General features: G+C 74.5%; 46 protein-coding genes and 2 pseudogenes (2 of these 48 cut by a window edge). 22 read left to right on the top strand and 26 right to left on the bottom strand.

Annotation, left to right across the window (positions count from 1 at the left end; translation table 11 throughout):
- From ACZ6KO_RS06495 to ACZ6KO_RS06465, 7 genes and pseudogenes are all read right to left on the bottom strand, one after another.
- On the bottom strand, positions 1 to 741 hold the 5' portion of the coding sequence (locus ACZ6KO_RS06495; RefSeq protein ID WP_469300745.1) for a carbon-nitrogen hydrolase family protein. It extends 312 nt beyond the left edge of the window; the window shows 741 of its 1,053 coding nt (coding positions 1-741); the start codon lies at positions 739 to 741; the stop codon falls past the left edge of the window.
- Between the two features lie 13 nt (positions 742 to 754).
- Entirely contained in the window at positions 755 to 3,223 is a 2,469-nt protein-coding gene (locus ACZ6KO_RS06490) for an oxidoreductase (protein ID WP_469300743.1), read from the bottom strand.
- 80 nt (positions 3,224 to 3,303) lie between these two features.
- Positions 3,304 to 3,678 (bottom strand): annotated as a pseudogene (locus ACZ6KO_RS06485) (acyl-CoA thioesterase); the annotation flags it as partial.
- Positions 3,679 to 3,753: 75 nt separating this feature from the next.
- Positions 3,754 to 5,379, bottom strand: a pseudogene (locus ACZ6KO_RS06480) (AMP-binding protein); the annotation flags it as partial.
- Positions 5,380 to 5,513: 134 nt separating this feature from the next.
- Positions 5,514 to 5,960 carry an ATP-binding protein gene (locus tag ACZ6KO_RS06475; RefSeq protein WP_469300741.1) on the bottom strand — a complete coding sequence of 149 codons (447 nt, stop codon included), beginning with the start codon at positions 5,958 to 5,960 and terminating at the stop codon, positions 5,514 to 5,516.
- 230 nt (positions 5,961 to 6,190) lie between these two features.
- Entirely contained in the window at positions 6,191 to 7,216 is a 1,026-nt protein-coding gene (locus ACZ6KO_RS06470) for a LacI family DNA-binding transcriptional regulator (protein WP_469300739.1), read from the bottom strand.
- Positions 7,217 to 7,370: 154 nt separating this feature from the next.
- Positions 7,371 to 8,957, bottom strand: coding sequence for a carboxylesterase/lipase family protein (locus ACZ6KO_RS06465; protein WP_469300737.1), 1,587 nt, complete (start codon positions 8,955 to 8,957; stop codon positions 7,371 to 7,373).
- Between the two features lie 554 nt (positions 8,958 to 9,511).
- Between ACZ6KO_RS06465 and ACZ6KO_RS06460 the strand changes: the two genes are divergently transcribed.
- The 4 genes from ACZ6KO_RS06460 to ACZ6KO_RS06445 all read left to right on the top strand — a co-directional run bounded on the left by ACZ6KO_RS06460 (position 9,512) and on the right by ACZ6KO_RS06445 (position 14,070).
- Positions 9,512 to 10,807 carry an MFS transporter gene (locus ACZ6KO_RS06460; protein WP_469300735.1) on the top strand — a complete coding sequence of 432 codons (1,296 nt, stop codon included), beginning with the start codon at positions 9,512 to 9,514 and terminating at the stop codon, positions 10,805 to 10,807.
- Between the two features lie 116 nt (positions 10,808 to 10,923).
- Positions 10,924 to 11,868: a 5'/3'-nucleotidase SurE gene (gene surE / locus ACZ6KO_RS06455; RefSeq protein WP_469300733.1), complete on the top strand. Its 945-nt coding sequence runs from the start codon at positions 10,924 to 10,926 to the stop codon at positions 11,866 to 11,868.
- A 54-nt stretch (positions 11,869 to 11,922) separates the two neighbouring features.
- On the top strand, positions 11,923 to 13,608 hold the full coding sequence (locus ACZ6KO_RS06450; RefSeq protein ID WP_469300731.1) for a carboxylesterase/lipase family protein: 1,686 nt from the start codon (positions 11,923 to 11,925) through the stop codon (positions 13,606 to 13,608).
- 144 nt (positions 13,609 to 13,752) lie between these two features.
- Complete coding sequence (locus ACZ6KO_RS06445; protein WP_469300729.1) at positions 13,753 to 14,070, top strand: cupin domain-containing protein; 318 nt, start codon at positions 13,753 to 13,755, stop codon at positions 14,068 to 14,070.
- On the opposite strand, the gene ACZ6KO_RS06440 is transcribed toward ACZ6KO_RS06445, so the two are convergent.
- The gene (locus tag ACZ6KO_RS06440) at positions 14,060 to 15,049 is read right to left on the bottom strand and encodes a tellurite resistance/C4-dicarboxylate transporter family protein (RefSeq protein WP_469300727.1); all 990 of its coding nucleotides are present in this window, start codon (positions 15,047 to 15,049) and stop codon (positions 14,060 to 14,062) included. The genes ACZ6KO_RS06445 and ACZ6KO_RS06440 overlap by 11 nt on opposite strands.
- 197 nt (positions 15,050 to 15,246) lie before the next feature.
- On the opposite strand from ACZ6KO_RS06440, the gene ACZ6KO_RS06435 reads away from it, so the two are divergent.
- A complete protein-coding gene (locus ACZ6KO_RS06435; RefSeq protein ID WP_469300724.1) occupies positions 15,247 to 16,032 on the top strand; it encodes an alpha/beta fold hydrolase in 786 nt (261 codons plus the stop codon).
- 49 nt (positions 16,033 to 16,081) lie between these two features.
- Here the strand turns inward: ACZ6KO_RS06435 and ACZ6KO_RS06430 are convergent, their stop codons facing one another.
- The 3 genes from ACZ6KO_RS06430 to ACZ6KO_RS06420 form a co-directional block, all read right to left on the bottom strand.
- The gene (locus tag ACZ6KO_RS06430) at positions 16,082 to 16,939 is read right to left on the bottom strand and encodes an alpha/beta fold hydrolase (protein WP_469300721.1); all 858 of its coding nucleotides are present in this window, start codon (positions 16,937 to 16,939) and stop codon (positions 16,082 to 16,084) included.
- Positions 16,940 to 17,051: 112 nt separating this feature from the next.
- A complete protein-coding gene (locus ACZ6KO_RS06425; protein ID WP_469300718.1) occupies positions 17,052 to 18,662 on the bottom strand; it encodes a beta-N-acetylhexosaminidase in 1,611 nt (536 codons plus the stop codon).
- A gap of 192 nt (positions 18,663 to 18,854) precedes the next feature.
- Complete coding sequence (locus ACZ6KO_RS06420; RefSeq protein ID WP_469300715.1) at positions 18,855 to 20,930, bottom strand: SpoIIE family protein phosphatase; 2,076 nt, start codon at positions 20,928 to 20,930, stop codon at positions 18,855 to 18,857.
- A 133-nt stretch (positions 20,931 to 21,063) separates the two neighbouring features.
- On the opposite strand from ACZ6KO_RS06420, the gene ACZ6KO_RS06415 reads away from it, so the two are divergent.
- The 3 genes from ACZ6KO_RS06415 to ACZ6KO_RS06405 all read left to right on the top strand — a co-directional run bounded on the left by ACZ6KO_RS06415 (position 21,064) and on the right by ACZ6KO_RS06405 (position 23,408).
- On the top strand, positions 21,064 to 21,264 hold the full coding sequence (locus ACZ6KO_RS06415; RefSeq protein WP_469300713.1) for a DUF5988 family protein: 201 nt from the start codon (positions 21,064 to 21,066) through the stop codon (positions 21,262 to 21,264).
- A 55-nt stretch (positions 21,265 to 21,319) separates the two neighbouring features.
- Positions 21,320 to 22,627 carry a serine hydrolase domain-containing protein gene (locus ACZ6KO_RS06410; RefSeq protein ID WP_469300711.1) on the top strand — a complete coding sequence of 436 codons (1,308 nt, stop codon included), beginning with the start codon at positions 21,320 to 21,322 and terminating at the stop codon, positions 22,625 to 22,627.
- 148 nt (positions 22,628 to 22,775) lie between these two features.
- A complete protein-coding gene (locus tag ACZ6KO_RS06405; protein WP_469300709.1) occupies positions 22,776 to 23,408 on the top strand; it encodes a class I SAM-dependent methyltransferase in 633 nt (210 codons plus the stop codon).
- Positions 23,409 to 23,457: 49 nt separating this feature from the next.
- Here the strand turns inward: ACZ6KO_RS06405 and ACZ6KO_RS06400 are convergent, their stop codons facing one another.
- The 5 genes from ACZ6KO_RS06400 to ACZ6KO_RS06380 are packed head-to-tail and all read right to left on the bottom strand — an operon-like array spanning position 23,458 to position 28,715.
- Entirely contained in the window at positions 23,458 to 24,363 is a 906-nt protein-coding gene (locus tag ACZ6KO_RS06400) for an STM4011 family radical SAM protein (RefSeq protein ID WP_469300707.1), read from the bottom strand.
- Positions 24,364 to 24,375: 12 nt separating this feature from the next.
- Entirely contained in the window at positions 24,376 to 25,773 is a 1,398-nt protein-coding gene (locus tag ACZ6KO_RS06395; protein ID WP_469300705.1) for an STM4012 family radical SAM protein, read from the bottom strand.
- On the bottom strand, positions 25,770 to 26,594 hold the full coding sequence (locus ACZ6KO_RS06390; protein ID WP_469301579.1) for an STM4013/SEN3800 family hydrolase: 825 nt from the start codon (positions 26,592 to 26,594) through the stop codon (positions 25,770 to 25,772). The genes ACZ6KO_RS06395 and ACZ6KO_RS06390 overlap by 4 nt, the downstream gene beginning before the upstream one ends.
- A gap of 31 nt (positions 26,595 to 26,625) precedes the next feature.
- On the bottom strand, positions 26,626 to 27,774 hold the full coding sequence (locus tag ACZ6KO_RS06385; RefSeq protein ID WP_469300702.1) for an STM4014 family protein: 1,149 nt from the start codon (positions 27,772 to 27,774) through the stop codon (positions 26,626 to 26,628).
- The gene (locus ACZ6KO_RS06380; RefSeq protein ID WP_469300700.1) at positions 27,771 to 28,715 is read right to left on the bottom strand and encodes an STM4015 family protein; all 945 of its coding nucleotides are present in this window, start codon (positions 28,713 to 28,715) and stop codon (positions 27,771 to 27,773) included. Before ACZ6KO_RS06380 ends, ACZ6KO_RS06385 begins: the two co-directional genes overlap by 4 nt.
- Before the next feature lie 175 nt (positions 28,716 to 28,890).
- Between ACZ6KO_RS06380 and ACZ6KO_RS06375 the strand changes: the two genes are divergently transcribed.
- Positions 28,891 to 29,217 carry a hypothetical protein gene (locus ACZ6KO_RS06375; protein WP_469300697.1) on the top strand — a complete coding sequence of 109 codons (327 nt, stop codon included), beginning with the start codon at positions 28,891 to 28,893 and terminating at the stop codon, positions 29,215 to 29,217.
- A 208-nt stretch (positions 29,218 to 29,425) separates the two neighbouring features.
- Positions 29,426 to 30,430: a DUF6745 domain-containing protein gene (locus ACZ6KO_RS06370; protein WP_469300695.1), complete on the top strand. Its 1,005-nt coding sequence runs from the start codon at positions 29,426 to 29,428 to the stop codon at positions 30,428 to 30,430.
- Positions 30,431 to 30,486: 56 nt separating this feature from the next.
- On the opposite strand, the gene ACZ6KO_RS06365 is transcribed toward ACZ6KO_RS06370, so the two are convergent.
- Positions 30,487 to 31,560 carry a cation diffusion facilitator family transporter gene (locus ACZ6KO_RS06365; protein WP_469300692.1) on the bottom strand — a complete coding sequence of 358 codons (1,074 nt, stop codon included), beginning with the start codon at positions 31,558 to 31,560 and terminating at the stop codon, positions 30,487 to 30,489.
- Positions 31,561 to 31,694: 134 nt separating this feature from the next.
- On the opposite strand from ACZ6KO_RS06365, the gene ACZ6KO_RS06360 reads away from it, so the two are divergent.
- Positions 31,695 to 32,981 carry an MFS transporter gene (locus ACZ6KO_RS06360; RefSeq protein WP_469300689.1) on the top strand — a complete coding sequence of 429 codons (1,287 nt, stop codon included), beginning with the start codon at positions 31,695 to 31,697 and terminating at the stop codon, positions 32,979 to 32,981.
- Positions 32,982 to 32,997: 16 nt separating this feature from the next.
- Here ACZ6KO_RS06360 and ACZ6KO_RS06355 read toward each other — a convergent pair whose 3' ends face one another.
- A complete protein-coding gene (locus ACZ6KO_RS06355; RefSeq protein ID WP_469300687.1) occupies positions 32,998 to 34,968 on the bottom strand; it encodes a glycoside hydrolase family 15 protein in 1,971 nt (656 codons plus the stop codon).
- Between the two features lie 400 nt (positions 34,969 to 35,368).
- Between ACZ6KO_RS06355 and ACZ6KO_RS06350 the strand changes: the two genes are divergently transcribed.
- From ACZ6KO_RS06350 to ACZ6KO_RS06335, 4 genes are all read left to right on the top strand, one after another.
- Complete coding sequence (locus tag ACZ6KO_RS06350; RefSeq protein WP_469300685.1) at positions 35,369 to 39,016, top strand: hypothetical protein; 3,648 nt, start codon at positions 35,369 to 35,371, stop codon at positions 39,014 to 39,016.
- 69 nt (positions 39,017 to 39,085) lie between these two features.
- On the top strand, positions 39,086 to 39,757 hold the full coding sequence (locus ACZ6KO_RS06345) for a beta-glucanase (RefSeq protein WP_469300683.1): 672 nt from the start codon (positions 39,086 to 39,088) through the stop codon (positions 39,755 to 39,757).
- Between the two features lie 147 nt (positions 39,758 to 39,904).
- On the top strand, positions 39,905 to 41,281 hold the full coding sequence (locus tag ACZ6KO_RS06340) for a hypothetical protein (protein WP_469300681.1): 1,377 nt from the start codon (positions 39,905 to 39,907) through the stop codon (positions 41,279 to 41,281).
- A 66-nt stretch (positions 41,282 to 41,347) separates the two neighbouring features.
- Positions 41,348 to 41,806, top strand: a complete 459-nt coding sequence (locus tag ACZ6KO_RS06335) for a hypothetical protein (protein WP_469300678.1) — start codon at positions 41,348 to 41,350, stop codon at positions 41,804 to 41,806.
- On the opposite strand, the gene ACZ6KO_RS06330 is transcribed toward ACZ6KO_RS06335, so the two are convergent.
- On the bottom strand, positions 41,776 to 42,612 hold the full coding sequence (locus tag ACZ6KO_RS06330) for a class II glutamine amidotransferase (protein WP_469300675.1): 837 nt from the start codon (positions 42,610 to 42,612) through the stop codon (positions 41,776 to 41,778). The two genes, ACZ6KO_RS06335 and ACZ6KO_RS06330, sit on opposite strands and share 31 nt — an antisense overlap.
- Before the next feature lie 123 nt (positions 42,613 to 42,735).
- On the opposite strand from ACZ6KO_RS06330, the gene ACZ6KO_RS06325 reads away from it, so the two are divergent.
- On the top strand, positions 42,736 to 44,217 hold the full coding sequence (locus tag ACZ6KO_RS06325) for a glutamate-cysteine ligase family protein (RefSeq protein ID WP_469300673.1): 1,482 nt from the start codon (positions 42,736 to 42,738) through the stop codon (positions 44,215 to 44,217).
- Positions 44,218 to 44,269: 52 nt separating this feature from the next.
- On the opposite strand, the gene ACZ6KO_RS06320 is transcribed toward ACZ6KO_RS06325, so the two are convergent.
- Positions 44,270 to 45,679, bottom strand: a complete 1,410-nt coding sequence (locus ACZ6KO_RS06320; protein WP_469300670.1) for a M64 family metallopeptidase — start codon at positions 45,677 to 45,679, stop codon at positions 44,270 to 44,272.
- A 226-nt stretch (positions 45,680 to 45,905) separates the two neighbouring features.
- Between ACZ6KO_RS06320 and ACZ6KO_RS06315 the strand changes: the two genes are divergently transcribed.
- Entirely contained in the window at positions 45,906 to 47,534 is a 1,629-nt protein-coding gene (locus tag ACZ6KO_RS06315) for a GMC oxidoreductase (protein ID WP_469301578.1), read from the top strand.
- Between the two features lie 73 nt (positions 47,535 to 47,607).
- Here the strand turns inward: ACZ6KO_RS06315 and ACZ6KO_RS06310 are convergent, their stop codons facing one another.
- Both ACZ6KO_RS06310 and ACZ6KO_RS06305 read right to left on the bottom strand, forming a co-directional pair.
- Positions 47,608 to 48,033, bottom strand: a complete 426-nt coding sequence (locus tag ACZ6KO_RS06310) for a carboxymuconolactone decarboxylase family protein (protein WP_469301576.1) — start codon at positions 48,031 to 48,033, stop codon at positions 47,608 to 47,610.
- Positions 48,034 to 48,083: 50 nt separating this feature from the next.
- The gene (locus tag ACZ6KO_RS06305) at positions 48,084 to 49,163 is read right to left on the bottom strand and encodes an NAD(P)H-dependent amine dehydrogenase family protein (RefSeq protein WP_469300667.1); all 1,080 of its coding nucleotides are present in this window, start codon (positions 49,161 to 49,163) and stop codon (positions 48,084 to 48,086) included.
- Between the two features lie 210 nt (positions 49,164 to 49,373).
- On the opposite strand from ACZ6KO_RS06305, the gene ACZ6KO_RS06300 reads away from it, so the two are divergent.
- The 3 genes from ACZ6KO_RS06300 to ACZ6KO_RS06290 all read left to right on the top strand — a co-directional run bounded on the left by ACZ6KO_RS06300 (position 49,374) and on the right by ACZ6KO_RS06290 (position 52,364).
- A complete protein-coding gene (locus tag ACZ6KO_RS06300) occupies positions 49,374 to 49,784 on the top strand; it encodes a rodlin (RefSeq protein WP_469300665.1) in 411 nt (136 codons plus the stop codon).
- 157 nt (positions 49,785 to 49,941) lie between these two features.
- Positions 49,942 to 51,315, top strand: a complete 1,374-nt coding sequence (locus ACZ6KO_RS06295) for a cryptochrome/photolyase family protein (protein ID WP_469300660.1) — start codon at positions 49,942 to 49,944, stop codon at positions 51,313 to 51,315.
- Positions 51,312 to 52,364, top strand: a complete 1,053-nt coding sequence (locus ACZ6KO_RS06290; RefSeq protein ID WP_469300658.1) for a MerR family transcriptional regulator — start codon at positions 51,312 to 51,314, stop codon at positions 52,362 to 52,364. Before ACZ6KO_RS06295 ends, ACZ6KO_RS06290 begins: the two co-directional genes overlap by 4 nt.
- On the opposite strand, the gene ACZ6KO_RS06285 is transcribed toward ACZ6KO_RS06290, so the two are convergent.
- Positions 52,347 to 52,907 carry an RNA polymerase sigma factor gene (locus ACZ6KO_RS06285; RefSeq protein WP_469300655.1) on the bottom strand — a complete coding sequence of 187 codons (561 nt, stop codon included), beginning with the start codon at positions 52,905 to 52,907 and terminating at the stop codon, positions 52,347 to 52,349. The two genes, ACZ6KO_RS06290 and ACZ6KO_RS06285, sit on opposite strands and share 18 nt — an antisense overlap.
- A 282-nt stretch (positions 52,908 to 53,189) precedes the next feature.
- Between ACZ6KO_RS06285 and ACZ6KO_RS06280 the strand changes: the two genes are divergently transcribed.
- Together ACZ6KO_RS06280 and ACZ6KO_RS06275 are read left to right on the top strand one after the other, a co-directional pair.
- Entirely contained in the window at positions 53,190 to 53,564 is a 375-nt protein-coding gene (locus tag ACZ6KO_RS06280) for a hypothetical protein (protein WP_401443758.1), read from the top strand.
- A gap of 160 nt (positions 53,565 to 53,724) precedes the next feature.
- Entirely contained in the window at positions 53,725 to 54,129 is a 405-nt protein-coding gene (locus ACZ6KO_RS06275; protein WP_469300652.1) for an ArsR/SmtB family transcription factor, read from the top strand.
- On the opposite strand, the gene ACZ6KO_RS06270 is transcribed toward ACZ6KO_RS06275, so the two are convergent.
- The 3 genes from ACZ6KO_RS06270 to ACZ6KO_RS06260 form a co-directional block, all read right to left on the bottom strand.
- Positions 54,078 to 54,863: an ATP-grasp domain-containing protein gene (locus ACZ6KO_RS06270; RefSeq protein ID WP_469300650.1), complete on the bottom strand. Its 786-nt coding sequence runs from the start codon at positions 54,861 to 54,863 to the stop codon at positions 54,078 to 54,080. The two genes, ACZ6KO_RS06275 and ACZ6KO_RS06270, sit on opposite strands and share 52 nt — an antisense overlap.
- Positions 54,860 to 55,795, bottom strand: coding sequence for an ATP-grasp domain-containing protein (locus ACZ6KO_RS06265; protein WP_469300647.1), 936 nt, complete (start codon positions 55,793 to 55,795; stop codon positions 54,860 to 54,862). The genes ACZ6KO_RS06270 and ACZ6KO_RS06265 overlap by 4 nt, the downstream gene beginning before the upstream one ends.
- A 170-nt stretch (positions 55,796 to 55,965) precedes the next feature.
- Positions 55,966 to 56,601, bottom strand: partial view of an ABC transporter permease gene (locus ACZ6KO_RS06260; protein WP_469300645.1) — the 3' portion only. 282 nt of this gene lie beyond the right edge of the window; only the last 636 of its 918 coding nucleotides appear in the window; the start codon falls outside the window, past its right edge — the gene reads right to left on this strand; it ends in the stop codon at positions 55,966 to 55,968.

Raw genomic sequence — 56,601 nt, 5'->3', positions numbered from 1 at the left:
GAACAGGGCGCGCGTTGCGGCGTCGTCGCCCGCGAGCAGATCGACGATCTCCGGGGAGACGGTCGAACAGGCGACGACCGAGAAGACCTTGCCCTCGAAGCTGTGCGCGGCCGTGCGGACGGCGATCGCGTCCGCCATGTCGTAGTCGGCCGGGGCGACGGGCAGGGCGATGTAGCAGGAGGCGTGGACCAGTTCACCCTGGGCGAGCAGGGTGAAGCGGGCCAGGGTGTTGGTGTTCTCGCCGCAGGCCAGGGCGCCGAGCGGGCCGACGGGCGTGCGGTGGACGCGCAGCGAACTGCCGTCGCCGCCCGTCCAGGTGAGCTTCTCGGCCCAGGTGGGCACCAGCTTGCGGTGGACGCCGAGGAGCGCGCCGTCGGGTCCGATGGTCAGCAGGGTGTTGTACAGGACGCCGAGGCTGTGCGCGGCGCGCTCGTTGACACCGATGACGAGGACGACGCGGTGCCGGCGGGCCGCCGCGCGCAGCGCGTCGACGTGGGGGCCCTCGAGGTCGACGGAGGCGCGGTGCAGGCGTTCGAACCAGGGCGAGCCCTGGACCGGGTTCATCGTCCAGTTCCAGTACGGGTACCCGGGGACGAACGCCTCGGGGAGGACGACGAGTTCGGCGCCGTTTCCGGCGGCCTCCTCGACGAGGGCGACGGCCTTGGCCACGGTGGCGGCGGGGTCGAGGTAGACGGGTGCGGCCTGGACGGCCGCCGCGGTGAAGCGGGGCAGGTTCTCCATGGGTGTCTTCCGGTCAGCGGGTGGCCGCGGCGCGGGCGGATGCGGAGGCGGGCAGGTGCGGCGTCCAGCGCTGGTGCACCGGTACGGCGTCCCGGCGCAGCAGGTGCAGGCGCGGCGGGACCCGGTCGGTGCGGGCGGCCGGCGGAGTGGCGCTGCCCGCCCGCCAGGACGGCGCCCAGGGCGCGGCGGACCCCCGATAGCCCTGGGCGGCCGCCGCGTGCAGGGTCCACAGCGGGTCGTGCAGCTGGGCCCGGCCCACGGCGCACAGGTCGGCCCGGCCGGCCAGGATGATCGAGTTGACGTCGTCGTACGAGGAGATGGCACCGACGGCGAGCGTGGGGATGCCGGTGGCGTTGCGGATGAGGTCGGCGTACGGGGTCTGGTAGCTGCGCCCGTGGGCGGGCCGCTCGTGGGCGACGACCTCGCCGGTGGACACGTCCACGGCGTCCGCGCCGGCGTCGGCCAGCGCCCGGGCGACGGCGACGGCGTCGGCCGGGGTCGTACCGCCCTCGGCCCAGTCGGTCGCGGAGATCCGGACGATGAGCGCCTTGCCCGCGGGCCAGACGGCGCGTACGGCGCGCAGCACTTCCAGCGGGAACCGCAGCCGGCGCTCGAGGTCGCCGCCGTAGGCGTCGTCGCGGAGGTTGGTCAGCGGTGAGAGGAAGCCGGACAGCAGATGACCGTGACCGTACTGGAGTTCGATGGCGTCGAAGCCCGCACGGTGCGCGCGCTCGGCCGCCCGGACGAAGTCGCGCACGACGTCGTCCATGTCGGCGCGGGTGGCCTCGCGCGGCGCCGGCCCGCCCTCCTCCCAGGCCAGGGCGGAGGCCGCGAGCAGCGGCGGGCCGGCCGCGCGCCGCCCGGCGTGGGTGAGCTGGATGCCGAGGCAGGTGTCGCTCTGGCCGTGGACGAAGTCGGTGATGCGCCGCCAGGCGGCCTCCTGCGCTTCGGTGTAGAGGCCGGGGCAGCCCGTGGTGGCGCGGCCGTCGGCGCTGACGGCCGTCATCCCGGCGAGGACCAGGGCGGAGCCGCCGACTGCCTGGGTGCTCAGGTGGACGAGGTCGAAGTCGCCGGGGACGCCGTCGCGGGCGGTGTACAGGGCGACGGGCGGGACCACGACCCGGTTGCGCAGGTGCAGGCCGCCCAGCCGGAAGGGCCGGAACATCGGTGGTACGGCGGTCGTCGGCGCAGGCCCGGCCGTCGTACCGGGCGCGGCATCGGGCGCGGCATCGGGCGTGGCATCGGGCGTGGCATCGGGCGCGGTGTCCGTCGGAGCACCGGACGTGGTTCCGGGCGTGGTTCGGGGCGCGGTGGGCATCCCGCTCTGGGCCGCGTGCCAGGAGTCGACGGCGGTGGTGAACCGGGCGTCGCGCGCCCGCAGGTTGTCGTACGTGACGCGGCGGCTGCGGGTGAGCAGGTTGAAGGCGAACTGCCGCGGGTGCTGCCCGGTGTAGCGGTGGACGTTCTCGAACCACTCCAGACTGGCCTGGGCCGCGCGCTGGGTGGATTCCACCACCGGCTTGCGCTCGGCCTCGTACGCCGCGAGCGCGCTCGGCACGTCCGGGTGCTCGTTCAGGCAGGCGGCGAGTGCGAGGGCGTCCTCCATGGCGAGCTTGGTACCGGATCCGATGGAGAAGTGGGCGGTGTGCGCGGCGTCCCCGAGGAGGACGACGTTGCCGTGCCGCCAGGTGCGGTTGCGCACGGTCGTGAAGCGGATCCAGCGGGAGTTGTTGGGCAGGAGCCGATGCCCGTCGAGGTGGCTGGCGAGCAGCTCCTCGCACCAGCGGATGCTGTCCTCGTCGCTGTCGCCGCCCGCGCGCTCGCGGTCGGCGAACACGTCCAGCCCGGCGCGGCGCCAGGCGGCCTCGTCGATCTCCACGATGAAGGTGGAGCGGGTGTCGTCATAGGGGTAGGCGTGGACCTGGACGGTGCCGAAGTCCCGTTCCTCGACGATGAAGGTGAAGGCCTCGAAGACCTTGTCCGTACCGAGCCACATGTAACGGCAGTGGCGCTCGTCGAGGTCGGGGCCGAAGGTGTCGGCGTACGCGGCCCGGCCGGCCGACCGTACGCCGTCGCAGGCCACCACCAGGTCGTACGCCGCGGCGAGTTCGCCGACGGGCGGGGCCTGGGTGCGGTGGCGGACGTCCACGCCGAGGGCGGCGCAGCGTTCCTGGAGGATGCGCAGCAGCCGCCTGCGGCCGAGGGCGGCGAAGCCGTGGCCGCCGGAGGTGAGGACCTCGCCGCGGTAGCGGACGTCGATGTCGCTCCAGCGGGCGAACTCCGCCGACATGGCCGCGTAGACCTCGGGGTCCGCCTGGGCGATGCCGTCGAGCGTCTCGTCGGAGAAGACGACGCCGAAGCCGAAGGTGTCGTCGGGCGCGTTGCGCTCCCAGACGGTGACCTCCCAGTGCGGGGAGAGCTGCTTGGCCAGGGCCGCGAAGTACAGCCCGCCGGGCCCTCCTCCGATGACTGCTACGCGCACGGCGTACCTCCTCGTGGTGCAGGAACACAATTTATTGCGTGCAATTGACGCTCGTCAATATTCCAGAACATGAATGCGCCTCAGACGAGGTGCGCGGGCGACAGCGGGCCCGCCTTCGTCAGGGCCTCGCGCACGTCGTCGGGCCAGGGCGTGGTTCCGGTCGCGCGGGCGGCCGCGTGGGCGATGACCATCCGGCCCGCGGCGGCCTCCTCCCCCGCCCCGCCGCGCACGGTGAAGGCGTAGTGGAGGGAGCTCGTCCCCACCCGGGTGATGTTCAGTTCGGTCCGCACCAGCTCGCCGAACCACAGCCGGGCCCGGTAATCGGCCTCGAAGCGGACGCGTGGCGTGCTGCCGAAGAGATGGGACAGCCCCAGCCGGCGCAGCAGGGCGGCCTCGGCGGCCTCCACCCAGCGCACCACCGTGGAGTGGTGGTAGTGGCCGGCCGCGTCGGTGTCGGTCCACTCGACCCGGCTCGTGACGGTGATCCCGGGCAGGTCCGGCTCCGGCGCCCGGCCACCGCCACCGCCACCGCCAGCGGCGGCCTCGTGGGCGCGCCTGCGCAGTTCGCCGCGCTGGAGCTTCCCGGTGCCCGTGCGCGGGAGCGCGGTCACGAACTCGACGGCCCGCGGGTACTTGTACGGCGCGATGGCCCGTTTGACGTGTTCCTGGAGCTCCTTGACGGTGCCCGCACCGGGTTCGGCCCCGGCGCGCAGCACGACGTACGCCGTCACGAGCATGCCGCGCCGGTCGTCGGGCGCACCCACGACGCCGCACTCCTCGACGTACGGGTGGGTGGCGAGGGCCCGCTCGACCTCGGGGCCCGCGATGTTGTAGCCGGAGGAGACGATCATGTCGTCACTGCGGGCGACGTACCAGAAGTACCCGTCGGCGTCACGGACATAGGTGTCCCCGGTGATGTTCCGGCCGCCGCGGACATACGTCGTCTGGCGCGCGTCCGACAGGTAGCGGCAGCCCGTGGGGCCGGTGACCGCCAGCAGCCCCGGTTCGCCGTCGGGCACGGGCATGCCGTTCTCGTCCACCACCTCGGCGCGGTAGCCCGGGACCGGCCTGCCCGTGGCGCCCGGGCGGATGTCGTCGTCAGCCGCGGAGATGAAGACGTGCAGCATCTCGGTGGCACCGATGCCGTCGATGATGCGCAGCCCGGTCGCGTCATGGAACTCGTGCCACACCTTCGCCGGCAGCGCCTCGCCGGCCGAGACGCAGCGGCGCACCCCGGCCAGCCGGTCCACGGCACCGGCGGCCATGATCGCCCGGTAGGCGGTGGGGGCGGTGAACAGGACGGTCACGCCGTGCTCGGCGACGAGATCGGCCAGTTGCCGCGGGCCGGCCTGCTCGATCAGCAGGGTCGACGCCCCGACGTGCAGGGGGAAGACCACCAGACCGCCGAGCCCGAAGGTGAAGGCCAGCGGGGGCGTACCGGTGAAGACGTCGTCCCGGTGGGGCCTGAGGACGTGCCGGGAGAACGTGTCGGCGTTGGCCAGGACGTCCCGGTGGAAGTGCAGGGTGGCCTTCGGGCGTCCCGTGGTGCCGGAGGTGAAGGCGATCAGGGCCACGTCGTCGGCGGCGGTGGCGATGGTGGCGAAGCGGCCGCTCTTGGCCTCGCAGCGGGCGGTCAGGTCGTCGTCGGCCGGGCCGCCGTAGGCCAGGACGGTGAGCCCGGGGGTGTGGGCGCGGTCGAGTTCGTCCAGGTGGCGGTGGTCGCAGACGGCGACGGCCGGGCGGCTGATGTCGTGCAGCTCGGCGAGTTCGGCGGCGCGCAGCAGCGGCATCGTGGTGACGGCGACCCCGCCGGCCTTGAGGACGCCGAACCAGGCGGCGACCAGCCAGGGGTTGTTGGGGCCGCGCAGCAGGACCCGGTTGCCGGGGACGAGGCCGAGGTCCTCGGTGAGGACCTGGGCGACCTGGTTGGCGCGGCGGAGCAGGTCGCCGTAGCTCCACCGCTCGGTGGGGGTCAGCAGGCAGGGGCGGTCGGGACCCCACCGCTCGACGGCCTCGTCGAGCAGGCGGCCGGCGGCGTTGAGCCGGTCGGGATAGTCCAGCTCCGGGAGATCGAAGTGGAGTTCGGGCCAGAGGGAGAAGGCGGGCAACCGGTCACGGCAGAAGGAATCCGCGTGCGCGGACGGGGAGAGCTCCATGGGGCGGCACCTCGTTCAGGGGGCAGCGGGGAGGATGGAGTTAGTATCTCGATTTTTTGGCGACCGTCAATCTTTCGCGATATTCGCAGGCCGGCGCAGGGTCGAACGGGTCCGCCGGGGCCCGTTACGACACCTCAGGCCACAGGGACGCGCACCCGGGCGGTCTTGCCGAACTCGTGGGCCAACATGGCCAGTTCGCCGCCCAGCTCGGCGAGGAGCAGGGTGACGATCAGCAGTCCGCGGCCACCTTCGGCCTCCGCGTCGACCTCGTGGACGGGCGGCGGCAGGACCGGGTCACCGTCGGTGACCTCGAGCTGCAGCCAGCCGCCAACGAGGGTCACACTCACACCCAGCCGGTCGGAGGCGCGGGCCGCGTGCCGCACGGCGTTGCCGACGAGTTCGCTCACGGCCAGGACCAGGGCGTCCGCGACGGCGAGGGAGACCTGCCAGCCCTCCAGGACGGCCCGGACCCGGGAGCGCACCAGTGGAACGGTGGCGGGGGTCGGCTGGGCCGCCCAGTGGGCGCAGTCGCCGCCCGGGGACGCGGGGCGGGGGATGGTGCAGGCAGGGGCGGTGAGCATGACGTGCTCCCAGAGGGGGAAGGCGACGGCACCGCGGGAAACTCGTTCAACCGGCCAGGGCGCTGGGGGGCGCCGATGAGGCTCACAGTCGGCGGGAGGACGTCGCTGGAGTTGCGCTTACACGTGTAACACACTAGACCGCCCCTGCCGGGGGCACAAGCATTTTCGGACAAACGTTACGAAGCCCGGACGGCGCGCCGCAGGCCCGCGTCAGCGCGGGCCGACGTACGTCAGGTGGTCCGGCGCTGGACCAGGGCCGGCTCGATGGCCGGCACCGGCGCCGTCCGCCCCGTCTCGATCAGCTCGTGCAGGGCGTCGGCGATCCGCGCCGGCGACGGCAGGTCCAGGCGCACGGTGGTGAGCGGCGGCTCCTGGAGGGCGGAGAGCACGAGGTCGTCGCAGCCGACGATCGCGACGTCCTGCGGTACGGAGAGCCCCTCGGCCAGCAGCGCGTGCATCAGCAGCGCCGCGTACTCGTCGTTGTAGGCGAATACGGCGTCCAGCCCCAGGTCCTTCCAGCGGCGGGCCAGGTCCACGGCCGACTCGCGGGTGTGGGCGAGCTCGACCGGGGTGACGGTCGCCATGTGCCGGGCCGCGACCGACTGGGCCCCCGCCAGGCGCGGCCGGGCCAGCGAGTCGAGCCCGCGTTCCTGCGGCAGCACCACGCCGATCCGGGTGCGTCCGCGTGCGATGAGGTGCTGGGCCGCGACGGCGCCGACCTGGGCGTGGTCGAAGCCGATGGTGTGGACGCCCTCCACCGGACGGGCAGCGAAGGCGAGCAGGCCGCGCACGCCGGCGCGCCGCAGTACGTCCGCCGCCTGGGCGGTGAACCGGTCGCCGTCCATGGCGACGACCGCCGTCGGCCGCAGTTCGGCCCAGGCCCGGGCGGCGTCGAGGGGGTCGGCGAAGCGGCCCGCGTGGAGCACGGCCGTATAGCCGTACCGCTCCAGCTCGCTGTACAGGTCGTCCGCCCAGGAACTGACCAGACGGCCGATCGCCGAGACCGACACGGGCATCAGGATCAGGTTGCTGCGTCCGGCGCGCAGGGAGCGGGCGGTGGCGTTGGGCACGTAGCCGAGCTGCCTGGCCGCGGCCAGGACCCGCTCGCGGGTGCCCGCGCTGACGCGGTGGCCCTGGGTGTCGTTGAGGACGAAGGAGACGGTGGCGCGCGAGACCCCGGCGAGGCGGGCGACGTCGGCGCTGGTGATCGACGCGGGCGCCGGGGCGGCTCCGGTGGCGGGCTGGTTCCTGGCCATGGCGTGTCTCAGCGCTCCTCCGGTCGACGTACCATCTGCTCCTTTCAGGTTACACGAGTTAGATCTTTCCGCCCGGTTCACGGGCATGCCGAACGGGCAGCCGCTCCCTCCGTCAGCGACTGCCCGCCGGCCGCCCGGCCTGCCCTGTCGCCGGCTACGGGACCTCGGCGCGCGCCGCGGCGTGCAGCCGCCGGGAGGGGCCGGCGGGGTCGTCGGCGGCGGTCACGGTGGAGTCGAAGCACAGGGTGGTGCGGGTGTGCGTGTCGTACCGGGGCCAGGCCGGCATCCCGGGGTGGTTCGGGTCACCGGTGCGGACGAAGGCGATCCACGCCCGGTGCATGGCGGACGCGAGGGTGCCGCGGACGGCGGGATCGAGCCCGGCCAGGAAGGGGGCGTGCGACCAGTTCGCGAAGTTGTCGAAGACGAAGGGCAGTTCGAGGCAGTGCGCGGCGGCGAGCCGGCCCTCGTACGCCGGGGTGGGCAGGTCGAACTGGTACGCCCAGACCGGTCGCCCCCGTACCGCCCGCGCCTCGGCCAGCCGCACGCAGGGGACCCGGAACAGCTCGTCCGTGATCAGATCCATGAGGACGTCGGCCGGGCGGGCGCCGGGGCGCTCGCGCTCGTACGCGGCGTACACCTCGGGGGCCGCCTGCGCCCCGAAGGTCCGGGCGATCCGTGCCGTCACCTGTTCGCGCGTCGCCGCCGCGCATCCCTCGTCCAGGGCGAAGCCGAAGTTCGCCTCCTCCCGGGTCCACCCGATCATCACGTCGACGTCGGCCGCGGCCGCTCCGTGCAGCAGCGCCTCGGCCGGGTGGCAGGGCAGCGTGACACCGTCCCGTACGGGCAGGAACGGCGTGGGCCAGTAGCCCCAGCGCATGGTCCGCGCGAAGAGCCCGCCCGCCGCGCCGATCAGCGACGGCCAGGGCAGGTCGCGCAGTTCCGCCACGGTCTTGACGCCGGCGAGCTCCAGGAAGGCGGCGGTCCGCTCCAGGTACGTGCCGGGGTCGGGGAGGTCCAGGCCGAACGGAGGGCTCTGGAGGATCACCCGGCGGATCATGCCGCGCGCCTCGGGGTGGCCGGCGAGCGCGGCGGTGGACAGCGCTCCGCCCGACTGCCCGGCGACCGTGATCGACTCCGGGTCGCCGCCGAGGGCGGCGATGTTGTCCCTCACCCAGCGCAGGGCGGCGAGCTGGTCGGTGAGCCAGTAGTTGCCCTCGGCTCCCGCCTCCGCCCCGCCGGCGTCGGTGTCGGGGGCGGCGTCGGGGGCGAGGTAGAGATAACCGAGCGGCCCGATGCGGTAGTTGATGCTGACCACGACGAGATCGCCGTCGCGCGCGAAGGTCTCGCCCGAGTACTGGGGCAGTGAGCCGGAACCGGACAGGAAGCCGCCGCCGTGGATCCAGAGCAGCACCGGGCGGCGGCCCGCATCGGGCGCGGGCGTCCAGACCGTGAGGGTCAGGCAGTCCTCGTCGAACGGCGGCGATCCGTGGCCGCCCAGCACCGGGTCACCGCCCTCCATGTACAGCTGCGGCGCGCTGGGGCCGTCGGCCGTCGCGTCCCGCGTACCGCTCCAGCCCGGGTGCGGCCGGGCGGGGCGCCACCGCAGGTCACCGACCGGCGGGGCGGCGTACGGCACGCCCCGGAAGACGGCGATCCCGCCTTCGGCCGTGCCGCGCAGCCGCCCCGCGGGGAGGTCCACCACGACCGGGTCCCGGTCTGGAGAGTGAGCCGTGAGCACCATGAGCCTTCCTTCCTGGACCGCGCGCCGAGCACGCGCCGACCCGGCGAGAGTATGGCGCCAATTCAACGATCGTCAATCAAGTGCGATATCCGAGCGGACCGGCGCCCGGCATCGCTACGTGTGACACCGGGCGGCCACGACCAGCGTGGCGCCTCCGACGCTGGGCACACAAGCCCTCGCCGAGTGGTTACACGTCATCGCGCCGGAGTTCCCGCCTCGGTCACGATCTGCACAACGCGACTGCCGGACCTCTAGCCCCGCCATGGAATGGGTGCTACACAGTCTCCATGCGCCGCCGGTAACACGTGTAACACCACCACGTACGTCACGCCGACGTGAACCATCACGGTCGCGTCGCTGTCGCGACCCCTTCACCCCCTTCGCCGCGACCCCTGCGCGGGGCACCCCCACCCCGCACCCCCACCCGGCACCCCCACCCGGCACCGCCTGCGCGCTCCGCCCGCCCCGGTCCCCACCCGGTGCTGTTGCCGCCGCGCCTTCCCCGCCGACGCCCACGCACCGCACCGTCCCCGCACCGTTCCCGAGGAGTCGTCATGGCCACGAACGACGTCACCGAACCGCCGGCCCCCGGCCCCCACCCCTCCCCGGCGTCCGGCACCCCCGGTACGCCCGCCGCGTCCCCCGTCCCACGGCAGCGCCGCCTGCTGCTCCTGCTGCTCGTCGCCAACTCCGCCCTGATGGCCGTCTACATGGGCGTCGGATCCGTCCTGCTGCCCACCCAGATCGCCACGATCGCCCCCGATGACAAGGTCGCGGTCCTGGGCCTGATCGGCGGGGTCAGCGCGGTGTTCGCAACCGCCTTCAACCCGATCGCCGGCGCCCTGTCGGACCGCAGCGGCCGGCGCAACCCCTGGATCCTGGGCGGCGCCCTCGCCTCGCTCGCGGGTCTCGCGCTCCTCGGCAGCGTCACCACCGCCCTGCTCGTCGGCATCGCCTGGTGCCTCGTCCAGGCGACCATGAACGTCTACCAGGCCGCCGTCACCGCGGTCGTGCCCGACCGGGTGCCCGCCGCCCGGCGCGGCACCGCCTCCGCGCTGGTCGGACTGGGGCTGCCGATCGGCGGCACGGTCGGCGTACTCATCGCCTCCCAGACCGCCGGCCACCTGCGGACGGGCTATCTGGTGCTCGGCGCCGTGGGCGCCGGGGCCGCGCTGCTGCTCACCTCGTTCTGCCGCGACGTACCCCGGTCCGGGTCCGTCCCCACCGCGGCGCGGGCGAGCGGGAAGGCACAGGTGGCGGCGTTCCTGTCGGCCCTGGCCGACCACGACTTCCGCTGGGCCTTCATCGGCCGTGCCCTGATGGTCCTCGGATACTTCTCCGTCGTCGGCTACCAGCTCTACGTCCTCGACGACCACATCACCCTGCCCGCCGGACTGACCCCGCCCGCCGCGATCGCGGTGCTCACCCCGGTGTCGATGGCCGCGATGGCGCTGTCCACCGTGGTCGGCGGGCTGCTGTCCGACCGCTGGAACCGGCGCAAGGTGTTCGTGGGCGTCTCGGCCGCGCTCGCCGGGCTCGTCATGGCCGTGCCCGTGATCAGCCCCACCTGGACCGGCATGCTCGTCTTCAGCGCGCTCAACGGTCTCGCGTTCGGCTGCTTCATGGCCGTCGACACCGCGCTCGTGACCCTGGTCCTGCCGCGGGCCGAGGACGCCGCGCGCGACATGGGCGTCCTGAACATCGCGAACGCCGGGCCGCAGATCATCGCCCCGTTCGTCGCCTCCGCCGTCGTCACCTCCCTGGGCGGGTACACCCCGCTCTTCCTGGTCGGCGGCGCCCTGTCGCTGGTGGGCGCGCTCGCCATCCTCCCCATCCGAGGCGTGCGCTGACCCACCCCGCCCACCCGGCCGAAGCTCCGGCGGGCGCGCGCCGAGGGTCGTGCGCCCGCCGGTCCCACCCCGCTCACCCTCACCGTCACCCCTCCCTCCCCTTCGAAGGAGCCCCTGTGAGACGCAAGCGAGTTCTGCCACTGGCCGCACTGCTGCTGTGTACGCCGGCCCTGGCCGGGACCGCGCCCGCCGCCGCCTCCGCGCACACGCTGGCCTCGGCCGCGACAAGGCCGACGGCACCGGACGGGCCCGCCGCCCGACCGCTGCGGATCCTGCTGACCAACGACGACGGCTACACCGCGCCCGGCATCCGCAAGGCGTACGAGCGGCTGACCGCCGCCGGGCACGACGTCACCATCGTGGCCCCGCTCACCAACCAGAGCGGCACCGGGACCAAGATGATGGGCGGCGCCACCCTCGCGGTGCGCCACCCCGAGCCGAAGGTGTGGGCGGTCGACGGCACCCCCGGCGACTCGGTGCTCTTCGGGCTGGCCGAGGTGTTCGCCGGGCGCGCCCCCGACCTGGTGGTCTCCGGCACCAACTTCGGGCCGAACGTCGCGGGCCTCGCGACGCACTCGGGGACGGTCGGCGGTGCGGTCGCCGCCCTGGAGCACGGCGTCCCGGCCATCGCCCTGAGCACGGGCGGCCTCACGGTCCCCGACCCGGTCACGACCGTCAACGCCATGGGCCCCACCGTCGACTTCGCGGTCAAGCTGATCGACCGGCTGCGGGCGCGGTCCGCGTCCGGGCCGCTGCTGCCCAAGGGCATCGGGCTCAACGTGAACCACCCCGTGGTGGGCGCCGACGGCACGGGGACGGCCGCCGGGGTCGCCGCCACGGTCCAGGACCCGCAGACCTTCCTGGAACCGGACTTCACCGATTCCGGGGACGGCACCTGGAAGGTGACGGTGAAGGTCGTCCCGCGGCCCGCCGTCCGGGGCGGGGACGTGGAGGCCGTCAGCTCCGGGAAGATCGCCGTCAGCCCGATGCAGGCCGACTGGAACACCGGGCCCGCCGACTTCGCCGCCACCTCGGCCCTGCTCGCGGGGCTGCGCCCGTGAACCGGCTGCCGTGAGCCCCCCTGTCCGTGACCTTTCGTGACCTCAGGAGGACGAATGACGAAGCCCCCCGAGCGGCTTCACCCCGTACGGCCCCGCCGCCGCCCCCGGCTCAGTGCCCGGCGCGGCCCCCGGCTCGCGCCCCGGCTCACCCCCTGGCTCGCCTGGCCCCTGGCCGCCGCGGCCGTGCTCGCGGCGGCGTTCCCCGCACCCGCGGCCGCCCCGGGCGGCGGATCCCCGCGCGGCGGATCGCCGCGTCCGGTGGTCGCGGTCGCCCAGGGCGCGCTGCGCGGCCAGAATCATGACGGCGCCCAGGAGTTCCTGGGCGTCCCCTACGCCGCCGCCCCCGTGGGCGAGGAGCGGCTGCGGGCCCCCCGGGAGGCGCGGCGCTGGAGCGGCGTGCGCGAGGCCACCACGCAGGCGCCCGCGTGCGTGCAGTTCTCGCCGTTCGGTCTCGCGGACCCGTCGGCCGTCAGCGAGGACTGTCTCCACCTGGACGTGTACCGGCCCCGTACCGCGCGTGCCGGCGCGCGGCTGCCGGTGATCCTCTGGATCCACGGGGGCGCGTACAGCCAGGGCACGGGAACCCAGTTCGGCGGCCGCACGATGGCCGAGCTGACGGACAGCATCGTGGTGTCGGTCAACTACCGGCTCGGCCAGCTCGGTTACCTGGGCCTGCCCGAGCTGGGCCGCGAGAACCCGCTCGCCTCCGGCTCCTTCGGGCTGATGGACCAGATCGCGGCGCTGCGGTGGACCCGGGAGAACATCGCGGCCTTCGGCGGCGACCCGGGCAACGTCACGGTCTCCGGGCAGTCCGCGGGCGGCGGTTCGGTCTGCGCCCTGCTCGCCTCGCCGCAGGCGGCCGGGCTGTTCGGGCGCGCGATCCTGCAGAGCGGTCCGTGCACGCTGCTGGGCCCGCCCGACCGGGCGCGGGCCGAGGCCGAGGGCCGTGCGTTCGCCGCGAGCGTCGGATGCGCCGAGCCGGAGCGGGTCGCCGCCTGCCTGCGCGCCGTACCCGCGGCCGATCTGGTCGGCGCGGCGCGGACCCGGCCCACCTCGGGCCCTTCGTACGGTGACGGGCTGCTGCCCGTCGAGCCCGCGGAGGCGATCCGGGGCGGCGCCTGGAACAAGGTGCCCGTCCTGATCGGCAGCACCCGGTCGGAGGCGCGGCTGTTCGTCGCGTTCACGCATCCGGGGCTGACGGCGGAGCAGTACGCGGCCCAGGTGCGGGCCACGTACGGGGCGGCCGCCGACGAGGTCCTCGCGCGCTACCCGGTCACCGGCTACGCCTCCCCGTACCTGGCCCTGTCGGCGGTGCTGACCGACGCGGGCTTCGCCTGCGGGACGTACGGGACCGCGCGGCTCTTCTCGGCGCAGGTGCCGACGTACCTCTACGAGTTCGACGACCCCGACTCCCCCACCCTGCGCGGCGCGCAGGTGCCGGGGCTGGACATGTCCAACGCGCACAGCGCCGAGCTGGCCTACCTGCACGACTTCACCATGGGCGACCGGCCGCTGACCCCGGTCCAGGCCGCGCTCGCGCACCGGATGAAGCGGTACTGGGGTGCCTTCGCGCGGTCCGCGGACCCGAACGCGCCGGGTCAGGTCCGGTGGCCGCCGGCCGGTCCGCGGACCACGGCCCTGATCCTGAGCCCGACGGACACCCGGCCGGCCGGCACCTTCGCCGCCGACCACCGGTGCGACTTCTGGCAGACCCTGTCCGCCCCCGCGCCGCTCTCCTGATCCGGGCGCCGGCCCGGTGCCGGCGGCGGGCCCCCGTCCCGGTTCCGGGGCGGGGGTTTGGCGTCGCGGGCACGGGGCAGGCGCGGGAGCGGTAGGAGTCAGCAGATCGGGTGTGTCCGCACCACGTACGTACGGGAGCACCACGTGAAAGACCTCGCCACCCTCGCGGAGGAGCAGCTGACCGCCGCCCGGGCCGACCGGCACGGGCGCAGCGCCCTGCTGATCCTTCGGGACGTACCGCTGCGGCAGACCGTCATCGCCCTGACCGACGGCACGCAGCTGGGCGAGCACGCCACCCCGCCCGCGGCGTCCCTGCAGGTGCTGCGCGGCAGCGTGCGCGTCAGCAGCGACCACGCCGACGTCGAGCTGTCGCAGGGCGTCCTGTACCTGCTGCCGTCCGGGCACCACAGCGTGACCGCGATCGGTGACGCCGCGGTCCTGCTGACCGCCGTCAATCCGTAGCCCGCGGACCGCGCCGGCCCGTACCCGTGAGCACCAGCCCGGTGGCCGTCAGCAGCCAGGCCCCGAGCGCGATCCACAGCAGCAGCTCGCCGAGGACGCGCAGGTCCTCCACGCCCGCCGTCTCCGCCCCGGACAGGCAGGCCACGGCCGCCATGCCGAGCGGGAAGACCGTCGACCACCGCCCCAGGTCGTACCCCGTACGCCGCCAGCGCACTTCCGCTGCCATCAGGACGACGTACCAGGCGAGCTCGAGCACGATCAGGAGCAGCGTCGTCACGCGCAGCGCGTCGTGTGCCGGGCCCGTCCACAGGGGCGAGGCGAGGAGCCTGGAACCGGCGAGCGCGGAAATGGCCAGTGCTCCGCCCGCGATCCAGTGGTCGCCGCTGCCCTCGGCGATCTGCCGGAAGTCGAAGCGGACCAGGGCTTCGAGGTAGAGCAGCAGGCCGAGGAGGAAGAACACGAGTGCGGCCCGTGCGAGCCAGTCGCCGTAGCCGGCGGCGGCCAGCTCGGCCGCGAGGACGGCCGGCGCCTGGGTGGCCACGCACACCAGGAAGGCCGCGCCGGGCATGCCGCGGTGCCAGTTCCGCATCACGCCGACCAGCAGGACCGGCCAGACGGCCATCGCCAGCACCAGCAGGGCCGCCGCGAGCGTCTGCCAGCCGCTGTTGGAGACGCGCACACCGAGTACGCAGGTCGCGGCGACGGCGGTGAGGGCGGGCGGGGTGTCGGCCTCGGACCGCCAGCGGGCCCGGTCGCGGGTGAGCCGGGCGGCGAATCCGGCGGCGAGCACCAGCCACAGCAGGGCGGCGAGGAGGAACAGGACACCGGAGAGCGCGCCGGTCAGCCCGCGGGGGCCGATGAGCCACAGGCCGATGGAGACGATGCCGGTGGCCATGACCGCGGCACCCGCCGCCGGTGGCAGCTCGGCCCAGCGCGGCGGTGCCGCGGCGCCGGCGGGTACGCCTGCCCGTGTGCTCACTCCTCCAGCGGATCCCGTACGGGCGCGCCGCGCCACTCGGGCGCAGCATGTGGACCGTCGGAGGAGCGTGCGGTGGGCCGACCGGCACGGACGGTGACCGCCGAAAGACGCCGATCCCCGGACCGGTCGCCGGACCGGTCGCCGGACCGGTCGCAAACCGGATCGCGCTCGCGGCGCTCACCTGCGACGATCTGCGGATGATCAGACTTGCCGACGATCTCGGCCACCTGTCCTACACCGTCACCGGCGACGGTTCACCCGTGGTGCTCGTCCACGCCGGCGTCGCCGACCACCGCATGTGGGACGCCGTCGCGCCCGCCCTCGCCGAGCGGCACACCGTCATCCGGTACGACCTGCGCGGCTTCGGTGATTCCGCGCCCCCGGCCGGCCCGTTCAGCACGACCGACGACCTGTGCCGCCTCCTGGACCATCTCGGTCACGACAGCGTCCGCCTCGTCGGCGCGTCCTGGGGCGGCCGCGTGGCCGTGGACTTCACGCTCGCCCACCCGGGCCGGGTGCACTCCCTGACCGTGCTCGCCCCGCCGTGGCCCGGCTACGGCTGGTCCGCCGACATGATCGCGTACGACGAGGCCGAGACCGCGGCCCTGGCCGCCGGCGACCTGGACACCGCGGTCGCGGTGAACCTGGACATGTGGCTGCGCGGGCCCGGCCGCGACTGGGCGGACGTCGCCCCGGGGCTGGCCGAGGAGCTCCGTACCGCGGTGCGGACCTCCCTGGTGAACCAGGACGCCGTCGGGGAACACTCCCGGGGCGGTCCGGGAGGCGACATCGCCACGATCACCTGTCCCACCCTGGTCGGGATCGGCCGGCTCGACGTCGCCGACTTCCAGGACATCGCCCGCCGCTACGCCACCGGGATCCCCGGCGCCACGCTGGTCGAGTTCCCCGCCGCGGCCCACCTGATCGCCCTGGACGCGCCCGCCGAACTCACCGCGGCGCTCGGACCGTTCCTGGCCCGCTGAGGTCGCCGCAGCGCCCGGCGCCGGGGTCGGCGCCGGGCGCAGACGGCGTTCAGCCGGTCTGCCGGGCCGGCTCCGCCCCGGTGGCGACCAGGAAGTCGGTGAGGGCCTTCGCGAGCCGCTCGGGCTGGTCCTCGGGCACGAGGGTGGAGGAGTCCTCGATCTCGACCAGCCGGGCCTGCGGGTACAGGGCGGCCAGCCGGGGGCCGTGCTCACGGGGCATCAGCCGGTCCTCGGTGGCCCAGACGACCAGCACCGGGCGGTCGAACTCGCGCAACCGCTCGCTCCAGGCCAGCAGGGTCCGGCGGCCGGGCGCCCCGGTGGCGAACTTGGCGAAGTCCCGGCGGATGGCCCTGCTGCGCGTGGCGGGCGCGAACCAGTCGTCCATGATGTCGTCGGGGATCCCGCGCAGGCTCATCCCGCCGTAGCCGCCCGGGTGGTGACGGACGGCGGGCAGGCGCATCAGGCGGGTCAGGACCCATACGGATCCGGGGATCCGCGTCACCAAGGCCATCGCCTTGGCCGGTCCCGGCGGGAAGTTGTCGAAGGCCTCGCAGGCCACCAGCACCAGGCGGGCGATCCGCTGGGCCCGTCCCTGGGAGATGAGGAACTGGCCCCCGCCCCAGTCGTTCAGCACCAGGGTCACCCCGTCCAGGCCGAGTTCCTCGATGAACTCGCCCAGGATCCTGGCCATGCCGGCCTGGGAGAGGTCGGCGTCGGGTTTCATCGGGCTGCGGTGGCCGCCGAGGGGCAGCGTGGGCAGCACGCAGCGGTACCCGTCGAGCAGCGGGACGACCTTGCGCCACTGGGTCTCGTTCATGGGCATGCCGTGGGCGAAGACCAGGACGGGCCCCTCACCACCGGTGTCCTGGTAGTCGATCGGTCCGGACGAAAGCTCGACGCGCGGCATGGCGACCCCCTGTGACGGATCATCTCACCGTACCCGCGATGCGCCGGGTGTATCGATCAGAAGCGTTGTCGATCCCCGCCCACCGCGTCACCAGCCCTGCGGGTCACGACACCTAGCTGCGCCAGGGGACCTTCGGTGAGCGGTAGAAGGTGATGCCCAGGGCGTCCAGCCGGGGCCCCTGGGCCGCGAGACGCAGCTGGTAGGCGGCCCAGTTGTGGGTGGCGGCGGGCGACCAGCCGATCTCCGCGACGCCGGGGAGCCTCGGGAACGCCATGTACTCCAGGTGGGCGCTGGTGGTCAGGGTCTCCGTCCACAGCGGGGCCTCCACGCCCAGCACGGCACCGGCGGGCATCCCCCTGACGAGGGTGGCCGGGTCCCAGGCGTACGCCTTGTCGACCTCGACCAGGCCCGCCCAGTCCAGGCCGAGCGGGGTGCTCGCCGTGTACTTCATGTCGAGGTAGGCGTGGTTGGCGGGCGACATCACGAACCGGGTGCCGGACCGGGCCGCGGCCACGGCCTCGACGTCCGTACCGCCCAGACCCCAGTACTGGGCGACCGTCCCGGGCACGGGGCGCGCCCCGGTGATCTGGTGCCAGGCCATGACCGACTTGCCGTGCTTGGTCACCAGCGGCTGGACCTTGTCCATGAAGGTCACGTAGTCGGCGGGCGGCGTGGCCGCCGCCTCGTCGCCGCCGATGTGGACGTACCGGCCGGGCGTGAGCGCGGTCAGTTCGCGCAGCACGTCGTCGAGGAAGGTGTACGTGACCGGCTTGGGCACGCACAGCGAGCTGAAGCCCACCTCGGTGCCGGTGTAGAGGGGCGGGGCGACGCCGTCGCAGTTCAGCTCGGCGTACGAGGCCAGGGCCGCGTTGGTGTGGCCGGGGGTGTCGATCTCGGGGACGACCTCCAGGTAGCGGGACGCCGCGTGGCGCACGATCTCCTGGTAGTCGGCCTTGGTGTAGTGGCCACCGGGGCCGCCGCCCACCTGGGTGGAGCCGCCGTACGTCGCCAGCCGCGGCCAGGAGTCCACCGCGATCCGCCACCCCTGGTCGTCGCTCAGGTGCAGGTGCAGGGTGTTGATCTTGTACAGGGCCACCTGGTCGATGTAGCGCTTGATCTGGTCGACGGTGAAGAAGTGCCGGGAGACGTCCACCATGACCCCGCGGTACGCGTACCGCGGGGCGTCGGTGAGGGTGCCGCCCGAGATCTGCCATGGGCCGGGCTGGCGGGTGCGCCGCTCGACGGCGGCGGGCAGCAGCTGGCGCAGTGTCTGTGCGGCGTGGAAGAGCCCGGCCGGCCGGTTGGCGGCGACGCGCACCGTGCCCGGGCCGCTCACCAGGCGGTAGCCCTCGTCGCCCAGGGCCCGGTCGTCCGCGCCGAGGCGCAGCTGGATCCCGTCGGTGCCCGGACCGGTGACCACGGGCAGGGGGTGGCCGGTCGAGGGCCGCAGGATGCCGGCGAGGTACTCGCCGACCTGCCGGGCTTCGGCGGAGCCGGCGTCGACCCGGATGGCGGTGGTGGCACCGAGGGTGTACGGGGATCCGCCCGGCCGGACGGAGGCGGGCGCCGGGACGATCCCGCCCAGCGGGACGGGCACGGCGGCAGCGGCGGCGGCCCCGTCGGGTGCGGCCGCGGTGGAGACGGCGGCCGCCGCGAGGAGCAGGAGCGAACCGAGGAGGCGGGGCAGGCGGCGCCGCGGGGCGGCCGTTCGGTGCCTGGGCACGGGCGGTCCCTTCGATGGGGGTCGCGGACGGATCGCGCGGAACCTGTGAGGACGTTTCCAACACCGCGCGTCCCCCAACCCTTCAACCGGTGCGGACCGGCGCGGACCGGCCGGATCCGGCCGGTCGCCGCCCCACGCGCCGCCCCACGCGCCGCCCCACGCGCCGCCCCGCGCGGCCCGGCGGCCGTCGGGCTATGGCCGGGGCGCCCGCCGCACCTGGGCCAGGACGAGCACCGTGTCGTCGGTCGCCGGGTCCGGCAGCAGGTTCGCCAGGATGCGGTCGGCGGCCTCCTCCAGCGAGCCCAGCGGCGCGCGCAGCTGGGCGCGCAGCGCGTCGACGCCGGAGTCGATGTCCCCGCCCCGGGTCTCGACGAGGCCGTCGGTGTACAGGGCCACGGTGGCGCCCTCGGGCAGGTCGATCTCGGTCGACCGGAACGGTACGCCGCCCACCCCGAGCGGTACGCCGAGCACGTCGGCGACGGCTTCCACGGTCCCGTCCGGGTGCCGGACCAGGGGTGGCGGGTGGCCGGCGCTGGCGATCCGGGCCCGGCCGGTGCGGACGTCGTACTGGAGGTACAGGCAGGTGGCCCATTCGATGCCGGCCTCCTGGGCGCAGGCGTCGAGTTCGGCGAGGAGCGCCGCGGGGTCACGGGTGTGCCGCGCGAGGGTCTTCGCCGTGATCCGCAGCCGGCCCATGGCCGCGGCGGCGGGGACGCCGTGCCCCATGACGTCGCCGACGACCAGGGCCACCTGGTCGCCGGAGAGCGCGATCACGTCGTACCAGTCGCCGCCGACCTCGGTGACCCGGCTGCCGGGCAGGTAGCGGTGGGCGATGTCGACGTGCGGGCCGGCCCCGGGGGCGCTGGGCAGCAGGGCCCGCTGGAGGGTGAGCGCGATGTCCTGGACCCTGCTGTACAGGCGCGCGTTGTCCAGGCACAGGGCGGCCCGGGAGGCCAGCTCCCCCGCGAGGCTGAGGTCCTCCTCGGCGAACGCGGGGCGCGCGGCCGAACGGCCGAACATGGTGAGGCCCTGCACCGTGCCGCGCGCGATGAGCGGGGCGATGACGATGCAGGCCAGGCCGCTGTCCCGCAGGAGCCGCGCGCGTTGCTGGTGGACGACGGTCCGGGTCACGAAGTCCTCGTCCACCTGGACGCACAGGGGCCGGCCGGTGCTGAGCATCTGGTGGATGCTGGACCCCGGCGGGTAGGTGACCCGTTCCAGGCCGCCCACCAGCTCGGGGGCCGGCGGGGCGAGGGTGGTGTGCGCGGCGATCCGGCGGGTGATCAGCGGCAGCTCGGGGAGGAAGTCCTCGCTCTCGTCCATCCACTCGACGAGTTCGACGACGGCGGCGTCGCAGAACTCCGGCACCACCGCGTCGACCACCTCGCGGGCGGTGACCTCGAGGTCGAGGGTGGTGCCGATCCCGGCCGAGGCCCGGTTCAGCAGCGCCAGGCGCTGGCGGGCGGCGCTCGCCTCCAGGATGGCCTGTTCCCGGTCGGTGACATCGATCAGCAGGCCGCCGACACCGCGCCGGGTGTCGCCCGTCCCGCTCAGCGGGAAGAAGCTCACCGACCGCACCTGGTCGCGGTCCGGGTGACCGGGCGTGCGCAGCCCGATCAGCATGCCCACCACCGGCCGGTCGCCCTCCGCGACGGCCCGCAGCACCCGCGGGAACTCGCCACCGTCAGACATGATCATGACGTCTTCCACGCGGCGTCCGAGGTGGCCGGTGACGGAGACGCCGTCCATGTCGGCGAGCGCCTGGTTGAGGTGGACGTAACGCAGCTCCTCGTCGAGCATGACCAGGCCGATCGGGCAGGTCTCGAAGAGGGAGTCGAGGAAGGACAGGTTGGTCTTCACCCGGTCGAGTTCGTCGCCGCTGCTGGCCAGGACCATGACCACGCTCGCGCCGTCCGGGCCGGTCACGGGGAAGACCCGGAACCCGCAGGCGAACACGGTGCCGTCGCGGTGCCGCGCCGGCAGCCGGACCCGCCAGTACCCCAGGGTGCGGGCGCGCTCGACCAGCTGCTCGGCGCTGCCGGGGCCGTCCGCCCCGGGTGCGGGCGGCGGGAAGAGGAGCGAGGCGGGCCGGGAGAGCACGTCCGCCGCCGGGTACCCGAAGAGGCTCCGGGCCCCGGGCCCCCAGTAGCGGACCCGGCTCTCGCCGTCGAAGCCGAACACGGCCACCGGCACGTGCTCCAGCAGGGACCCCGGCTCGGACCGGATCGGGCCGGGATCGTGCTCGCCCCCCAGCCGGTCCGGTGGCATCGGTCGGCCCCCTTCTGCCCTGTGGCGGGCGCGGTGCTCCCTCAATTCTGCACGTCATCCAGGCGGGGGACATCACGGCGGGTCCTCGTCCCGCCGGCGTGCGCGGGGCCGGGCGGCTGGTGAGACTGGGACCATGGCGAACAAGGCGGTACTCGAGGGCGGACCGGTGGATCTGCCGGAGCGGGTCGTCGCGGCGCCCGCACCGGGCGAGGACCTCAAGATCGCGCACCGGGGCGGGTACGAGCACTTCAGGGCCACGTCGCGGTTCCACGAGGGCCCGCAGGGACGGCTGCCGGTGTTCGAGTGGTGGGAGCGCACGGAGATCGCCGAGTGACCTGACGTGACCGTCCGCCTCGTGTCCCTGGAGGCGGACGCTTCGTTGGGCGGGTATGCCCCTTGATCGACGCCTGACGCTCGGTGCCGCCCTGCTCGCCGCGACGGCGGCCCTGGCACCGGCCACCACCGCCCACGCGGCCGCCCCGTTCACCGGAGCGGTGACCTCGCCGGCCGCCGCCGCTGCCACCGCCCCGCCCCCGCTGCGCGCCGCGCCGGCGGAGCGCCCGGACGCGCCCGACCTCGACGCCCTGGCCCGGGCGCTGACCAGCACCACCGCCGCCGGGGCGCCCGGGGCCATGGCCCGGGTCACCGGGCCCGGCGGCGCCCGGACCCGGACGGTGGGGGTCCGGGACCGGGCCACGGACGCGCCGATGGACACCAGCGCCCGGTTCCGGGTCGGCAGCGTGACCAAGACGTTCTCCGCGGTCGTCCTGCTGCAACTGGTGGACGAGGGCCGGCTGGCCCTGGACACCTCGGTCAACCACTACCTGCCCGGCCTGCTGCCCGACGACCGGATCACGGTCCGGCACCTGCTGAGCCACCGCAGCGGGCTCGCGGACTACACCGACGCGATGTTCGCCCGTACCGTCCCCGGCTTCGAGGCCGTGCGCCACCGCGTGTTCGGCTACCAGGAGCTCGTCGCCCTCTCGCTGCGCGAGCCGCGCACCACCGAGCCGGGTGCGGCGTACAAGTACTCCAACACCAATTTCGTCGTCGCCGGCATGCTCATCGAGAAGGCGACCGGGCAGGGGGTGGGCCGGGCGTACGAGCGCCGCATCTTCCGGCCGCTGGGCCTGCGCCGCACCTCCTACGTGCACCCGGCCACCGACGTCCGGGGGCTGCACGTGCGCGGCTACCTCCACCCCGACGAGGCGGGCTCGCCGCTGGTGGACTCCACCGAGCAGACCGTGTCCTGGGCGCAGTCCGCGGGGGCGGTGATCTCCGATCCGGCCGATCTCAACACGTTCGTGTCGGCGCTGCTGCGCGGCCGGCTGCTGCCGGCGCACCTGCTGGACGCGATGCTCACCACGACGCCGACGGACGCCACGAACACCCGCTTCTACGGACTGGGCCTGCGCCGGTACGTGCTGTCCTGCGGCACCTCGGTGTACGGGCACACCGGCACGGTGCAGGGCTTCTACACGTACGCCTTCGCCACCCGCGACGGCCGCCGCAGCCTGGCGGCCATGGCGAACACCTCCAACCGCGGCGAGGCCAACACGGCGCTGGGCGGGACGCTGGAGGCGGCCTTCTGCGGCAAGCGGTCCACGGTCGCCCCGGGCGCCACCGGACGCGGCACCGCGCGCGGCTTCGGCGTGGCCCCGGCCGAGGTGGACCTGCCGGAGCGGCACGCCCGCTGAGCGGTGGGTCGGGAACCGCGAGATCGCGTCAACATCGTTGGGCGACAAGGGCCCTGGAGGCCGCGACGGCAGTATTGTGATCGTCTGAACCTACTGAGTCCTGTGACTCGCGTCGGCTTGCGTTCTTCATGTTAGGAAACGGTCAAAGTTGTCTGATTCCTCTACGCCCTCGGATGCCTCCACCGCCCCCAGCACGGCCGGCTCCGACTACACCCGGCGGCTGGCACGGCTGGAGACATCGGGCATCAAGCGCCTGCTGCCCACGCAGGCGCCGTACCGCTGGAACCTGCGGCGGCTGAAGCTGGGCCGGGTGCTCGACATCGGCTGCGGGCTCGGCCGCAATCTCCTCAACTGCGAGCCCGGCAGCGTGGGCGTCGATCACAACCCGCACTCGGTGGAGACCTGCCGCGAGCGCGGGCTGATCGCCTACACCCCCGAAGGGCTGGCCGCCGCGCCCGACTGCGGTCCGGGCTCGTTCGACAGCCTGCTGTGCGCGCACGTCCTGGAGCACGTGGACGAGGAGACCGCCCACTCGCTGCTGCTCCAGTACCTGCCGCTGGTCAAGCCGGGCGGGTCGGTCGTGATGATCACCCCGCAGGAGGTCGGCTACCGGTCGGACGCGACCCACATCCGCTGGGTCGGCTTCGAGGAGCTGCGCGCGCACGCCGAGAAGGCGGGCATCAGCTTCCGCCGCAGCTTCTCCTTCCCGTTCCCGCGTCCGGCGGGCAAGGTCTTCCCGTACAACGAGTTCGTCCTCGTCGGCACGGCGCCCACCGCCTGACCCGGCCGCCCCGCCGGGGAAGCCGTGACGGCCTCCCCGGCGGGTCCGGTCACCGGGCGGGTGCCGCCGGCCGCAGGCCCGGTACCGGTAGCGGCACCGGACCCGTTACGGGCCCCGCGGGGATGCGTTCCAGGACACCGCCCGCGAAGACGTCGTACAGCGGCAGCGTCTCGAGGTGGACGTATCCGATGTGGCAGTCGCAGACCTTCAGCGGGCAGGCGCGCGGCCCGAGCGCCGCCCGGAAGCTGCCGTCGTAGAGGTTGCCGAGTTCCTCGCGGACGAAGTGGCACCGCCGTACGGTCCCGTCCCCGTCCACCGAGATCACCGAAGCGCCCGTCCGGCAGGGCAGCCCCGCCGAACGGTGCGGATGCCTGCTGTACGGGAAGAGCGGATCGAGCGCTTCCCACAGGGCCGCCTCCTCGTCCGTGTACGTGTACCCCTCGGCGGCGTTGATCCACAGGTACACCTCGGACGGCAGGGCCCGCCGCAGCCGCCGGGCCTGCGCCAGGTGCTCGGGCAGACCCACCACGCCCACGCTGAACCGCACCCCCCGCTCTGCGAGCTGCCGGCACCTGCCGAGGAAGCGCTCGTACAGCGTCTGACCGGGGTGGTAGGTGCACCACAGCGCGAGGGTGTCCAGGTCGGCCTCGGCCGTCCACTCGGTGCGGCCGCCGAGGTTGGTCTGGATGACGGTCCGTGCCACGTGCGGCAGGTGCGACAGCTCGATCAGCGCCCGCCGGTACCAGGACCGCACCAGCCCCTCGCCCCACGGCGTGAACAGCACCGACAGCCGGTCGCCGGCCCCGGGCCCGGCCACCCAGTCGGTGAACCGGGCCAGAGCCGCCCGGTCGGCGGTGAGCTGCGCCCGGCTGTCGCGGCGCTTGGCGAACGGGCAGTAGGGGCAGTCGTAGTCGCAGGAAGCCAGCGGCCCCCGGTACAGGAGGGTCAGGTCCATACCGGCCGCCGCCTACGTGCGCGCGTACGCGGCCATCGCGGCCCGTACCCCGTCGGAGAACAGCGTCGGGCCGACGGCGTCGGAGTGCGCGAGGCCCTCGGCCGACAGCCGCAGCCGTGCCGGGTCCGTCCGGTCCAGCCAGCCGCGCGCCTCGAAGGCCGCGAGCTCCGCCGGGAAGTGGTCCTGCGGTCCGCCGCCGAACCGGGCCCGGTAGCCGGCCAGCTCCATGCCCTCGGCCTGGAGCAGCGACTGGAGCAGGTGGCGGCGCCGGTCCTCGTCGCCGGTCACCGGCCGCCCGTGCTGGGCGTGGGCGAACGCCGCCGCGTCGGCGGCCACGTAGTCGTCGATGATGGCGCGGATCCGCTGCATCCCCACGGCGTAGTCGAAGGAGTAGTGCAGGCGTGCGGTGTACGAGCGGGCGCCGCAGCCCAGGCCGACCATGCCGTCCGTCTGGCAGGCGTGGTCGTCGGCGCCGCCGGCGGGCGCCCCGGTCCGGCGGAACATCCGCATCGACACCTGCTCGTAGCCGTGCGCCAGCAGATGGTCCCGGCCGTGGCGGTACAGGCGCAGCCGCTGCTCGTCCCAGGCCGGGTCCGGGTCCTGCTGCGCGGAGCCACGGCCGAGGCCGGTCAGCGGCCGGACGTAGAGGGGGTAGAGGTAGAGCTCCTCGGGCCGCCAGGCGAGCGCGGCGTCGAGCGAGCGCCGCCAGCTGAGCTCCGTCTGGCCGTCGATGCCGTAGATCAGGTCGATGTTGAGGACGGGGATGGCGGCGTCGCGGATCCGGCCCAGGGCCGCCTCGACCTCGGCCCGCTTCTGCGGGCGTACCGCCGACCGCGCCTCGGTGTCGTCGAAGCTCTGCACGCCCAGGCTCAGCCGGGTGGTGCCGCGGGCGGCCAGGACTTCCAGCCGGTCGGCGGTGGCGGTGGCCGGGGAGGCCTCCACGGACAGCGGTACGGCGCGCAGGTCCGCGCCCATGCGCCGCTCGGCGATGTCGCACAGCCGGTCCAGCTCGGCCGCGGTCAGGAAGGTCGGCGTGCCGCCGCCGAACGCGGCCGCGGCGAAGCGGATCGGGCCGGAACCTTCCCCTCCGGCCTCAAGCGCGGCGCGGACGGCCGTGGCCTGGCGGTCGAGGGCGTCGAGGTAGGCGGTGGTGAGCCCGTCGGGTGCGCCGACGCGGGTGAACAGGTTGCAGAAGCCGCAGCGCACCTCGCAGAACGGGATGTGCAGGTAGAGGGAGAGGGCCCCCTTGGGTTCGTCCGCCCACAGGCCGGCGAGCGCGGGGCGCTCCGGGAGCGGCCGGTAGGCCGTCTTGTGCGGGTAGGCGTAGACGTAGCTCTCGTACGGAGTGCTGGGGATGGCGGGAACGGCGGGGATGGCGGGGATGGCGGGCGCGGTGGGCTCGGTGGTCATCGGGGTGCCGCCTCCGGACGGCCGGGCTCCAGGAAGAAGTGGGCGTACGGCACGGTCCACACGGCCTCGTGGCCGAGCCGGTGGCCGGTGTAGCCGTCGTCGCCGTAGGCGGTGCCGTGGTCGGAGCAGACGATCGCGAAGCAGCGCCGGCGCCGGCTCATCGCCGCGAACAGCCTGCCGATGTGGCGGTCGACGTACTCCAGGGCCGCCGCGTGCGAGTGCCAGGTGTCGCCGGCGTCGGGGGTGGCGCCGTCGAGGTGGAACCAGTTGGGCTGGTGCAGCGCCGCGACGTTGAGGAAGAGGAACAGGCGGCGCTCGGACGGCTGCTCGGCGACGACCCGCTCGGCGCGCGCGACCTGCGCCTCGAAGGAGGTCGGGGAGGCCACCCCGAACTCCGGCTCCCAGTGGCTCTCCTGGAACATGCCGGGCAGTACCGATCCCAGGGGCGGCTGCCGGTTGAAGAAGCCGACCCCGCCGATGCAGACCGTGCGGTAGCCGGCCTCGGCGAGGGCGGACACCAGGTCGGGCGCGTCGTAGACCCAGGTCCGGCCCGCGGTGGTCTCGCTGCCGGCGAACCGGGCCGCGAACAGCCGCGGGTGCGGGCCGGGGGCGGCCGGGGTGGGCAGGAAGCCGGCGAACATCGCCTGGTGGGAGGCGTAGGTGAAGTTGCCGGGTGCGTGCCGCCGCTCCCAGCGGCCGCCGGGCAGGTGGGCGGCGAGGTGCGGGATGCGGCCCTGGGCCGCCAGGTGCTCGGCCACGTCGTACCGGAGGGTGTCGAGGGTGACCAGGAGCAGGTCGTCGCTGCCGACGACCTCGTTCATGTCGGGGAGGCCGGAGGGGCCGTGGTCGGGCTCAGGCGGTGTCGCGTGCACGGTGGTTCCTGTGGTGCTCGGGGTGCTCGGGTGGTGCGGGGTGGAGGGTGGCGACCTGGGCGGCGTACGTGTCGAGTCCGGCGGCCGGGCCGTCGGGCAGGCCGGTCAGGCCCGGCAGCAGGTCCCCGAAGGCGTTGACCTCGCCGACGGCGAACTTCCGCCAGTGGGCGGAGGGCAGCAGGTCGACCCCGACGCAGCGGGTGCGCGGGAAGACCGCGGCGGCGCGCTCGCACACGGCGAGGACGTCGGCCCACCGGCCGCCCGCCGCGTGCACGGCGTCGACGGCGTCGCCCAGTTCGCCGCGGCGTCCGCCGAGGTGGAGGTTGGTCAGCGGGCCCCGCCCCGCGCGGACGACGGCGTGGGTGGCGCGGCCGGCGACCACGACGACCCGCAGGTCGACGGAGCGGCCGTACAGCGTGGGTTTGGGCAGCCACCGCTCGATGTGCAGCCCGTCGGGCGCGAGCGCGTCGACGATCGCGGCGATCTCGCTCTCGTCCTCGTAGCGGCGCACGGCCAGGGAGTTGTGCAGGTGGCCGCCCGCGGCGCGCTCGACCGAGGTGGTGGCACGGACGCGGCCGCCGGCCGAGGTCTCCACCGCCAGCACCCCGGAGGCCGAGGAGCCGTGTGCCGGTTTGACGAAGGCCCGCCGCAGCCCCGGCCGGGCGAGCAGGGCCCGTACGTCGTCCCAGCCGCGCACCGGCGGCGCGTGCGGACCGGACGTCGGGGAGGGCGGGACCGGTACGCCGGCCCGCTCCAGTGCCGCGTGGCAGCGCCGTTTGTCGAACAGCACGGCGATGTCCTCGGGCCGGGTCAGCAGGGTGGCGCCGGCCGCGCGGGCGGCGGCCGCCACGGCCTCGACCGCCGTGGTGAACCGCTCGTACCAGAGGGCGGACCCTTCCACCCGGGTGGTGTCGCGCACGCCGCGCAGCAGCCGCTCCACCGCGGCGTCCTCGCCCGGGGAGTCGATCCGTACGGTCTCGCCGGGGTGGAAGGCGAGCTGTCCGCGCAGGACGTCGCGCCAGGCCAGGACGCGGGCGGGGGCCAGTCCGGCCGCCCGGACGGCGGCCTGGAACAGGGCGACGCGGCGGCCTTCGGGGTTGCCGACGACCACGAGGCCGGACGGGCTCACTCGGCCACCGCGGTGTAGCGCCCGGCCCGGCCGTCCCGCGCCTGGTTGCGCTGCTGGAGGTCGACGGTCACGCCGGAGGGCTCCAGGGCCGCCTGGACGCGCTGCTCGACCTCCGGGCTGATGAAGTGGTGGTGCAGGTCCAGCTTCTCCAGGTGGGTCAGCGGCTGTCCGGCGAGCAGGGCGAGCGCGCCCTCGTCACCGAGGGTGCCCATGGACAGGTCGAGGGTGCGCAGCCGGGCCACGACCGGAGCGCCGGCCAGGGCGGTGGCGATGTCGTCGGTGATGTCGCTGTTGCGCAGGCCGAGATGGCGCAGCGCGGGCAGCCGGCCGCCGGTCAGGAAGGGCTCCAGGTCGGCGACCTCGGTGTCCGCGCCGTACCAGGAGGTGCCCAGCCACAGCTCCAGCCGGCGCAGCGCGGGCAGGTCGCTCGCCGCGATGCCGCGGACCACGGCGGCCGGCAGGCCGCCGGTCTCCACGCGCAGGATCCGCAGCCGCTCGTGGGTGACGGCGGGGAACTCCAGCCCCTGCGCGCCGCGCACCCCCAGCTCCTCCAGTGCGGGGAAGGCCGCCAGCAGCGGGGTGACGTCGCACTGCTGGATCCAGGAGATCTCGGCCTCTTCGTACGTCATGTCGCCGAGGAACAGGGAGCGCAGGGCCGGCAGCCGGTCCCGGGCGCCCACCAGGGTGGCGACGACCTCCTTGCTGTCCCCGTCGTAGGCCTCGTCCCAGCCGCCGACGACGAGGGTGGTGACCCGGGTGGTGTCGACGGCTTCGGCGAACCGGCCGAAGGCCTGCTGCCAGGTCTCCTCGCTGTCGTACACCTCGACGGCGATCCGCCAGGCGACGGAGTCGGGTTCGGGCAGCCGCACGTCCGCGCCGGGGGCGGGGAAGTCGAGGACGGGCAGGCCGCCGAACTCCTTCAGGTGTTCCCCAATGGTCATGCGCGTGGCTCCTGACGGTGGCGTGGAAGGGTCGACCGGGTGTGCGAGAAGTTGTACCAAGCGCCGCTGACATCCCCGACCGCGGGTCGCCCCGCTGTCCAACCCGTTGTCAGACCCCACCCGTAGCGTCGTTCCCGTGGCCGGTGCGCGCGGTGCCGGCGGGGAGGGGAGTGCCGTGTACCGGCAGGGAGATGTACTGATCGTGCCCGTGGCCGAGGGGGCCGTGCCGGGTCATGCCGCGGACGTGCCCGGTGAGGGGCGCGATGCCCGGGGCCGGCTGGTGCTGGCGCTGGGCGAGGTGACGGGGCACGCGCACGCCGTGGCGGAGCCCGGGCGCCTGGTCCGCGAGGGCGGGCCGTTCGGGCCGATGCTGCTGCACCTGCCACGGGGCGGGCGCGTGGTGCACGAGGAGCACGCGGCGATACCCCTGCCGCCGGGCTGGTTCCGGGTGGTGCGGCAGCGGGAGTACGTGCCGGGCTCCGTCCGCGTCGTCGCCGACTAGTGCCGTGGCCGGAAAGTTTTGCCGGGTCGCGGTTTCCGGTGCGGTGCATCGCAAGGCGGAGGGCCGCGGCTCGTACTGGACGTACTTGCGCGGTCCGACAACGCGGCGAGGTGCCGTGCCGGGGGCCGTGACACGGTGAACCTTTCCGGTCACGGCACTAGAGCCCGTCGAGCCGTAGCGGAACCGAGAGTCGAGGAACGGAGCGGAGATGGAACAGCTCGCGAAGTGGCGGGCGGTGGCCACGGCCACCGGGCCCGCCGACCGTGCGGCGGCGGAGGACGGCGTCCGCCGCGCCTACCGGGCGGCGGGCCTGGCGCAGCCGCGGCGGATCGTCTGGGCGGCCTCGCCGCGCGCGGCGGTCGAGGCCGTACGGGCCGACGCGGGGCGCGGCCGGTCGGTGCGCGAGGAGATACGCACCCGGCCGTGGGAGCGCGCCCGGCGGGCGGCGCACGACCTGCTCGGCCCGAAGGGGTACGGGGCGCTGTGGGCGTCGACGGGGGCTCCCCTGTGGGAGGGCACGGCCGCCCTGGCCGACCGGATCCGTACGGGCGTCGCCGAGGCGCTGGCCGACGGCTCGGCGGCGCGGGAGCGCGAGGTGCGGCTGCTGCTGCTCGACGCGGTCCTCGGCCAGCACGACGCGCCGTGGCTCGCGGCCTTCGCCGACCGCGCCGCCGAGCTGGCGCCGCTGGCGGACGTGGCACGGCACGCCGGCTGGTGGTGGCCGTACGAGCGGACGGTGGTGGTCTGCGAGCGCCCGGCCGAGCTGCACCGGGACGAGGCGGGCCGGCTCGACCGCGGCGACGGCCCCGCCCTGGTCTTCCCCGACGGGTTCGCGCTGTACGCGTGGCGCGGCATGCCGGTCCCGGCCGCGTTCCTGGCGCGGCTGAGCGGCCTCACCCCGCAGGACATCCGGACGGAGGAGAACGCGGAGCTGCGGCGCGTGATGCTGGAGTACTACGGCTACGAGCGCTATCTCGCCGAGTCCGGCGCGGTGCCCGTCCACCGGGACGGGACGGGCGTGCTGTGGCGGATCGAGCTGGACGGCGACGAGCCGGTGGTGATGGTCGAGGTGGTCAACTCCACGGCCGAACCGGACGGCAGTTTCCGTACGTACTGGCTGCGGGTGCCGCCCACCACGCTCACCGCCCGCGAGGGGGTCGCCTGGACCTTCGGTCTGAGCGCCGAGGCGTACGACCCGGTGCGCCAGACCTGAGGGCGTGACCGGGGCACCCGGGCCGGCCGCGGGGCGTCGTCGGGCGGGGTGGTTCGTCAGACGGTGTGGTGGGCCAGTGGGGCGTGCGGGTCGCCGCCGTACGGCAGGTGGTCGGTGTGGACGGTCGCGGCGGCGAGCCGGGGCACGGCGTGGATGAGGGCGTGCTCGGCGGCGACGGCGACCCGGTGGGCCTGGACGACGGTCAGCTGTGCGCCGACGACGATGTCCGCCTCGGCGCGCAGCGCTTGGCCGATCCACCGCATCCGTACGGCGCCGACGCCGAGGACGCCGTCGACTCCGGACAGGGCGGTCTCGGCGGCGTCGACGAGCCGGGGGTCGACGGAGTCCATGAGACGGCGGCAGACCTCGCGGGCGGCGTCCTTGAGGACGACGAGGACGGCGGCGGTGATCAGCAGGCCGACGACCGGGTCGGCCAGGGGCAGGCCGAGCGTGGTGCCGCCGGCGCCGAGCAGGACGGCGAGGGAGGTGAACCCGTCGGTGCGGGCGTGCAGCCCGTCGGCGACGAGGGCGGCCGAGCCGATCCGGCGGCCGGTGCGGATGCGGTAGCGGGCCACCCATTCGTTCCCGGCGAACCCGGCGGCCGCGGCGACGGCGACCGCCCACAGGTGGGTGACCCCGCGCGGGTCGAGCAGCCGGTCGACGGCCTGGACGGCGGCGAACACGGCCGAGGCGGCGATGACCGCGACGATCACGATGCCGGCCAGGTCCTCGGCCCGGCCGTAGCCGTAGGTGTAGCGGCGGGTGGCCGCCCGCCGGCCCAGCACGAAGGCGATGCCGAGCGGTACGGCGGTCAGCGCGTCGCCGGCGTTGTGCACGGTGTCGCCCAGCAGGGCGACGGAGCCGGACAGCGCGTAGACCAGCGCCTGCACCACGGCGGTCAGGCCGAGGACCGCCAGGGAGAGCCACAGGGTGCGCATGCCCTCGCGGGAGCCCTGCGCCGCGGCGTCGAGCGTGGCCCGCGCGTCATGGCGGTGCGGGGTGAACAGGTGTGCGAGCCGATGCCACGGGCCGCCCGCCCGGCGGCCGGGCCCGTGGTCGTGCGCATGGCCGTGGCCGTGGCCGTGATCGTGCTGGTGGGGGTGGTCGGCTCGGTGCGGCTGGTCGTTCACGGCGGTGCACCTCTCGTGCTCGGCGCGGTTCGACGGGGCGCCCCGACTCCATGGAACCATCGTGGCGGCGCCGGCGACCGGCGGCCAGAAATTGCGTTGCCGCGGTTCACGCCGGTCGCCGACGATGAACCGCTGTGAGTACCACCCGCCTCTCCTCGATCCTGCCCGACCTCTCCCCCTGGCATTCCAGCCGCGACTTCCGGCTGCTGTTCTTCCAGGGAACGGTCACGTACTTCGGGTCGTTCATGGCGATGATCGCGCTGCCGCTGCAGATCAAGCACCTGACGGACTCACCGCTGGCGGTCGGCGCGATGGGTGCGGTGGAACTGGTGCCGCTGGTGGTCTTCGGGCTGTACGGCGGCGCCCTGGCCGATGCCATCGACCGGCGGCGGCTGATCCTGCTCACCGAGGCCGGACTCGGCGTGCTCGCCCTGGTCCTGCTCGTCAACGCCCTGCTGCCGGACCCGCTGCTGTGGCCGCTGTACGTGGTGGCGGCCGGGGTGTCGGGGCTCGCCGGGCTGCAGCGCCCGGCCCTGGACTCGCTGATGGCGCGCATCGTGCCGCACGACCAGCTGACGGCCGCGGCCGCGCTCAACGCTCTGCGCTACCAGATCGGCGCGATCGCCGGCCCGGCCCTGGCCGGCCTGGTCGTCGCGTACGCCGGCTATCCCGCGGCCTACTCGGTCACGGTCGCCGGGTTCCTCGCCTCGGTGCTGATGTGCGTGCGGCTCAGTCCCGCGCCGCCCTCCCACGACGCCGAACGCCCCTCGCTGCGCGGGATCGTCGAGGGCGCGCGCTACGCCTGGAGCCGTCCGGTCCTGCTGGGGACGTACGCGGTCGACCTGGCCGCGATGTTCTTCGCCTTCCCGAACACCATCTTCCCGTTCCTCGCCGACGAACTCGACGACGAGTGGGCCCTGGGCCTGATGTACTCGGCGGGCGCTGTGGGCTCGCTGGTGCTGGGGCTGACCAGCGGCTGGGCCTCGCGGGTGCGTCGGCACGGCCTGCTGGTGCTGTGCGGCGCGGCGGGCTGGGGCCTGGCGGTCGCCGCCGCGGGCTGGTTCACGGACATCTGGATCGTCCTGCTGTGCCTGGCGGCGGCGGGCGCGGGTGACATGCTCAGCGGACTGGGCCGCTCCACGATCTGGAACCAGACCATCCCCGAGGAACTGCGGGGCCGGCTGGCCGGCATCGAGGTGCTGTCGTACAGCGTCGGCCCGCAGCTGGGCCAGGTGCGCGCCGGGACCATGGCCGGCTGGACGGGTACCCGGCCGGCGTTCTGGAGCGGCGGCCTGGCGTGCGTGGGCTCGGTGGCCCTGCTGGCCGCGCTGCTGCCCAAGCTGATCACCTACGACGCGCACACCGACGAGGACGCGCTGCGCCGCCGGGCGGCGAAGGAGGCGGCCGGGACCCCCGGGTAGGACCGGCGTCTCCCCCTCACCTCCCCGCGGGCGTTCCCCCGGGCTCGACGGGACGGACCGGGAGCTCGCGCAGGGGTGGAGTGGGCAGTGGTGCGCCCTCCAGCCCCAGGACGGAGATGAGCAGGAGCGAGTCGGTCCAGCCGAGCGGGGCGACCGCCGACGGCCGGCCCGCGCCGTTGACGGTCTCGGGGATCTCGCCGAGCGTGTTCCGCTTGGACAGGACCCAGTCCAGCACCCCCGCCGCCCGTTCCGGCCGGCCGAGTCCGGCCCAGGCGACGGCGAAGAAGGAGGTGCTGGCCGTCCACGCGTACGTCCCCCACGGCTGGCCGGGGTCGTTGCCGGGGCTCAGGCCCCCGTTGGGGAGCAGCAGGGCCCGGTAGGTGGAGTCCAGCGCGGCGGGCAGGTCGGCGGGCGCGGTGTTGAAGGGCGGCGCCATGAAGGCCGCGGCGGTGTCGCGGCCGTGCTTGCCGTCGATGGTGCGCTGGTAGCCCAGGGGCGCGAAGTGACGGGCGATGCCGGCGGAGAGCCGGTGGGCCGCGAGGGTCCAGCGGTCGGCGTCGTCGGTGTTCCCGAGACGGGCGGCGAGGTCGGCGGCTGCGTTGAGGCCGGCGAGCAGCGGGGCGGCCGTACCGATGTTGGTGGTGCTCGTCGCCAGTTCCCAGTAGTCGGGGGACGCCGGTGGCAGGCCGTTGTCCCCGAGCGATCCGGCGGCGTGGTCGGCGGCCTTGCGGACCATCGGGTAGAGCGCGCGCAGCCTGACCTCGCGCCGGTCGGCGGGCGCCTTCCGGTACCACTGCCAGGTGGCCCACGGAACCCATCCGTTGCCGTCGAGCTGCCAGGGGCGGGAGTCGGGCGGGCCGGAGCCGTCGAGCTTGGTGCGGGCTTCCCAGGTGCCGTCCGCGCGCTGGGTGGCGGCGTCGTACTGCAGGATCCGGAAGGCCTCCGTGTCATGGCCCGTGTGGGCGAAGGCGGCCGCGGCGAACGCTCCGTCGCGCGGCCAGGAGTACTGCCAGAACGGGGACCAGGCGGCGGCGAACGCGCCGTTGGGCCGCAGCAGCGCGCGCATCGAGAGCAGGGCGCGCCCGGTGGCGTCCCGCCGTGCGGCGGTGGTGCCGGGGACCTGGCCGGAGAGCAGCCACTGCCGGCTCTCGGCGATCTGCTCGAGCGCGCCCGGGTCGTTCTCCGGGACCACCACGGAGGCGGTGGCGGCGTCCGGAAGGTAGCGCCACCTGCCGGAGGGCAGGCGCAGGACGTTGCTGCGGGGCACGTAGGAGGCGCCGACCGCGAAGGAGGGCAGGACGGCCTCGGTCACGCTTCCGTTGAAGAGCAGGCCGGAGGTACGGGCGGCCAGCATCGAGGCCGGTACGTAGCACTCCTCGACCTCGCCGCAGCGCTCGCCGCCGGCCGGGTCGACGTAGAAGGCGAGCCGGTAGGGGGAGCGCCGCCAGCCGCCGGTGGCCGCCCTGTCGTAGTTCCAGCTGGTCAGCGACTGCGGAACGGCCCGGCGGGTGCCGTACCAGGCGATGGCCTTGCTCTCGGCCGTCGTGGCCTGGACGAAGAGGTGGTACGTGGCACCGGGCGTGGTGGTGGCGCGGAGCGGGAATTCGAGCCAGCCGGCGCCGGCGCCGCCGAGGGCCGCGATGTCCAGGGTGCTGGTGGCGATGGCCGAGGCCGCGCTGTCCCGGCGGGTCCGGACCTGGAGGGTGATCTTTCCGGTGGCCGCCGCGCTGTTCAGGTAGACGCTGGCGCGCGAGAGTGCGGAGCCCTCGGCGGTGAATTCCTGTGCGGCCGCGTTGTTCGCCGACTTGATGCTGAACAGCGCGGCGTCGTGCCGGGACTGGCCGTCGTAGCCGGCCCGGGCGCCCTCGGCACCCGCGGCGCCGTCGACACCCGCGGCGCTCCCGGTGCTCGGGGCGCTCGCGGCGGCGGGGACCGTGAGGAGGGTGGTCGCGAGGACCATGGACAGCACGGCGGAGGCAGCGGGCATCGACGCCCCTTTCGCTGGTGTGACGTGTTGTCAACGACGACGGCAGCGGCGGGTTGCGCGGGGTGGGTGGGGGGTGTGGCGGCGGGGCCGGGCGGTCCGGCGCATCACCGAGGTCATCGCAAGATCAACATAGTGCCGCACCACCGCCCGGACGGATCCCGCGACGCGCGGGTGCGCGGCGGGCGCGGCGCCGTACCGCAGCCGATCCCGGACCCGATGCCGAGCCAGATGCCGAGCCAGATGCTGAGCCAAATGCCGAGCCCGCATCCGTACGCCTCCTGGCCGTCGGGACGGGGGAGGCCGGTGGGGCGTTGTCAGTGGGGGCCGCTACCTTCGAGAGCGGGTGACGGGACCGCTCCTGCCGCGGTCCCCGGCCTGGACGACGAACGGGGGGACTGCCATGACGGACGTTCACGACGGGCTGACCGCGGCCCAGCGGGACTTCCTGCGCCTGCTGCGGGAGCCGGTCCGCGACGCGAGTGCCGGGGACGGCGACGGGGGCGGCGCGGCGGTGGCCGCGTTGCGCGCGGCGCTGGCCGCCGGGCGGAGCCCGGGGCCGGCGGCGCTCGTGGCGGAGGTCCGCGGGGCCGGGCTGCTCGACGACGACCTCGCGATGGAGTTGCTGGAGCGGGCCGGCCCCGCCCGTATGCTGCCGGCGCTGCTCGGGACCGGCCCCGGCGGCGTGTCCGGCGCCGTCGCCGCGCGGCTGCGGGACCTGACGGAGCAGCACCTCAAGGGGGAGCCCGAGCGGTGGCGGGGCGTGCACGACGCGCTGGCGTCGTGCCGCGACACGCTGCCGGAGCTGCTCGCGTCCCTGCCCGAGCCGTCGGCCGGGGCGGTGCTCCAGCCGAGGAGTGCGGCCGCGACCATGGCCCTGCTGCTGGAGCACGCCCCCGCGCAGGAGGCGGCCCGGGCCCTGACGGTCCTTCCGGACACCACGGTCGAGGCGCTGCTGAGCGGTGGCGCCCTGCCCGGTCCGGCGCTCTGCCGCGCCGTGACCGCGTACGGGGACCGGCGTTCGCGCGCCGCGCTCGCCCGGCATCCGCGGCTGGACGCCCGGGTCCTCAAGCAGCTGCTGGCCTGTGACGACCCGTTCGTCGGAGCCGTGGTGTACCGCAATCCGCGCTGTACGCATTCGCTGCGGCGCTCCCTGACGCACCGCCTCGGCACGGTGCCGATGGATCCCACCCTGCGCCGGGAGCTGCTGTCCGTCTCGTCGCCCGCGGCGCGCACCTGGCTGACCCCGCTGCTGGGCTGCGGCGATCCGGAGCTCGTCGCCAGGGCCCTGAGCTGCGGGGTGCGCAAGGTGGCCCAGCGGTACGCGCTGGCGCGGGTGTGGGAGTGCCACGGGCCCGACGCGGTCCGCGCGCTGCTGGCCGACGCGAGCACCGCCCCGTACCTGGCCGAGGAGGTGCGGGCCGAGGCCGGGGCGGCGCTGGGCGAGCCGGACGGTGCCGGCCGGCTGCGGGCGGCCTCCGAGCCGTACGAGGACCCGGGCGCGCTCCCGCGGCTGCTGGCCGTCACCCGGGGCACGAGCAGCCTGCGCGACCTGCTGAACGAACCGTACGCGCACGACGCGCGTGCCCTGGCGGCCGCCCACCGGCGGACCCCGTTCATGGCGAAGGCCGCCGAGGAGCTCGTACGCCACGAGGACGCGACCGACGACGAAAGGCTGGCGTTCCGGATCAGTGCGCTGAACGAGCCGTGGCGGACGGGCGGGCGCCGCGCGGGCAACACGACGGCGCCGGCCGAACGGCTGGCCGGGGAGCCCCTCGACGACGGGGCCGCCCCGTGGGCGGAGGGCATGGTCCGCGCGGGCCTGCTGGACCCCGTGGAGCTGGTGCGCGTGGCCCGCCCCGCCGCGCGGGCGGCCGAAGCGCTGGCGCGGCTGTCGGCGCACGGCCTGCTCACCGCCGAGGCGCGCGCGGCGCTGAGCGGGCCGGCCGCGGAGCACCTCGCGGAGCGTCCGGCCGCGTGGGCGGCGGTGAGCAGGCTGCTGCCGGAGTTCCCCGGCGCCCCGGCCGAACTGCTCGCGCAGGCCGGACGGACGCAGGAGCCGGACGAGCCGGAAGAGGACCCTGTGACCGTGGCGGCGCCCGAGGCCGGGCAGGTGCGGGAGTCACGGGCGCCCAGGAGCTCGCCGCCCGCTGCTCCGCGGGGCGAGCGGCAGCGGGCCGCGCTCGGGGCGCTGAACCTGCTGCTCTCCCTCGCGCCCGAGGGCGCCCCGGTGCCGGACGACGAGGAGACCCTGCGCTTCCTGGCGTCGACCGAGTACGGCGATCACCCCGGTCTGGAGTCGCCCGGCTGGCTGATGGAGGCGGTCCGGGCGGCCGCCGTCCGGCCGGACCGGGGATGGTGCACCGCTCCGAGCGCGCGGGAGGTTCTGGCGGGAGGTACGACCACGTACGGGTCGGGCGTGCGCGCCCTGGAGTGGGCCTACACGCAGGGCGTGATCCAGGCCGCGGACCTGGTCCGCACCCTGCCCGCCCGCCGGCTGCTCTCGTTGCCGCACGACTGGCGGCGGCTGGCGTTCGCCGACGCCTGGCGGCGGGCCGTGGCGGCGTACCTGGAGCGGGAGCTGGGCACCGACCCGCACGCGTGGCTGCGGCTGGCGGCCACGGCGGAGGAGGAGGCGGGAGAGGAGCTGGGAAGGGAGGACGGCGGGCCGAGCTGGTCCGAGCTCGTCGCCCGGTCCCGCTCCCGTACGGACACCGGCACCGGCACCGGGACCGGTGCCCGTGACCGCGCCGAGCGGGACGACCCGTGGCATCCGCCGGTGCCCGCCACGGCCGACGCCGCCCTGGGCCTGCTGCTGCGCGGGAACCATCTGTGGACGTGGGCGGCCGGCACCCTGATGTGTCTGGCCCGGCCCGAGGTGCTCGCCGCCGTCCTGCCCCGGCTCGGGCCGGACGCCCCCTGGCTGCTGGCCGCGTACGCGCTCCGCCACAAGCGGGGGACGCACACGGTGTTCGACCACCTGTTCGCGCTGCGCGACCCCGAGGCGCTGCGGGTCCTGGCCACCCAGTCACGCTGGCAGACCCGCGCGTTCGAGGACCGGCTCGTCGATCTGCGGGAGCCGGCCGCGGATCTGGCCCTGCTGCGCCACAGCGAGCACCGGCAGGTCAAGCTGCGGATCGTCCTGGAGTCCCGGGCGGTGGCAGCCCCGCTGCTCGCGGAACTGGGCGCCGATCCGGCGGCGATACCGCCGGGCGGCGCGCTGTGGCTGCGCTCGGCCCAACCGGACCTCATCGAGGCGGTGTTCCAGCGGGCGGGCAAGAAGCTGAACCTGGCCCAGCAGCTCGTCGGCGCCCTCAACCTCGTGCGGCACGCGGGCCCGCGGCGGCTGGCCGCCCTCGTCCACAGCGGCCGGCTGGGCCCGGCGGCGGCCCGGCTGTGCCAGAAGGCGCTGGCGACGGCCGACCCGGCCGCGGTGATACGGGCCCGCGCCGACCTCGAACTGGCCACCGGGAAACTCGTCAAGCGGCTGCGGCGCTGCGAGACGTACTGGCAGGGAGCCTCGGTGATCGTGAGTCATCCGGCCGAGCCGGACTGGGCGGGCCTGGAGGCCGAGCACCTGCGCGAGCCGATCCCGCACTGGGCCGATCTCGTGGGCGAGCACCCGGACCGCCCCTTCACCCCGGCCGCCGGGCCGGCATCCGGCGGGGACGGTGTCCGGTACCGGGTGGGCGGCGACTTCCACGATCCGCTGACGCGGCAAGTGGACCGGCTGCTGTCCGGCGGAGTGCTCTCCGGGCGGGAGCTCGTGCACGCGGCGGGCCCGGCCGCGCTGGTCCTGTCCTACCTCGACGCCGCACGTCGGCGGGACGACGCGCCCGGGGAGGTGGAGGTGGCCCTGGGCGAGGTGGCTCGGCTGGTCCACGAGCTGCTCGGGACGGATCGCGAGGCCTGGCGCCGGGTGACCGCCCGGCTCACGGACCGCGCTCCGGACCCCACGCCGGACCGCGCCCCGGGCGGGGATCCGGGCTGGGATCCGGAGCGTCCGGTCGCCGAGCTGATACAAGGAGCCGCGCCACGCCGTATCGGGTGATTCGGGTAAAGATCAGCGGAATGGGTGCATCGTTACCGGGGCAGAGCTTGCCATGTGCTCTCGCAACTCATGGCAAGGTTCCGGCGCCGCGGCGCCCTCGTGTTCACGGCCGATTTCGGCTCGACGGCCCAGTGGGTCGCCGGGCGTTCCTGGGCCTATCCGGACGGCGGTCCGGTCAACCCCCGGGACGACAAGCTCGATCACCTCGTCGAGGACCCCTCGTACAGCCGCAGCGGTACGTTCCGTGCCACGCGCCGGCCGGACGGCAACTGGGACACGGGGCTGCTGACGACGGAGGGCAGCGCCGAGGCGTTCATGGTGCGTGCCGGGGACGTCCTGGAGGCACGCGTCAAGCTCCCGGAGGCCCTGGGCGCCTGGCCGGCGATCTGGACCTGGCGGGACGGCGACCAGGAGGTGGACGTCTTCGAGTACCACCCCGACAACCCGGACCTGCTGGAACTCTCCAACCACGTGTTCGGCGGCAGCTCGCACTACTACCGCAACGCCGCCGTGCGGCCGGGGGCGTGGGTCGATCTCGAGGTCAAGTTCGGGGCGGACTCGGTGGTCTGGTGGGTCAACGGCACGCGCGTGTTCGCGGACCGCCGGGGCGTGGGCCGGCGCTGGCGGGCCTACCTCATCGTGAACCTCTCGGTGACCGCCGGCCGCTACCATCCGGCGCCCGATCCGGCCGTGTCGGAGATGTCGTACGAGGTCTCGGCCCTGCGCGTGTACCGCTCGTAGGGGCGTCCCGCGGATCAGGGCCGGACTCGCCCTGCCGCGGATGCCGGCCGACCGCTCGGGCGCACCGCGGCCGGCCGGAAGCGGCCGTAGCGATTCCGTGCCGCCACGGCCCTACTGGGCCGCAACGGGCCGCTCGATACTGGGCCCGTGACCGCCTACGTCAAGCACCTCCCCGCCGGGGCGACACCCGGCGGCGGCGTCCGGACCTGGGGCGTGCGCGAGGCCAACCGCTGGCTCGCGGCGCGCGCCCCGTGGTACTGCGCGCCCGCCGCCGGGAGCCTGGTCCTGGCCGGACTCGTCGCCGTCGCGTTCCTGCTGACGGGGACGCAGGGACCGGCCGCCTTCCTCGGCACCGGCTGGGGCGGCGCTCCCGCGGCCGTCCTGCTGGCCGCCCTCCCGCTCTGGTTCCGGTGGCTGCCCCACCTCACCCTGGTGTCCGCCGCCGTGCTCGCGGTGGACACAGCCGTGTTCCTCACCGTGTCCGCGGCCCCGGGCGCGGCGGGCCTGGTGGGGCGGTGCCTGGTCCTGGCCCTGTGCGGTGGGGCGGCCACCGCGGCCGTCGCCCGGCTGCGGTGCCGCCGCGTCCAGCGGGCACTGGTGCTCGCGGCCGCCGGAACGGCCCGCCACCCGCTGCCCGCGCACCTTCCGGCCGGGCCCGGCCGGCGCGGCCTGCGGTGGATCCTCATCGGCTCCGGGCTCTGCGCCGCCGCGGTCGCGGGGGCCACTGCGGCGGCGACGGCCGGCGGGGCGGCGTCCGGCCCGCTCGGCGCGCAGGTCGTCCTCGGCGCGCAGGTCGTCGCCGTCCTCCTCCTGGCGGCGGGGACCACCCTGGCCGGGCGGGGCCTGGTCACCCGCCGGGCGGCCCGGCGGCTGCACGCCGCCCCGCAGCCCGCCCTCGTCGTCGGCGTCCGCGCCACGGCCTCCGGCCGGCGCCACTGGCTGTGCCCGGACGCCGACACCCGCTCCGCACGACCGCTGCTCCCGTACGCCGTCCGGACCCGGGACGCGATCACCGGGGCGCGCCTGCTGGCCGGGGGCGCCGAAGCGGAGCTGCGCGCCCGGCATCACGACATCGATCCCCGGGTCGAACCGTTCGAGGCCGTGCTGTACGGGGTGGCGTGCGAAGGCTCCGAAGTCGTCCTGGAGTACGCGGTGTACGAGGGCGGCAGCCGGATCGTCTCGCAGATCACGGCGGTGCCGCTGCTGCCGGGCCACTGGCACCGGCTCGGCTGGTGGCAGGCGACCGGCGAGTCGCGCACCGAGGCCGAGGCCCGGGCGAAGCACCTGAACAGCGCATACGCGGCGGGGGCGGCGCGGCGGGCGCGCGGTGTGGGCGCGCCGGCGGGGCGGACGGCCACCGTCCGCCCCCGCGCTGCGGTCACCCGGCCGGCCACGCCCGCGGAAGGGCGGCGCGCCGCCGACACCTCTGCCGGCGGCTGCGGCGGGGGCGGTGGCGGGTGCGGCGGCGGGTGCGGCGGCGGGGGTGGTGGGGGCGGTGGCTGCGGTGGATGCGGCTGCGGCTGACCGCCCGCCCCCGCGCCGGGGGCGTCGTACGCTGGACCGGGGGCGACGGGACCCGCGGGAGCTGTCATGGCCGACCGGCAGCGGTTTCACCTCGACCTGGACGGTCATGCCGTCAGCGTGCTGTGCGGGCGGCCCTCCCGGGCGGTGGAGATGCTCGTCGACGGGAAGGTCGTCGTGGCCGACCGGGTGCGCGCGGGCGGGACCGCGGTGCTGCGGGGCGAGTTCCCCGGTGATCCGCCGCAGCCGTTCGCGGTGTACGTCGTGCGGCCCACCGACCCGGACGAGGCTCCGCTGTGCACGCTGGACACCGGCGGCATGCGCTACTTGATGCCGGTCGTGCCGCTGGGGCCGGTCCGGCCGCAGCGCCCGCACAATCCGCCGTCACGCACTCCGGACGAGATGGTGCGGCGGTGGGTGGACCACCACCGGGAGCACCGGCGCGAGCGCGGCACGGCGACCCCGGGCAGCCCTCCTGAGCGCCCTCCGGACACCCCTCAGGTGGTGTCCGGGCCGAAGGGGAGGTAGTCGTCGGGGCCCGAGGGGACGACCGTGTAGCTGTTCTCCGGCAGTTCGTTCCAGACGCCCGGCAGGTCGCCCAGCGGCTCGGAGACCACCAGGCGGGTGTCGTCGGAGACGCCCCGCAGGAAGGCGAGGTCCGGGTGGAGCTCGCGGACCGTCCCGGGGCGGCTGCTGTAGAAGAGGGAACGGGACTTGCCCTGGGTGGAGTACCGGAAGGCCCACAGCCGCTCGCCGTCGGAGACGGCGACGGTCATCTGGAGCGGGAACTCGACGCCGTGCTCCTTGCCCAGCCGTTCCACGAAGCCCGCCATCCGGGCGACGGCCTCCGGCACGTCCTGGTCCAGGCCGAACGTCACCGCGAGGTAGAACATCACCTCGGAGTCGGTCGAGCCCTCGATGGACGCGAAGAGGGCCGGGTCCACGGCCATGCACAGGTCCCGCCGCAGCCGGTGGAAGTCACTGATCGAGCCGTTGTGCATCCACAGCCACCGTCCGTGACGGAAGGGGTGGCAGTTGGTCTGCTGGATGGCCGTGCCGGTCGAGGCGCGGACGTGGGCGAAGAACAGCGGCGAGCGGACGTGGGAGGCGATCTCGCGGAGGTTCTGGTTGTTCCAGGCGGGCCCGATGTCACGGACCACGGCGGGCACGCCCCCGTTGTCGGCGCTGTACCAGCCGACGCCGAAGCCGTCGCCGTTGGTGGTCTCGACGCCCATCTTCGAGTGCAGGCTCTGATCGATCAGGGAATGGGCGGGCTGGTACAGCACGTCGTCGAGCAGCATGGGTGTCCCCGCGTAGGCGAGCCATCTGCACATCGGCAACGTTCCCTTCGTACACGCCTGCGTACACGCACTTCGAGCGTAGAGCCACCGGGCACCATGTGCCGCCTCGGGCGCGTCGTGCGAGGCTGTAAGAGGGACGGAAACCCTGGAGGCCCGATGGGACGTGACGTCCCGGCGCAGGTCTTCACCCGCGAGGACCGGCGCCGCTACCGCGACAAGACGCAGGCCTGTCTCGACGCGTTCGCCCGGATGCTGCGCGAGGCGCGTTTCGACGCCGAGCGCCCGCAGGTGGGCCTCGAGATCGAGCTGAACCTGGTCGACGACGCGGGCCTGCCGGCGATGCGCAACACCGATGTGCTGGCGTCGATCGCCGATCCGGCCTGGGCCACCGAGCTGGGCCGGTTCAACCTGGAGATCAACATCGCGCCGCGGCGGCTGACGGCCGGCGGCCCGTACGCCTGGGAGCAGGAGATCCGGGACGCGCTCAACCATGCCGAGGAGCGGGCGGCGGCGGTCGGCGCGCACCTGATGATGGTCGGGATCCTGCCGACGCTGCGGCAGGAGGACGTCGGCGCGCACGCGCTGTCGGAGAACCCGCGCTACCACCTCCTCAACGAACAGGTGTTCGCGGCGCGCGGTGAGGACCTGCGGATCGCCGTGGACGGCGTCGAGCAGCTGCGGACGTACGCCGACACGATCACGCCGGAGGCGGCCTGCACCAGCACCCAGTTCCACCTCCAGGTCGCCCCCGAGGACTTCGCCCCGTACTGGAACGCCGCGCAGGCCATCGCCGGGGTCCAGGTGGCGCTGGCCGCGAACGCCCCGTTCCTCTTCGGCAAGGAGCTGTGGCGCGAGACCCGGATCCCGCTGTTCGAGCAGGCCACCGACACCCGCCCGCAGGAGATCAAGGTGCAGGGGGTGCGGCCGCGGGTGTGGTTCGGGGAGCGCTGGATCACCAGTGTGTTCGACCTCTTCGAGGAGAACGTGCGCTACTTCCCGGCACTGCTGCCACTGACCGAGGACGAGGACCCGCACGCGGTGCTCGACGCCGGCGGTGTCCCGGAGCTGGCCGAACTGACCCTGCACAACGGCACGGTCTACCGCTGGAACCGGCCCGTGTACGCCGTCGCGGACGGCAAGCCGCACCTGCGGGTGGAGAACCGCGTGCTGCCGGCCGGGCCGACGGTGGCCGACATCCTCGCCAACGGCGCCCTCTACTACGGCCTGACGCGCGCGCTGGTGGCGGAGGAGCGGCCGGTGTGGTCGCGGATGTCCTTCGCCGCCGCGGAGGACAACCTGCACACCGCGGCCCGGCACGGGATCGAGGCGCGCCTGTACTGGCCCGGCATGGGCGAGGTGCCGGTCGCCGAGCTGGTCCTGCGGCGACTGCTGCCGCTGGCGCACCAGGGGCTGGAGGCCGCCGGGATGGACGCGCAGTGGCGCGAGCCGCTGCTCGGGGTCATCGAGCAGCGCTGTGTCACCGTACGCAACGGCGCGTCCTGGCAGTCGGAGGTGTACCACCAGCTCCGGCGCACCCCGGAGGGGGCCGACCCGCAGGAGGCGCTGCGCCGGATGACGCTCCAGTACATGGACTACATGCACCTGAACGCCCCGGTGCACACCTGGCCCCTGGACTAGGTCGTGTCGTCAAAGTGCCGCTGGACGACGCGGTTCCGGTGGCCCGTGGGTGTCAGAGCCGGACGTACCAGCCGGCCGACGACGACAGGGCCGCGGCGATCCGCGGGTCGCGTACGGACGGAGTCCGGTCCTCGGCGGTGACCGTCAGCCGGTGGGTGCGCCCGTCCAGCAGGCCCGGGATCAGCTCGCTCGCCCGCACCCGGGTGCGGCCGGCGTACCGTTCCAGCTCCTTGCCGTCCAGGTACCAGCGCACCATGGCCTGCCGCCCGTCGGCCGGGGCCAGGCGGGGCACGTCGACCGCGGCGACGGAGCCGGGGCGCAGGATGCGGTCGGTCGGGGTGCGCGGCGTCAGCAGGTTCGCGTGGCGGTGGAAGCCGGCGATCATCGCTTCGAGCCCGGGCAGGTTGAAGGGCCGGCCGAGCGAGCGCATCAGGGAGTTGTCGGTGGGCCGGTTCAGCCCCCGGACGTAGTACCCGCCGCCCTCGTACGTGCCGACCGGGCCGCCGTCGGGCGAGGTCTCGCCGAGCCAGCGGTGCCATTTCGCCCCCTCGCCGGCCATGGCGTCGGCGCCGAGGGTGGAGACGTTGCCGTCGGCGGGCTCGGGGCCCTCGTACCGCTCGTAGCCCGGGTAGTCGGGGTAGAAGTACTCGTCGGCGAGCTTGCCCAGCGAGTGGCCGGTTTCGTGGAGGGCGACCTGGCCCGACTTCGCGTTGCCGGCGGAGGCCGTCGATATGCCCTCGTAGCCGAGGGTGGGGCTGGGCTCGTTGTAACCGGCACCGCCGTACTTGGCGCTGTTGGCCAGGACGAGCACCAGGTCGGCCTCGGGCGCCCGCGCCACGTAGGCGTCGGTGCGCTCCTGGTCGACGCAGAGCAGCCGCTCGATGCCGTCGCACCAGAAGTACGAGCCGAGGGCGGTGTCGCGCACGACCTCCGCACCGGGGTCGCCGGAGACGCCGGATTCGTTCGAGACGGCGTCGACGGTCCAGACGTTGAAGAGCTCGCGGTACGTCGCGTACGGCTCGACGGCGGCGATCTCCGCCCACTTCTGCCGGGCGTCGGCGTGGAAGCGCTCCAGCTGGTCGGCGGTGTACCCGTCGCCGACGACGACGATGTCCAGGCGGTCGGCCGGGACACCGTTGTCGACCAGCTTGGTGACCTGCCCGTCGGCGGCCCGGGCGGCGTCCGGGAGGCGGGAGCCGGTGCGCGCGCGGTCGGCCGGTGCCGTGCGGGGTACCTCGATGTGCCCGGAGCCGGCGGCGGTGCCGGACTCCGGGCCGGGTATCTCCACCCGCACCCGCGCGGCCCCGTCCTGCGCCGTGCCGTCCCGCACCGTGCCGTCCCGCACCGTGCCGTCCGGGGCCGGCGGGCCGGCCAGGGCGGCGGGTGCGCCGGCCAGCGCGGTGGTGACGGCCGCGATGACGGCGGCCGCCGTCATCGCCGTACGACGCGGGACCAGGCCCATCGGTCGTCCCCTCCTGGCGGAAGTCGGGTGCGCGGCCGGGGCGGCGCTGCGACTGCCCGTGGCCGACAGGGAGTTGGGGACAGTTGTAGACGTGCCGTGTGCGTGTGGTGAAGGTGATTTTTGGACAGAAGTTACTTGTGGGTATATATCGACTTGTCAACCACCTGACAGTAGAACGTGTTCCCACTCCCCCACGAGTGAGGAACGTCATATGAGTGGAAACAACATGAAAAAATCGGGTTCTGACGGAGTCTCCCGCCGCGGCTTCATCGCAGGAACCGGTTCTCTTCTCGGTGCCATGGCCCTCGCGGGCCGGGCGACCGCCGCCCCCCGGACGGCCGCCGCCACGGCCGGTCCGATCGAGTCCGGCGCCCGGGTCCCCGCCCTGGTGATCGGTACCGGGTACGGCGGCTCGGTCGCCGCCCTGCGGCTCGCGCAGGCCGGGGTGGACGTCCACGTGGTCGAGATGGGCATGGCCTGGGACACCCCCGGCCCCGACGGCAAGATCTTCTGCAACACCCTCCAGCCGGACCAGCGGTCCTACTGGCTGCGCACGCGGACCAAGGCCCCGCTGAACTACTTCCTCGGCTTCCCCATCGACCGGGACATCCCCCGCTACACCGGCATCCTGGACGCCGAGGAGATGGGCGGCATCACCGTCTACCAGGGCCGCGGCGTCGGTGGCGGTTCGCTGGTCAACGGCGGCATGGCGGTCACGCCCAAGCGGCAGAACTTCGGCTCCGTCCTGCCCACGGTCGACCCCGGCGAGATGTACGACGTCTACTACCCGCGCGCCAACGCCGGTCTCGGGGTCGGCCTGATCGACCCGGCCTGGTTCGACACCGTCGACGCCTACCAGTTCTCCCGCGTCGGCCGCAAGCACGCCCAGCGCTCCGGCTTCCCGTGGACGTTCGTACCCGACGTGTACGACTGGGACCACATGAAGGGGGAGGCGGCCGGCACCGCCACCAAGTCCGCGCTGGCCGGCGAGATCCTCTACGGCAACAACGCCGGCAAGAAGTCGCTCCAGCAGACGTACATCGCCGCCGCCCGGGCCACGGGCCGGGTCACCATCTCGGCGCTGCACAAGGTCACCTCGGTCAGCGCGGCGTCCGGCGGCGGCTACACGGTCGTCATCGACCAGCTCGGTACCACCGGCCAGACCCTCGCCACCAAGCAGGTCACCGCGGACCGGGTGTTCTTCGCGGCCGGCAGCGTCGGCACCAGCAAGCTGCTGGTGGCGCTGAAGGCCACCGGCGCGCTGCCGAACCTCAACAGCGAGGTCGGCAAGGGCTGGGGCGACAACGGCAACGTCATGTGCGGCCGGGCGAACCACATGTGGGACCCGACCGGCAAGCTCCAGTCGACCATCCCCTGCTCCGGCATCGACAACTGGGACGCGGGCGGCGCCTTCGCCGAGGTCGCACCGCTGCCCACCGGCATCGAGACGTACGCCTCGTTCTACCTGTCCATCACCAAGAACCCGCACCGGGCGGAGTTCACCTACAACCCCGCCACCGGCCGGGCCGAGCTGAACTGGCAGACCGCCTGGAAGCAGCCGTCCATCGACATGGCCAGGACCATCTTCGACCGGATCAACGCGAAGGAGGGGACGATCTACCGGACCGATCTCTTCGGCGTCCACAAGATCTGGGGCGACCATCTCACCTACCACCCGCTCGGCGGTGCGGTACTGGGCCGGGCCACCGACAACTACGGCCGCCTGCACGGCCATCCCGGCCTGTACGTCATCGACGGCGCGCTGATCCCCGGCAACACCAGCGTGAACCCGTTCGTGACCATCACGGCCCTCGCCGAACGGAACATCGAGAAGATCGTCGCCACCGACCTCTGACCCGGTCGGGAGCGACGCGCGGGCCGGGGCCGGCCGGATCCACCGGACGGCCCCGGACATCCGCCCGGGCCGCTCAGCCGCCGGGCAGCACGCACACGGCGTCGAGACCCAGCACCCGGTTCAGGCGGCCGAAGGCCAGCCACGAGCCGATGCTCATGCTCAGCTCCACGATCTCCGGCTGGCTGTAGTGGGCCCGCATCCGGGTCCAGAACTCCTCGTCGATGCCGTGGTGGTCCAGGGCGTAGCGCTCCGCGTACTCGGCGGCCAGCCGGGTGCGGTCGTCGAAGGCCTCGGTGGTGCGCCAGTGCGTCACGGCGTCGGCGAACTCCTCCTCGACCTTCTCCCCGTCCCGGTCGGTACGCCAGTCCAGGCAGAACAGGCACCCGTTGATCTGCGCGATCCGCAGCCGTGCGGCCTCGAACTCGCGCAGTCCCAGGGTGGTGTGGGCGTACACCGACAGCGAGAAGTTCGAGGCCGCCATGCCGATCTCGGGAACCATCTCGCCCCACACGTACTCGATGGGGTGCTTGCCCTCGGGGATGTCGATGTTCACGGCTGCTTCCTTCCGAGTCGGCCCACCGCCGGGCGCAGCGGGACGTCGAGCGCGTCGTAGAGGCCGGGTTCCGCGGCCACCAGCCAGTCGATGGCGCCGACCAGCCGCCCGACGGCGGTGGCGTTGCCTCCCGCGGAGCGGTTCTCGTCCTCGTCGGTGGCCTCGACGGTGACCTCGATGCGCGGCCGGCCCTCGATGACGACCCGGTGCGCCCCGGCGCCGTCGGGCGGCACCGGCCAGTCCGGCGCGCAGGAGGGGTGGATACGGGTGACGTGCTCGATGACGATGCGGGGTTCGCCCTCGACGATGCCCTGCACCTCGAAACGGACCGCGCCCTGGGTGCCGGCCTCGAACTCGCCCATCGTGCGGGTGGTCACCGTGGTCTCCAGCGGGCGCCGGTCCAGGGTCTCGCGGATCTCGTCGAGTTCGACGCCGAGGGCGCGGGCCATCAGCCGTACCTGCCCGCCCCACACCATGGTGGGCACGGACGGCAGCAGCATCGGCGGCTCGTAGTCCATCGGCCGGCCCATGCCGACCAGGTCGCGGACCGAGTCGGGCTGGTCGTAGGTGGAGTAGTCGAAGATCTCCTGGCAGCGGATGGCGTCCACGGTGCTGCCGAGGCCGCTGATCAGCAGGGGCAGGACATCGTTTCCCCAGCCGGGGTCCACGCCGGAGACGAACAGCGAGCCGCCGCCGTCGGCGACGGCCGCCAGCACCGGGTCGCGGAACTCGGGCGGGGCGTTGCGCTGGTCGTAGAGGGGATAGAGCGCGGGGGTCACGACGACGGCACCGGCGCGCACGGCCCGGGCTATGTCGTCGAGGGCCCCGTCGGGCCGGACGTCGCCGGTGGCGGCGTACACCACGGCCCGCGGGCCGGCGGCGAGCACCCCCGCGATGTCGTCGGTGGCCGCGACGCCCAGGGCGCGGCCGAGACCGGCGAGCTCGCCGGCGTCACGCCCGACCTTCTCGGGATGGTGGACGAGTACGGCATCGAGTGAGAGCGCCGGGTGGGCCTCGACGGCACGGATGGCCGCGCGGCCGACGTTGCCGGTGCCCCAGACAACGGTGGAAATCATGCGCGGAGAGTAGCGAGCGGGGTCGGAGGAGCCCAGGGCCACGACCATGATTTTCTGACGATCCCTCACTTGACCGCCGTCACCGTCGGCTTCGGGATTCCCGCTGATCGGGTGATTCGCGGGACATCGCGGAACCATGGCGGGGTCCGGCAGTTGTTCAGGCTGCCCGCTGCGGGCACTCGTGCGACAGAAGCGACAGAAGGATCACTCATGCTGAAGAAGATCATGGCGACCGCCGCTGCCACCGCCGCGATGGTGGGTGCGGGTGCCGCCGTGGCCGCCCCGGCGATGGCGATCGGCAACGACAACGGCATCAACACCGTCAACGGCAACGGCGCCCAGCAGATCTACGGCAACCAGAAGACCGAAGGCCCGATGAGCCCGCAGCTCAGCCTGGTCCAGGGCACCCTGAACAAGCCGTGCATCGGCCTGCCGGCGAAGGTCAACGCCCAGTCGATCCTGGCGGCGCTCAACATCGGCGTCCAGGACATCAACGTCCTGAGCAACCCGATGAACCAGCAGTGCGCCGAGAACTCGACCCAGGCCAAGGGCGACGAGCCGCTCTCGCACATCCTGAGCAACATCCCGATCCTGTCGGGCAACGCCTCCGTCGGCAGCTGATCGCCCGCCGCGGTCCGTCCCGAGGCCCTGTCGCCCGCGCGCGTGCCCAGGGGCGGACCGCGGTACGTCTGGCGTGGCGGTGGTGCATCCGATCGGGGGCTCCCGGGCGAAGTACCGGACGACAGCAGTCCCTCATCGCCTCACGCGGAGCCCCGCCATGAACGTCGCGGTCGTCCTGTACACCTCCGACCTGCGCCTGCACGACCATCCGCCGCTGCGCGCCGCCCTCGCCGCCGCCCGGAGCGTGGTCCCGCTGTTCGTCCGCGACCCCGGCATCGGGGCCGCCGGCTTCGCCGCCCCCAACCGGCTGGCGTTCCTCGCCGACTGCCTGGCCGACCTCGACGCGGGGCTGCGCGAACGCGGCGGGCGGCTGGTGTTCCGCTCCGGCGACCCCGTCGAGCAGGTCTGCGCGGTCGCCACCGAGGCGGACGCCACCGAGGTGCACATGGCGGCCGGGGTCAGCGCCTACGCGCGGGCGCGCGAGGAGCGGCTGCGCGCGGCGCTGGAGGGGACCGGCCGGCGCCTGCACGTGCACGACGCGGTCATCACCGCCGTCGCGCCCGGGGCCGTGGTCCCGGCCGGATCGGACCACTTCGCGGTGTTCACGCCGTACCACCGGCGCTGGTCGGACCTGCCCCCGCGCGCGGGCGTGGCCGCGCCCCGCTGCGTCGCGGTGCCCGACGGCATCGGATCCGATCCGCTGCCCGTCCGCTCGCGGGTCGCGGGGGTCTCGCCGGGGCTGGCGCGCGGCGGTGAGAGCGAGGCGCGCCGGCGGCTGGCCGCGTGGCTGCGCGGGCCCGTCACGCGTTACGAGGACACCCACGACGACCTCGGCGCGGACGCGACCTCACGGCTCTCGCCGCACTTCCACTTCGGCACCCTCTCCCCCGCCGAGGCGGTCCGGCGGGCCCGGGCGGTGGACGCCGAGGGGGCGCGGGCGTTCGTACGGCAGCTGTGCTGGCGCGACTTCCACCACCAGGTGCTCGCCGCCCGGCCCACCGCCTCCCGTGCCGACTACCGGCCGCGCCACGACCGCTGGCGCACCGGGGGTGCGGCCGAGGAGGAGGCGGAGGCCTGGCGGCAGGGGCTGACCGGCTATCCGGTGGTGGACGCGGCGATGCGCCAGCTGCGGTACGAGGGCTGGATGCACAACCGGGCGCGGCTGCTGGCCGCGAGCTTCCTGGCCAAGACCCTGTACGTCGACTGGCGGGTCGGCGCCCGGCACTTCCTGGACCTGCTGGTCGACGGGGACGTGGCCAACAACCAGCTCAACTGGCAGTGGGTGGCCGGTACCGGCACCGACACCCGCCCCAACCGGGTCCTCAACCCCGTGCGCCAGGCCCGGCGTTACGACCCCGACGGGGTGTACGTGCGCCGCTGGGTGCCCGAACTCGCCGCGCTGGAAGGCCCCGAGGTGCACGAGCCGTGGAAACTGGCGGCATCGCAGCGGGCCCGGTGCGCCTATCCTGAGCCGGTGGTGGACCTGACCGACGCGCTCGGCCGCTTCCGCCACCTGCGCGGCCTCGTATGACGGAGCCGGCCGCGCCGGGGGTACCGGCACTGACGACGGGGGCGGTGGCCCGCCGGCTCGGCGTGGCTCCCACGACACTGCGGTCCTGGGAGCGGCGGTACGCCATCGGCCCGGCCGAGCGGGAGGACGGCCGGCACCGGCGCTGGACGGCCGGGGACATCGCACGGCTGGAGCTGATGTGCCGGCTCACCGCGCAGGGGGTACCGCCGCGGGAAGCGGCCCGCGCGGCCCTGGAGTCCGTGCCGGAGGTGACCGTCGTGCGGCCCCGGTCCGCCGCCGCGCCGGGCACCGCCCAGCCGCACGCCCGCGATCCGCACCCCGGCGATCCGGGCGTCCGTGATCCGGGCGACGCGCGCCGGGAGCGGCGCGGGCTCGCCCGGGCGGCCGTACGCCTGGACGCGCCGGCCGTCGAGGAGCTGGTGACCGCCGCCTTCGCCGGGCGGGGCCTGGTCGCCGGGTGGGAGCAGGTCGTCGCGCCGACGCTGCACGCGGTGGGCCGCCGCTGGGCCACGGTGGGCGAACGGTACGTGGAGGTCGAGCACCTGCTGTCCTGGCACGTCTCGTCGGCGCTGCACCGGCTGCGGCCGGTGGCCGGGGCGGCCAGGACCCCGCCGGTGCTGGTGGCCTGCGTGCCGGGCGAGCAGCACAGCCTGCCCGTCGAGGCCCTCACGGCCGCCCTCGGGGAACGCGACGTGCCCGCCCTGATGTTCGGCGCGGCCCTGCCGGTGGCGGCGCTGCACGACGCGGTACGCCGGACCGGCCCGCGCGCGGTGGTGCTGTGGTCGCAGACCCGGGCGACGGCCGACCCGGCCCTGCTCGCGTCGCTGTCGGCCGTGGCCTGGGGGGCGCGCGGGGCCCGGGGCCGCCCGGCGCTGCTGCTCGCGGGCCCCGGCTGGGGCCCCGCACCCCTGCCGCCGGGCGCCCGGCGCCTGCACGCGCTGGGCTCGGCCCTGGCGGTGGTCGAGGCCCTGGCCACCGCGCCGGTCCAGGTCGGGTCCGCACAGGAGCGCCGGCCGCCCGAAGGGCGGGCCCTACCGGCGCTCCTGTGACGACAGGCCCGCGGCCGGCTCCGGATCCAGGGTGCGGCGCAGCGTGCGCAGGCCGCGGCGCATGTGGCTCTTGACCGTGCCCAGGGGTACGCCCGTGCGGGCCGCGATCTGGGTCTGCGTCAGATCCTCGTAGAACGCCAGCCACAGGATCCGGCGCTGGCTGCCGGGCAGCCGGGTGAGGGCATGGGCGACCAGGAGGCGGTCGAGCGATTCCTCGGGACCGCGTACCGCCGCCCCCGGGGCCGCGGCCGTCGGGAGGGCCTGGCGGCCGCGGCGGTCGAGGGCGTCCGCGATCTTGTGGCGGGTGATGCCGAACAGCCAGGCCCCGAAGTCGCCGCGTTCCGGGCGGAACAGCCGGCGCCCGCGCCAGGCGGCCAGGAAGACCTGCTGGGTGATGTCCTCGGCCTCGTGGCCGTCGCCGGTCCCCCGGCGCGCGAGCGCGTGCACGAGCGGGCCCCACCGGCGGTACGCGGCCGCGACCGCGTCGCCGTGCCCCGCGAGGAATCCGGCTTCGAGGGCGGGATCGAGCGGGACGGTGGCCATGTGCGCAACTCCTCGGGGCGGGGGCGGGGGCGGGGCGTGGCTGAGGCGGGGCTGGGGCGGGCCAGCGTGGCGCGGCCCGGCGGCCGGCTGCCACCTGCGTCGTTCGTGCGTCGCTTCCGTACGAACTCCCGCGCCAGACGCATACCGGACGGGAACCGGTCGTTTCCCGCCGATTTCTCAAGGAGCCCTCCGGCACCCGCGCACCCTCAGTAGCGTCGCCCCCACGAGTCGTCCGGCGGCAGGTCGCCGGACGCGGAAACGCGAATGAGGGAGCACGCGCCGATGGCCAGTGTGGAGACGTCCTTGAAGGAGACGATGACCTCGATCGAGGGCAGCCTGGGGGCCGCCCTCGTCGACTACACCAGCGGTATGGCGCTGGGCACGCTCGGCGGCGGGAAGGACCTCGACCTGATGGTCGCCGCCGCGGGCAACACCGATGTGATCCGGGCGAAGGTCCGCACCATGGAGCACCTGGGCCTCAGCGACGAGATCGAGGACGTCCTGATCACCCTCGGCAGCCAGTACCACCTGATCCGGCTGCTCAAGGGCGCGGGGAAGAAGGGACTGTTCCTGTACGTCGTCCTCGACAAGTCCAAGTCGAACCTGGCGATGGCCCGCCACCAGCTCAAGCGCATCGAGGCGGAGCTGGAGCTGTAGCACCCGGTCCGGCCGGTCTCTCCCGGCCCGCGCGGTCATGTATGCCCAGGAGTTGAAGAACTCTTCAACTCGGCACATCCGGAACCGGTCAAGTCCGGGCGGGTGCGGGGCCGGGAGACGGCACGATGAGGTCATCGACCCGAAAGGAGAGTCGGGACACATGCAGGTACCCCTGTACCAGGCCAAGGCTGAGTTCTTCCGCATGCTCGGACACCCCGTGCGCATCCGTGTGCTCGAACTGCTCCAGAGCGGTCCCATGCCCGTACGCGACCTCCTCAACGAGATCGAGATCGAGGCGTCCAACCTCTCCCAGCAGCTCGCCGTGTTACGCCGCTCCGGGATCGTGGTGTCCATCCGCGACGGCGCCACCGTCAGCTACGCGCTGGCCGGCGGGGACGTCGCGGAGCTGCTGCGCGCGGCGCGCCGGATCCTCACCGAACTGCTGGCCGGGCAGAGCGAACTGCTCGCCGAGCTCCGGGAGGCGGACGTCCCGCCGGCGGCCGCGGGGACGGTTCAGGCCGTACGCAGGGCCAGGTCGGCCAGTGCGCGGGGGGCGTCCGCCTGACCCCGGACCCCTGGGAAGGCGTTGATGTCCACGATGAGGGGGACGCCGTCACCGGTGTCGATGATGTCCACGCCGTAGACGTCGAGGCCGAAGACCTCCCCGACCCGGTGCACGAGGCCGGCCCAGCCCGCCGGCAGCCGGGCGGGGTCCATCGGCCGGCTGGGGCCGCGGCCCTCGGGGGCGAGTTCGGAGCGGCGCAGGGCCGCGAAGAGCCGGTCCCCGATCACCCACAGTTTGTGGTCCCAGCCGCTGTTGGGGGCGAACTCCTGGAGCACGACGGGCTCCTGGGACCAGGTGGGCTCCAGGTCCCGCAGCTGGGCGCCGGAGTCGATCCGGGCCACCAGGTCGTGACGGCGGCTGTGGCGGCTCTTGACCACCACCGGCCCGGGCAGCGGCGGGCCGGACACCAGCTGGGCGAGGGTGTCGAAGCCGGTCGTGGCGGCGAACGGCAGGCCGGCGTGCCGGGCGGTGTCCGCCATCGCGGTGCGGTCCTGGCACAGCTCGGTCGCGGCGGCGGAGTTGAGCACGCGCGCGCCGCGCCGCTCCAGGGTACGGGCGAGCGCCAGCGCGCGCGGCGTGCGTGCCTTGAGCAGGTAGACGTCGGCCAGGTCCGCGTCGTCGCCGGTGGCGGTCTGCGGGTGCAGGGCCGTGACGCGGTGCTCCGGTGCGAGCAGGGCGGTGGTCCCGGCCAGCAGCGGATGGCCGGGGTCCGGGGTGATCAGGCCGATGTTCACAGGGTGTCGCCCGCCGCCGCGGCCAGCCGTACGGCGGGGGCCCCGAGCGGGGGCGGGCCTGCCGGGCCGCGCCGCTCCTGCGGCCGGGGGACGGTGGCCATCAGCGGGGCGGGCGCCCCGCCGGCGCGGGCCAGGTCCAGGACGGCGCGCGCCACGCGGGCGGCCGCGTCGGGGACCTGACGGAAGCTGGGGAAGTCGTTGACGTCGACGACCACGGGGCCGTCCGGTCCGAGCAGTACGTCGACGCCGTACAGGTCGAGGCCGTAGACCTCCCCGACCTCGGCCGCGATGGCCGCCACCTCGGCCGGGACCGGGACGCGGCGCTCGCGCGCCGGCCGCTGCGGGTGCAGCGGGGAGCGGCGCTCGGTGGCGTAGAGCTCGCCGCCGACGCAGTACACCTTGATGTCGACACCGGAGTTGGGCACGTACGGCTGGGCGATGAGCATGCCCTCGGCGGCCAGCTCGGGAAGCATCGCGGCGAGCTGCTCGGGCGAGGACACCAGGTGCACGGCCCGGCCGGAGCTGCCGTCGGCGGGCTTGACGACCAGGGGGTACTCGGCGGCCGGTATCTCCGCGAGCAGGATCTCGGGGCGGGCGGCGGCGTACGTGGGGGGCAGGGGCAGCCCGCGGCCGCGGCCGACGGCCGCGGCCAGCGCCTTGTCCCGTACGCCCCGGATGGCACGGGCGTCGTTGACGGTGGTGAGGCCGACCGCGGCCGCCGCCTCCAGGAGGGTGAGCCCCGGCCCGCCGGAGACGGTCTTGAGGACCCACGCGTCGTGGCTGCCCGCGCGCACCAGGTCGGTCATGCGCAGCAGCGAGCCTCCGGGCCGCAGCACGTCGACCTGGTGCCCCCAGGCCGTGAGCTGATGGATCACCTCGACGGGCATGCCGTCGTGGCGATAGTGCTCTTCCACCAGGAAGCAGAGCCTCATGAACCTTCCCCGTAACCCCCGGACATCCGCCGATCGGTTCCGGCGCGTAGTACGTCACAGGATGTCATGGACTGCGCAGTACTGATCACGCGCGGTCGTGGACCGCGCCTCACGCGGGGGAAGACGCGCGACGGGGTGCGGCGGTTGCCCGGGGTCCGGCCTCGGGGCGGTCAGCCGTGCCGGGAGCGCAGGATCCGGAAGGCGGCGTAGCCCGCGAGGACCGCCAGGGCCAGGGCGATGGAGGACTCGATGAGCTGGGTCGGCCAGTAGTGCGACGCCGGGTGGTAGTCGGTGAAGCGTCCGACGACGTCCAGGCCGGCGAGACATTCCCGCTGCTGCTCGGGGTTCGATGCGAGGCACGCGTCGAAGGGCAGGCGCGCGCCCGTGGTGGTGGTGTACCCGGATTCCACGAGGAACGCGTTGTGCGGAAGGCCCTTGCCCGGGGCGGCCGCGAGCGGGGCGGTCAGGGTCTGCACGGGCAGGAAGGACCAGCGCAGGGCGCCGAGCGCCAGCATGACCAGGCCGGTGACGAGCCCCGTCACGGCCATGGCGGGCAGGGTCCGGCGGACGAGCAGACCGGTGACGGCGCCGGTCGCGATGCCCAGCAGGCAGTACGCGACGACGACCGGGCCGGTCGCCTCGTAGGCTCCGCGGTCGGCCCAGTGGAACTGGTGCATGCCGGCCACCTGGGACCAGCCGAAACGGTAGACACCGACGAGGGCGGCCGAGCCGGTCACCGCCGCCACCGCGGCGACGACGAACTTCGCGGCGAGCCAGGCCCTCGGGGTGGCGGACTGGGTCAGTGC

Source organism: Streptomyces sp. NPDC042102 (assembly GCF_055582305.1).
The sequence above is the reverse complement of the archived record's forward strand: the minus strand, read 5'-3'. Positions and strand labels throughout refer to the sequence as shown.

Coding starts and splice junctions, on each gene's coding strand:
- ACZ6KO_RS06475 (WP_469300741.1), bottom strand. CDS start 5,960: ATGCTCACCGCCCCTGCCTGCACCATCCCCCGCCCCGCGTCCCCGGGC.
- ACZ6KO_RS06470 (WP_469300739.1), bottom strand. CDS start 7,216: ATGGCCAGGAACCAGCCCGCCACCGGAGCCGCCCCGGCGCCCGCGTCG.
- ACZ6KO_RS06465 (WP_469300737.1), bottom strand. CDS start 8,957: ATGGTGCTCACGGCTCACTCTCCAGACCGGGACCCGGTCGTGGTGGAC.
- ACZ6KO_RS06460 (WP_469300735.1), top strand. CDS start 9,512: ATGGCCACGAACGACGTCACCGAACCGCCGGCCCCCGGCCCCCACCCC.
- ACZ6KO_RS06450 (WP_469300731.1), top strand. CDS start 11,923: ATGACGAAGCCCCCCGAGCGGCTTCACCCCGTACGGCCCCGCCGCCGC.
- ACZ6KO_RS06435 (WP_469300724.1), top strand. CDS start 15,247: ATGATCAGACTTGCCGACGATCTCGGCCACCTGTCCTACACCGTCACC.
- ACZ6KO_RS06430 (WP_469300721.1), bottom strand. CDS start 16,939: ATGCCGCGCGTCGAGCTTTCGTCCGGACCGATCGACTACCAGGACACC.
- ACZ6KO_RS06420 (WP_469300715.1), bottom strand. CDS start 20,930: ATGCCACCGGACCGGCTGGGGGGCGAGCACGATCCCGGCCCGATCCGG.
- ACZ6KO_RS06415 (WP_469300713.1), top strand. CDS start 21,064: ATGGCGAACAAGGCGGTACTCGAGGGCGGACCGGTGGATCTGCCGGAG.
- ACZ6KO_RS06410 (WP_469300711.1), top strand. CDS start 21,320: ATGCCCCTTGATCGACGCCTGACGCTCGGTGCCGCCCTGCTCGCCGCG.
- ACZ6KO_RS06400 (WP_469300707.1), bottom strand. CDS start 24,363: ATGGACCTGACCCTCCTGTACCGGGGGCCGCTGGCTTCCTGCGACTAC.
- ACZ6KO_RS06395 (WP_469300705.1), bottom strand. CDS start 25,773: ATGACCACCGAGCCCACCGCGCCCGCCATCCCCGCCATCCCCGCCGTT.
- ACZ6KO_RS06390 (WP_469301579.1), bottom strand. CDS start 26,594: ATGAACGAGGTCGTCGGCAGCGACGACCTGCTCCTGGTCACCCTCGAC.
- ACZ6KO_RS06380 (WP_469300700.1), bottom strand. CDS start 28,715: ATGACCATTGGGGAACACCTGAAGGAGTTCGGCGGCCTGCCCGTCCTC.
- ACZ6KO_RS06370 (WP_469300695.1), top strand. CDS start 29,426: ATGGAACAGCTCGCGAAGTGGCGGGCGGTGGCCACGGCCACCGGGCCC.
- ACZ6KO_RS06355 (WP_469300687.1), bottom strand. CDS start 34,968: ATGCCCGCTGCCTCCGCCGTGCTGTCCATGGTCCTCGCGACCACCCTC.
- ACZ6KO_RS06350 (WP_469300685.1), top strand. CDS start 35,369: ATGACGGACGTTCACGACGGGCTGACCGCGGCCCAGCGGGACTTCCTG.
- ACZ6KO_RS06345 (WP_469300683.1), top strand. CDS start 39,086: ATGGCAAGGTTCCGGCGCCGCGGCGCCCTCGTGTTCACGGCCGATTTC.
- ACZ6KO_RS06335 (WP_469300678.1), top strand. CDS start 41,348: ATGGCCGACCGGCAGCGGTTTCACCTCGACCTGGACGGTCATGCCGTC.
- ACZ6KO_RS06330 (WP_469300675.1), bottom strand. CDS start 42,612: ATGTGCAGATGGCTCGCCTACGCGGGGACACCCATGCTGCTCGACGAC.
- ACZ6KO_RS06325 (WP_469300673.1), top strand. CDS start 42,736: ATGGGACGTGACGTCCCGGCGCAGGTCTTCACCCGCGAGGACCGGCGC.
- ACZ6KO_RS06320 (WP_469300670.1), bottom strand. CDS start 45,679: ATGGGCCTGGTCCCGCGTCGTACGGCGATGACGGCGGCCGCCGTCATC.
- ACZ6KO_RS06315 (WP_469301578.1), top strand. CDS start 45,906: ATGAAAAAATCGGGTTCTGACGGAGTCTCCCGCCGCGGCTTCATCGCA.
- ACZ6KO_RS06310 (WP_469301576.1), bottom strand. CDS start 48,033: ATGGTTCCCGAGATCGGCATGGCGGCCTCGAACTTCTCGCTGTCGGTG.
- ACZ6KO_RS06305 (WP_469300667.1), bottom strand. CDS start 49,163: ATGATTTCCACCGTTGTCTGGGGCACCGGCAACGTCGGCCGCGCGGCC.
- ACZ6KO_RS06300 (WP_469300665.1), top strand. CDS start 49,374: ATGCTGAAGAAGATCATGGCGACCGCCGCTGCCACCGCCGCGATGGTG.
- ACZ6KO_RS06295 (WP_469300660.1), top strand. CDS start 49,942: ATGAACGTCGCGGTCGTCCTGTACACCTCCGACCTGCGCCTGCACGAC.
- ACZ6KO_RS06290 (WP_469300658.1), top strand. CDS start 51,312: ATGACGGAGCCGGCCGCGCCGGGGGTACCGGCACTGACGACGGGGGCG.
- ACZ6KO_RS06285 (WP_469300655.1), bottom strand. CDS start 52,907: ATGGCCACCGTCCCGCTCGATCCCGCCCTCGAAGCCGGATTCCTCGCG.
- ACZ6KO_RS06280 (WP_401443758.1), top strand. CDS start 53,190: ATGGCCAGTGTGGAGACGTCCTTGAAGGAGACGATGACCTCGATCGAG.
- ACZ6KO_RS06275 (WP_469300652.1), top strand. CDS start 53,725: ATGCAGGTACCCCTGTACCAGGCCAAGGCTGAGTTCTTCCGCATGCTC.
- ACZ6KO_RS06265 (WP_469300647.1), bottom strand. CDS start 55,795: ATGAGGCTCTGCTTCCTGGTGGAAGAGCACTATCGCCACGACGGCATG.